Origin of the sequence: Azospirillum sp. HJ39 (assembly GCF_041507355.1) — a bacterium.
In the GTDB taxonomy this organism is placed as follows: Bacteria; Pseudomonadota; Alphaproteobacteria; order Azospirillales; family Azospirillaceae; genus Azospirillum; species Azospirillum thiophilum.
Genome location: NZ_CP167913.1, coordinates 730,809 through 786,237, shown reverse-complemented (window position 1 = coordinate 786,237; position 55,429 = coordinate 730,809). Strand labels below are relative to the sequence as shown.

Below are 55,429 nucleotides of genomic sequence, written 5' to 3'. Positions count from 1 at the left end.
CGAATAGACGCCCCAGGCGACGCCGGCGGCCACCATCAGCAACGCCCCCAACGGGTCGGGCGGCGACAGGCCGGGCGCCAGCAGCAGCCCCAGCCCGCCAAGCGCCAGCCCCAGCCCGCCCCATTGCATCGGCGACAGCCGCTCGCCGCGGTACAGCCCGGCCAGGATCATGGTGGCCTGCACCGCGCCGAACAGCAGCAACGCCCCGGTGCCCGCGGTCATGGTGAGGTAGGCGAAGGAGAAGGCGGCGGCATAGGCCAGCAGCGCCGCCGCCCCGATCCAGCTCCCGCCGCCCCGGCGTCCCCTGCCCCGCTTTCCCTCGCCGGTCGGTCCATGCCCGGTGGCGCGGGCGATCAGCCACAGGCTGGCCGCGCCGGAGGCGATGCGAACCAGCGTGAAGCTGGCCGGGTCGATGGCGGTCTGGGTCAGGGCCAGCCGGCACAGGATGGAGTTGGCGGCGAAGGCCAGCATCGCCAGCAGGGTCAGCAGGGCCGCCCGTCCCGTCCCGAACGCCGCCGGGGCCAAACTGTCGGGCGTCGCCATGAGATCGTTTCCTTGCCGAACAGTTCCGACAGCTAGCCGCAGGGGCGTGGGGCTGTCAAACACGCACCCGCGCCCGCACCGTGCGACTTTGGTCGAATAAGGCGCGGCCGGCAAATCAGGAGGACGGGCCGGGCAGTGCGAACATCAGCAGGTAGGTGCGCTGGAGCGGGCTGAAATTGTTGTCGGAGATCAGATAGACCAGCGTCTCGCCCGCGGGTCCCGGTCGGGTGGCGACGCCTTCGAAATTGTCGTTCAGCAGCGGTGCCTCCAGACGGCCCAGTTCCTCCCCTTCGACGATGCCGCCGGCCCGCAGCTGTTGCGGCGTCACCCGGACGAGACGGGACGACCAGCCGCCCAGCAGCGACACAGAGCGCTCCAGCACCAGAACCCCGCCGTCCGGCAGCGGCGCGGCCGAGGTCGGGCGGTATCGGGGCGCGGCACGGTAGGTGAAGGGCTGCCAGTCCGCGGCGCTGCGCGGCAGGCCCCCAGCGGAAACACCCACTTCGGGAAGCCCGGGCCGCGCGATCCAGGCGCGGCGGTCCGGCCGGCCGTCGTCGCCGCCCTCCTCGATGGTCAGCAGCCGTCCGTCCGAAAGGAGGGTCAGTGCCTCCAGCCCGCCATTGTCCGGCGACCCCTCCGCCACGCCGGGCGGCAGCGGGATCGGCGTCGGCGTGCCCTGCGGCCCATGGTCGCCGGCGGGATAGCGCAGGATGCGGTGGTCGCGCTCCAGCGACACCAGCCAGCCACCGTCCGGCAGTCGGGTCAGATCCTCCGCGTCGGTGCGGCGCTTGCGGCGGGAAACGCCCTCCTCCACCGCCAGGGGACGGACGCGAAGCTCCGCCATTCCGGCCAGCCGTCCGTCCGTGTCGCCGGCGATCCGGCCATCCGCCACCAGCCCGGTATCGCCCACCGCGACGAAACGCCCGCCGTCCGGGGACACCCACAGACCGGACAATCCGCCGACCCGGTCGCCCCCGGCGATGTCGAGCGCACCGAGGAAGCGCAGAGGGCCGAGAGCCACCCTTGCCGGCCGGTCGCGGTCGAGCGGCACCGCGGATGCCGTGACAAAATCGGGACCGGGGGCGCCGTCCGCAAGGGTGCCGCCGCTCCCGACCACAGCGGCGCAGCCGCCGGACAGGGCGACCAGCATCGAAATCCAGGCAAGCGTCTTTCGCATCGTCATCCGCCCACTCTTGCCAGTGCAACCGAGACGCACAACCTTCTCTTTCGGCGGACATCGACCGGAAGCGCGGAATGCGGAGCGCCGGTCGTCCGGGTGTAGGTTTGGCCGGGTGTAGATTTGGCCGGGCGTAGATTTGGCCGGGCGTAGGCTTGGCCGTTCCGGCTCCCCTCACATACCGGCTAGGCGCGGCGGGTTACTCCCACAGAACCGGTGGGGCCGCCCGGACAAGCGCTTAGATTGGCAAGTGTTTTCGACCATGCTTCTTCCGCGACGACCGAGCAGAGTCCGTTCCCATGCCGATGCTTCCGCGGTCCCAGCCCGCCTATTCTCCTCCGGACCAGTCGGGCGACGCAGTCGCGTCCGGCACCTCCCCGGCCGACCGGCTGACGGCACGCATCCAGGAGTTGGAAGCCGAGCTGCGGGAACTCCAGCACCGCGCCAAGAACAGTCTGCAACTGGTGATCAGCCTGCTGAAGCTGCAGGCTGGCCGCATCCGCGACCCCGATGCCCGCGCCGCCTACGAACAGACGATGGTCCGCATCGAGGCGCTGGCGATCCTCTATCGGCAACTGCACGAAAGCGGCGCCGGCACCCATGTCGACCTGGGCCGCTATGTCGGCGCCCTGTGCGAGGCGGTGCGCGAAGGCACGCCGGGGGCGCTTTCGCGCGTGCCGGTGACGGTCACCTCCGATGCGATCCAGATCGGCCTGTACGAGGCGATGCCGCTCGGCCTGATCATCGCGGAGCTGGTGACGAGCTGCCTACACCATGCCTTTCCCGACGACGGCTGGATCCGCATCACCGTGCGCCAGCAGGGCGACAGCGGCCGGGCCCGCCTGACGGTGGAGGACAACGGCCGCGCCCTGCCCGCCGGTTTCGACACCACGGCCGAGGACGGACTGATGCTGGCCGAGGCGCTGGCTGGCCAGCTCGGCGACACGCTGTCCACCGACAGCGATGCCGCCGGCACCACCGCCAGCGTCAGCTTTCCGGTCTGACCGCCTTCAGCCGCCCGCCAGATGGCGGCCCAGCAGCGCGAGCACCAGCGCGACCGACAGGCAGGCGGCCAGTGTGACCGCCGCCTCGCACAGGAGCGCGCCCGCGCCGGGCACCCTGCCGGGATCGGTGCCGGCGGATGTCTCCGCAAGGCCGGTTTCCGCCGCAGCCCGCTGCCGGGCCGGCGGCAGCGCCTGCCCCCCCGGCAGCGTTCGGGCCGATTTTCCCAGCATGGTCGCCTCGCAGCCAAATGCCGGCCGGTGGCCGGCGGTCCCATGAGGAAAAGGCCGTTCGGCGTATAAAATCGATGCTGCGCGGATGCCTGCGGAATATAGGTGCGCTATATGCCGCTCGGCCGCTCCCCGTCTCGACCGGGGGCGCCATGACGATGCCCGTCCTGACGATCGGCACCGTCATGGTGGTCGTGCGGGTGCTCCGGCTCGGGCGCCGGCACCAGCGTGCCGGCGAACCAGCCGCGGATCGCCCGGACCGGGTCGGTTTCCAGCGTCGTCACCGGTTCGATGCCGCGGCGCCTCATATGGGCGACGAACCCCGCCCCCGACGAGCCGGTGACGACCACCTGCACCGCGTCGATCGGGTGGGGGCGGCCGTCGCCGCAGAGATGCAGCACCTCCTCCTCCCCCAGTTCGATCCGGCCGGTCTCGACCGGGTCGAATCCTGCCTCCGCCTCATAGACCAGGAAGCGGCGGGTGCGGCCGCCATGGGTGGCGATGGTCTGGAAATCCTTGGTCCCGACGGCGATTCTCATGATGAGCGGATCCCTCGCGATGGTGCCCGGCGACCCGCCTCTCCTGCCACGCTCCCGCCGCCCGCGCACTGAGGGAGGTCAATCCTCCCCTCCCTGCCGCCCGCCTCCCTCCGCGGGCACCGGGCGATATCCGACCCTCAAGCTTGACTTTCAGCACCGAATTTGTACTATATGCCTGCCTGCTCCGCCGGAGAGGCCTGGGTTCGCCACCTGGGGACCCTGCAGCGTCATATCGCTTTGCAAGAGGATGTGACATGAGTTCCGCCATCGCCCTCCGTTCGCCCGATTCCGGCGAATCGCTGTCCCGCTACATCAACGACACCCACCGCTATCCGGTCCTTGCGCCCGAGGACGAGTATATGCTCGCCAAGGCCTGGAGCGAGCATGGCGACGTCGATGCGGCGCACAAGCTGGTCACCAGCCATCTCCGTCTCGTCGTCAAGATCGCCGGCGGCTACCGCGGCTACGGCCTGCCGCTGTCCGACCTGATCGCCGAGGGCAATCTCGGCCTGATGACCGCCGTCAAGAAATTCGAACCGGAACGCGGCTTCCGCCTGTCCACCTACGCGATGTGGTGGATCAAGGCGTCGATCCAGGATTACATCCTGCGCTCCTGGAGCCTGGTGAAGATCGGCACCACCGCCGCGCAGAAGAAGCTGTTCTTCAGCCTGGGCCGCCTGAAGCGGAAGCTGGGCGAGTATGGCAGCGGCGACCTGCAGCCCGACAGCGTCACCAGCATCGCCACCGACCTGTCGGTGCCGGAAGACGACGTGATCGCGATGAACCGCCGCCTGTCGGCGCCGATGGCGTCGCTGAACGCGCCGATGAGCGCGGACGGCGATTCGGCCGAATGGCAGGATCTGCTGACGGACGAACGGCCGTCGGTCGAGGAGGCCCTGGTCGAGCGCGGCGAGGCCCGCCAGCGCAGCGCCCTGCTGCACGAGGCGATGGGCGTGCTGAACGACCGCGAGCGCGACATCCTGACCTGCCGCCGCCTGTCGGACAGCCCGCTGACCCTGGAAGACCTGTCGGTCCGCTATGGCGTCAGCCGCGAGCGCATCCGCCAGATCGAGGAGCGCGCCTTCGAGAAGGTGGCCCGCCAGACCCGCGTCCTGGCCGCCGCGGCGGCCTGACCGTCCGGGCCTCCGGCACCTCCAGCGAACTCCCGTGCCGGTAACCGCGCCAGGATTCCCGACTCCCTCCGTGTAACCCCTCCATAACCGCCGGCGGACCCGTTCTCTCCGCCGGCATTCCTGGAGGCGGACATGTCGAAGGTGCGCGCGGGCACCGGTCTTCCGATGGTGAAGATCGAGGTCATCAAGGATGCCCTGACCCTCTATGAGGGCAACCGGATCAGCCGCTGGCAGGTCATCAACCGGCTCGTCCACATCGGCCTGTCGGCGGATGACGCCAACATCATCGCCGACCGCGGCACGATCCCGCCCCATATCCTGGGCGGACACCACGGCACCTTGCGGAAATGACGGCGCCCGGCACGGGAATGACCACAGGGACGGCCATGGAAACGGCGGCCACGCAGGCCGCCTTCGCCACCGCCCTCGGCCTCCATCGTGCGGGTCGCTGGGCGCAGGCGGTGGCTGTCTACGACGGTCTGCTGGACGGTCCGCTGGCCGCAAGCGCCTATGCCAACCGCGGGGCGGCGTTGCGCCGGCTCGGCCGGCCCGGCGAGGCGGTCGCCTCCTGCATCGAGGCGGTCGCCCGCCGGCCCGACCTGGCCGAGGCCCATGCCAACATCGGCGCGATCCTTCAGGAAAGCGGCCATCCGCTTGCCGCGCTCGACGCCTGCCGCAAGGCCGTCGCGCTGGCGCCCGGCCTCCATGCCCCCTATCTGGCGATGGCGCATGCCCGGCAGGATCGCGGCGACCATGGCGAGGCCCTGGCCCTGCTGCGGCGCGCGGCCGACGTCGCTCCGGCGCTGGCGAGCGTGCGCTACAACTTGGCCGAGGCGTTGCTGTCGCATGGCGATTTCGAGGCTGGCTGGCGGGCCTACGAAGCGCGCTGGCAGGCCGGTGAACTCGCGCTGAAGCGCCCTTCCGCCGGGCCGGACTGGACCGGCGAGGATCTCGCCGGCAAGACCCTGCTGGTCTTCGAGGAGCAGGGTTTCGGCGACAGCCTGCAGTTCATCCGCCTGATCCCGCTGGTGAAGGCGCACGGCGCGCGGGTGGTCGTCCAGTGCCGGCAGCCGCTGGTCCGGCTGCTGTCCGGCGTCGAGGGCGTCGACGCGGTGGTCACGGACCTCCCCGGCCGCGACGCCTATGATTTCTGCGTCCCGCTGATGTCGCTGATGCGGCTGCTGGGGGTGACGGTCGGGCGCATCCCGGCCGCCGTGCCCTATCTGGCGCCCCCGGCCGACGCGGACGGGCGCTGGGCCGCGCTACTCCGCGGCTGGGGAGGGGGCTGCCATGGTCTGCGCGTCGGGCTGGTGTGGGCCGGCGACCCGCGGCTCGGCCATGCCGCCGCCACCCGCACCGATGCGCGCCGCAGCCTGCGCCTCGCCCAGCTCGCCCCGCTGCTGACGGTGGAGGGGGTGTCGTGGATCAGCCTCCAGAAGGGGCCGGCCGCCGTCCAGGCGCAGGAGGCCTGGCTAGAGGAACTGCCGGCCGGCGGGGCGATCCTCGACCCGATGGGCGGGGTTGCGGATTTCGCCGACACCGCCGCCATCGTCCGCCAGCTCGACCTCGTGATCGGGGTGGACACCTCGGTCGTGCATCTCGCCGGGGCGCTGGGTGTGCCGGTGTGGGTGCTGTCGCGGTTCAGCGGCTGCTGGCGCTGGCTGCTCGACCGCGACGACAGCCCCTGGTATCCGACGCTGCGCCTGTTCCGCCAGCAGCGGCCGGGCGACTGGGCGCCGGTGGTGGAGAGGGTGCGCGAAGAGCTGTTGCGCATGGCCGCTGCCCATCGCCATGATCGGAGCCCGGCCTGAAGCCACCGGTCCACCGTCAGGAGCCCGCCATGCCCAGCTATCCCGCCGCCTACCAAGCCAGCAAGGGGTCGGCGCTCGCCGTCGACCGCGCCTTCTACGGGCGCATCGGCGCGCAGACGGACGGGCGTGACCTGGTGGAGCGGTTCGTGGTGCCGATCCGCTCCGGCCGCGCCTGGACGGTGCCGGCCGGCCATGTGTTCCGCATCGTCACCATCGAGGGGCCGCAGGTCGCCGACCTCAACATCTGGAACCGCCACAACCCGCGCGAACGCTTCTGGGCGTCGCGCACGCGCCAGCTCCAGCAGGCGCATGTCAGCAATTTCGACCGGCTGTGGTCGACCCTGCCCTACCTGCGGCCGCTGGCGACCATCACCCACGACACGCTGGCGGATTACGGCATCGACGAGCATGGCGGCAGGGTCCATGACCTGCTCGGCACCCGCTGCGACCCCTACGTCAACCGCATGCTGACGGGGGAGGATTTCCACCACCATTGCCATTCCAACCTGACCCGTGCCGTCGCCCCCTACGGGCTGAGCGAATTCGACGTCCATGACGTGCTGAACGTCTTCCAGGTCACCGGGCTGAACGCCGAGGACAAGTATTTCATGAAGGCGTGCCCGGCGCAGAAGGGCGATTTCCTGGAATTCTTCGCCGAGATCGACCTGCTCTGCGCCCTGTCCACCTGCCCTGGCGGCGATCTCAGCGTGCCGCTGTGGGGGCCGGACGCCCGCGACCCGCTGGAGGTCTGTCGTCCGCTGGGCGTCGAGGTCTACCGGCTCGACCCGGCGCTGCTGGACGGCTGGTCGCCGCCGGAGGTCGCGGCCTACCGCGGCAACCACGGCCTGCGGCTGGAGACGCCGGCCTGGGACGCAGGCGATCCGGCCTGACGGCGGGGGCCCGATGCCGACCATCCTCCTCACCGGTTTCGAGCCTTTCGGCGGCGAGACCGTCAACCCGTCCTGGGAGGCGGTGCGGCGGCTCGACGGCTGGGAGTGCCGCGGCCACCGCGTCGCCGCGCGGTTGATGCCCTGCGTCTTCGGCGCGGCGCTCGACGCGCTGGAGCGGGCGGTGGCGGAAACCGGCCCGGTCGCCCTGCTGGCGGTCGGACAGGCGCAGAGCCGGGCCGAGCTGTCCCTGGAGCGGGTTGCCGTCAACCTGGACGATGCCCGCATCCCCGACAATGCCGGCAACCGTCCGGCCGATGTCCCGGTGGTGGCGGGCGGGCCTGCGGCCTATTTCGCCAGCCTGCCGGTCAAGGCCATCGCCGCCGCCCTGCGCGGCGCCGGCATCCCCGCCGGGCTGTCGCACAGCGCCGGCAGCTTCGTCTGCAACCATCTGTTCTACGGGGCCTGCCATCTGCGGGCGGTGCGGCGGCCGGATCTCCGCGTCGGCTTCCTGCATATCCCGCTGGCTCCCGAACAGGCGGTCCGCCACCCGGGCGCCCCGTCGATGGCGGTCGGGCAGGTGACGGCCGGCCTGCGCGTCGCGGTCGAAACCATCCTGGCGACCGGCGAGGACAGTCACGAGGCGGCTGGAACCCTTGAATAGTGCTGGGGAATAGCGAGGGGAACAGCGTGCCCTACCCCGCCTCGGCCAGCAGCCACTCCTTGAAGCGGCGCACGCGGCGTGCCCGCTCGGCCCCCGGCGCATGGGCGATCAGGTAGCGGCCGCGCGGGCGCAGCGTCTCGGGGAAGGGCTGGACCAGCCGGCCCGATGCGATGTCCTCCCCCACCAGGAAGACCGGCAACAGGGCGACCCCCATGCCGGCCGACGCCGCCTCGATGATCATGAAGAAATGCTCGAAGGCCAACGAGAGCGCCGACTCGGGCAGGGGCAGGCCGAAGGCGGCGAGATAAGCGCGCCAGGACTCGGGCCGCGTGGTGTGCTGCAACAGCCGGTGCTGCGCCAGGTCGGCCGGCCGGCGCAGCGGCGGCCCCTGGTCCAGCAGCGACGGTGCGCAGAAGACGCCCATGGTTTCCGGCATCAGCGTCGCCATCTCGGCCCCCGGCCAGCCCTCGACGCCGAAGCGGATGGCGACGTCGATCCGCTCCTTGGCGAAATCGACGCGGTGCTCGCCGATCGCCACCTCGACCTGGATCTCGGGGTTCTCGGCCTGGAAGCGTTTCAGCCGCGGGATCAGCCAGCGCTGGGCCAGGGTGGGCAACGCGCTGACCCGCAGCACCCCGCCCTCCTGGGCGCGGGCCGCCCGCGCCGCCGCGGCGATGCGGTCGAGCGCCGCCGACGCCTCGCCATAGAAGGCGGCGCCGGTCGGCGTCAGCTCGATCCCGCGGCCGACGCGGCGGATCAGCTCGACCCCCAGATCGGCCTGCAAGGTCTGCATCATGCGGCTGACCGCCCCCTGCGTCACCGCCAGCTCGTCGGCCGCCTTGGTGAAGCTGAGATGGCGGGCCACCGCGACGAAGCTGCGGACGGCGTTGAGCGACGGCAGGACACGGTCTGGCATGGGACGCGCCGAATCATGAGTTGAACTCATAAATCTCTGCCGGAGAACTCGTTTGTCAAGTCCGGGCGGATCGGGTCTGCTGGGGGCACGGACGGTCCTGCCGCCAGCCACCCGCCACACGGTCCCGAAAGGCCAAGCCCCCGATGACGAGTCTGACGCCCTTCCACATCGCCTTCCCGGTCGACGATCTGGCCGCCGCCCGCCATTTCTACGGCACCGTCCTCGGCTGCCCGGAAGGGCGTAGCAGCGACGAGTGGATCGACTTCGACCTGTTCGGCCATCAGATCGTCGCCCATCTGAAGCCGCGCGATCCCACTGCCGCTCCGGCCCACCGCAACCCGGTGGACGGCCATGATGTGCCGGTCCCGCATTTCGGCGTGGTGCTTCAGCCGGCCGACTGGGACGCGCTGGCGGAGAAGCTGAAGGCCGCCGGCATCAGGTTCGTGATCGAGCCCTACACCCGCTTCAAGGGCCAGGTCGGCGAGCAGTCGACCATGTTCTTCCTCGACCCGGCCGGCAACGCGCTGGAGTTCAAGGCCTTCGCCGACATGTCGCAGCTGTTCGCGAAGTAGGCGGTCAGGCGAGGAAGACGCGCGGGGGTGCCGGCCGTTCTTGCGGACAGGCCCCCCGGCACACAGCCGCGATGGTCTCGCGCAGCCAGCGATGGGCCGGATCCGCCTGCAGGCGCGGATGCCAGATGGCGGATATGGCGAATTCCGGCGTCCGGACCGGCAGGTCGAAGCAGGCCAGCCCCGGCCCGGCCGCATGGTCGGCCACCACACCGTTGCCGAGGCACGACCGGGGCACCGCCGCGACCAGATCCGAGCCGCGCGCAATGCTCATCGCCTCGGCATATCCTGGAACGACCAGGGACACGGTGCGGCTCAGGCCCAGATCGGCCAGGGCGTCGTCGATCGGTCCATGGAAATCGCCCCGGCGCGACGCCACGACATGGGCGCAGGCGGCATAGCGGTCCGGCGTGACCGACCCGGCCTCGAACAGCGGGTGCCCGCTTCGGGCGACGCCGACCAGCCTGTCCCGGAACAGCAGCTGGGTCAGCAGTTCCGGCGCCGAGGTTCCGAGCACGCCGACCTCCAGATCGATCCGCCCGTCGCGGAGCGGCTCCGCCTCCTTGTCCGGCTTCGGCACGAACCGGAGGCGGACATGCGGAGCGGTCCCGGCGATGGCGGCCAGCAGGGGAACCGCGAGCAGCTCGACGAATCGCCCGCCGGCACGGATGGTGAAGGTGCGATGGAGCGATGCGAGGTCCAAGCGGTTTGCCGCCGGCCTCAGGATCTCCTGCGTGTCGCGGCTGAGCGCATGGACACGCCCGCTCATTTCCTCGGCATAGGGCGTGGGGACCAGGGCGCGGCCGGCCTGGACCAGCAACGGGTCGCCCGTCACCCGGCGCAGCCGCGCCAGCGTCCGGCTCATCGCGGAGGGGCTCACCCCGAGCCGGCGGGCAGCCCCCGTCACGCTGCGCTCGGTGAGCAGCGCGTCCAGAGACAGGAGAAGGTTCAGGTCGACGCCGTGCATCGCCTGAGAATAGCCCGGCGGCCCGCCGATGCCCAGCGCCGGACGCAATCGATCCTTTCATCCTGTGCGTCTGGTGCACAGGAGCCCGGCCGGTCATATCGGGAGCGGATGTCCTCAACGAAAGCTCCGATCCCATGCCCTTCCCTCCCCCGCCCCCTTCCCCCACCGATCACCCCCGCCGCACCGTCCTGCTCATCGGCGCGTCACGCGGCCTCGGCCATGCCATGGCCGCCGAGTTCCTGAAGAAGGACTGGAACGTCGTCGGCACGGTGCGCGGCACCGGCCGGACGCTGCTGCACGATCTGGCTGACCGGCATGCCGGCAGGGTCGAGATCGAGACCCTGGACATCTGCGCTCCCGATCAACTGGCCGCGCTGCGCGACCGCCTGTCCGGCAGACTCTTCGACATGCTGTTCGTCAATGCCGGAACGGCCAACCGCGATCCGGCCCAGACCATCGGCGAGGTCTCGACCGAGGATTTCGTCCAGCTGATGATCACCAATGCCCTGAGCCCGATGCGCGTCATCGAAAGCCTGGAGGGCGCTGTCTCCGCCGCCGGCCTGATCGGGGTGATGTCGTCCGGGCAGGGCAGCATCGCCAACAACCAGTCCGGCCAACGCGAGCTCTATCGCGGCAGCAAGGCGGCGCTGAACATGTTCATGCGCAGCTTCGCGGCCCGTCAGGCCGGAACCCAGCGGGCGATGGCGGTGATGGCGCCCGGCTGGGTCAGGACCGCGCTCGGCGGCGCCGATGCGCCGCTCGCCATCGAGGACAGCATCCCCAGCCTGGTGGCCGTCCTGCTCGCCAAGCGGGACAGGCCGGGGCTGGAGTATCTCGACTATCTGGGCCGCACCGTCCCCTGGTGAGGGCGGGCGCCGGTTCTCAGCCGCAACCCGCCATCATCAGCCCGAGCGTCTTCTCGTCGGCCCGGTCCGGCAGCACCTCGCCGACGATGTGCCCGTCGAACATCACGACGATGCGGTCGGACAGGGCGCGGATCTCGTCCAGCTCCACCGACACCAGCAGGATCGCCTTGCCCTGGTCGCGCAGAGCCACGAGGCGGCGGTGGATGAACTCGATGGCGCCGATGTCGACGCCGCGGGTGGGCTGGCCGACCAGCAGCAGGTCGGGATTGCGCTCGATCTCGCGCGCAAGCACGATCTTCTGCTGGTTGCCGCCGGAGAAGTTGGCTGCCGCCAGCGTTCCGTCCCTGGGCCGCGTGTCGTAATCCTCCATCTGCCGGGCGCAGGCGGCGGCGATGGCGTCCCGGTCGAGCAGCATGCGCCCGTTCCAGGCCGGATCGTCCTGGAATCCCAGGATCGCGCAGTCCTCCGCCGAGAAGCTGGTGACGAGGCCGACCTTCTGCCGGTCCTCCGGCACATGCCCCACCCCCAGCCGGCGCAGCGCCCGGGCGTTGAAGCGGTCGGGATGGCCGGCGAGATCCTCCCCCCGCAGCCGGACCGAGCCGGCGGCGATGGGGCGCATGCCGGCCAGCGCCTCCAGCAGCTCCGACTGGCCGTTGCCGGACACGCCGGCGATGCCGACGATCTCGCCGGCCCGCACCGACAGCTCCACCCCCTTCACCCGCTCCACGCCGGACGGGTCGCGGACCCGGAGCCCCTCGACCCGCAGCACCTCCGCCCCCGGCCGGGCCGGGGTCTTGTCGACGCGCAGCAGCACCTTGCGGCCGACCATCAGCTCGGCCAGCCGCTCCCGGCTGGTGTCGCGGGTGGCGACGTCGGCCACCACCTGCCCGCGCCGCATCACCGTGACATTGTCGGTCAGCTCCATGATCTCGCGGAGCTTGTGGGTGATGATGACGACGGTCTTGCCCTGCTGGCGCAGCGCCCGCAGGATGCGGAACAGATGGTCGGCCTCCTGCGGGGTCAGCACCCCGGTCGGTTCGTCCAGGATCAGGATGTCGGCGCCGCGGTAGAGCGCCTTCAGGATCTCCACCCGCTGCTGCGCCCCGACCGGCAGCTCGCCGACCGGCCGGTCGAGATCGACCTCCAGCCCATAGTCGCGGGCCAGCCGGGTCAGCTCGGCCCGCGCCCGGGCCATACCGCCCGACAGGGTGACGCCGCCCTCCGCCCCCAGCAGCACGTTCTCCAGCACGCTGAAGGGATCGACCAGCATGAAATGCTGGTGGACCATGCCGATGCCGGCGGCCAGCGCGTCGCGCGGCGTCCGGATGGCGGCAGGATTGCCGTTCACCCGGATCTCGCCGCCGTCGGCACGCAGATAGCCGTAGACGATGCTCATGATCGTCGATTTGCCGGCGCCGTTCTCGCCGATCACCCCATGGATCGTCCCGGCGGGCACCGACAGCGACACGTCGCGGTTCGCATGGTTGGCGCCGAACCATTTGTTGATCGCCACCGTCTCCAGGGCGATTCCGGAACGGGCGGCCGGCGCGTTTGCCTGCATCATGAAAGGATCCGCTTACGGCTGGTACGGCTTGACCGCCAGCGCGCCCGCGATGATCTGCTTCCTGGCCTCCTCCAGCTTCGCCTCCATCTCCGGCGTGATCAGCTTGCGGTTGTTGTCGTCGAGCGCGTAGCCGACGCCGTCCTCCTTCAGCCCGACGACGCGGTGGCCGGCCTGCCAGCTGCCGTCCTTCGCCGTCCTCATGCAGTCGTAGACGACGACGTCGACCCGCTTGACCATCGAGGTCAGCACCTTGCCGGGATGGACATGGTTCTGGTTGCTGTCGACGCCGATGGCGAGCTTGCCGGCATCGGCCGCGGCCTGGAGCACGCCGAGCCCGGTGGCGCCGGCCGCGGCGAAGACCACGTCGGCGCCGCGCGCGAACTGGCTCTTGGCCAGCTCGGCGCCGCGGCCGGGGTCGTTCCAGGCGGCGGGCGTGGTGCCGGTCATGTTGACGAACAGCTCGTCGCTCGCCGAAACATGCTTCACGCCCTGCTCGTAGCCGGTCAGGAAGTTGCGGATCAGCGGGATGTCCATGCCGCCGATGAAGCCGACCTTGCCGCTCTTGGCCGCCAGCGCCGCCGCCATGCCGACCAGGAAGGATCCCTCCTCCTCCTTGAAGGTCACGGACTGGACGTTGGGGGCGTCCAGCTTGTCGTCGATCAGGCAGAATTTGGTCTTGGGCGAGTCCTTCGCCACCTTCTCCACCGCGGCGGTCTGCGAGAAGCCGACGGCGACGATCACCGAGGCGCCGCGCCGCACCAGCGTGCGCATGGCCTGTTCGCGCTGGCCCTCGTTGGTGATCTCGAACTCGCGGTAGGCGACTCCGGTCTCCTTCTTGAACCGCTCGGCCCCGTTGTAGGCCGCTTCGTTGAAGGATTTGTCGAACTTGCCGCCCTGGTCGAACACCACGGCCGGCGAGAACTCCTGCGCCCGCGCCTGGGTGCAGAACGCCGTCATCGCCAGCATGGCGGCAAGAATACGCGTCTTCATGTCCCACCCACTCCGGAAAGCCGAAACTTGACCCAAAGGATAACCGCGCCATCATCCGGCACAACAGGGAAAGCGGGCGAAGCGGCGCAGCAAATCGGGGCTCCCCCGGTTGACGACGGGGGCGGGGGCGTTTATCACCCCGGCCGATAGTCTTCGCGTCCAACCGGTCGCGGCGGCCACGCCTGATCGGCCACAGGATCGGCCACACAAAAACGGGGGCGACGCTCGGTGGACGAAGTCTGGGTGCTCTTGCAGGGGATCGTTCTGGGATTCGCCATCGCCGCACCCGTTGGGCCGATCGGCCTGTTGTGCATCCGCCGCACCTTGCAGCACGGCCCGCTGATGGGCTTCTTCACCGGATTCGGCGCCGCCGTGGCCGATACCTTCTATGGCGCCATCGCCGCCTTCGGCGTGTCGGCGGCGCTCAGCTTCCTGCGCGGGCACGAGATCGCCTTCCAGCTGGTCGGCGGCATCTTCCTGCTGGTGGTGGCGGTCCGCACCTTCCGCCAGCAGCCCGACGCGGAGGAGCGCGAGGCAGCATCCGCCCCCGACAGCAAATCCTGGTTCACCGGCTTCATGACCGGGCTGTCGCTGACCCTGACCAACCCGGCGACCATCATGGCCTTCATCGCCATCTTCGCCGGGTTCGGACTGGGCGGCACGCTGGACCGGCTGGAGGCGTCGACCCTGGTGCTCGGCGTCTTCATCGGCTCGTCGCTGTGGTGGATGACGCTGTCGATGGGGGTGGCGGCGGTGCGCCACCGCATCTCCGACCGCGGGCTGAGCCTGCTGAACCACTGCACCGGGGTGGCGCTGGGCGCCTTCGGCCTGTGGGCGCTGGGCATGGCCGCCACCGGCATCGCCGCGATGGCCGGCTGACCGCCCGGCCCTAGCCCTCAGCAGCCTGCGGACGGCGTGGCGGTGGGCGCATCCGGCGTCGCGCTTCCCTTGCGCAGCAGGTGCAGGTGCCCGGCCAGCCGCCACAGATAGAGGCCCACCAGCACCACCAGCAGCCCGACGGTGACATAGCCGACCAGCCGGTGGGCGAAGGGCCAGGTCGACAGCATGTAGCCGGTCCAGGCCAGCAGCAGCGTCCACAGCACCGAACCGACGCCCGATGCCAGCATATAGCTGAGGATCGGCATCCTGCACGCCCCGGCCGGGATCGAGATCAGGGTGCGCACCCCCGGCACCGGCTGCGACAACAGCACGGCGATGCCGCCGCGTTTGCCGAACCAGTCCGTGCTCTGCCGAACCTTCTTCGGGTCGATGGTCAGCCAGGGGCCGTATGTCTTCAAGAAGGCTTCCAGCCGCTCGCGGCTCATCAGCCGGCTGGGCAGGAACCACACCATCTGCCCGGCGAGCGAGCCGAGACCGCCGGCGATGGCGACCCCGGCCAGGGTGAATTCACCCGTCGCCGCGCCGATCCCGGCCAGCGGGATCACCGACTCGGCCGGCAAAGGCGGAAAGACCCGCGCCAGCGCCACCAGCAGGAAGATTCCGACATAATGGAGGGTGTGCATCACCTCCACCAGCCAATCCGTCAATCCACCATCCATTCCGATCCGCTCCCCACCGGTCACACCGACCCGATCAGGGAAAACGGCCGGCGAGGGCGGGCGGTTCCCGCAAGGCCACCGCAGGCCCGGTCCCGGAGGGCGTGGGCACGGGGCGTTGGATTGAACGTGCCCGCGCATCCCCGGTGTCCCCGCCCTCCGGATGGGTCGGCCGGCCATCCCTGGCACCGGATGGGAAGCCGGCCGGGACAAGCCCGTCCGGAATGGAGGAGCTTGTCTGGAACGATTCGAAGAGTGTGGCTAGCGATTTGATCCGTCAAATAGATATTTTGGAGGTCGCCGATAGGACGTGTCGATCGCCGCGGCCATCCCTACCCGCTGAACAGTGCCGCGTCGATCCGCCGGACCATGGCGACCAGCCGCGGCGCATGCTCCTCCTCAAGCGTCTTCGGATCGACCAGGAAGCCCGGCCCGCCGCAGTTGAAGGCCAGGATCGGGGAGCCGTCGCGCGGCACGAAGGGAATGCCGATGGCATGCACCTCCGACTTCCAGGCGCCGATGGAGCGGCAGTAGCCCCGCGTCCGGTAGTCCTCGACCGCCCGCTCGATGCCGTCGCGGATCTCGGGCCAGCGCTCGCCCTCATGCTCCTCCAGCTTGGCCATCAGCGGTGCGCGCTCGGCCTCCGGCAATGCCGCCAGATAGGCGCGGCCCATGCTGGTGGTCGACAGCTTGATATGCGAGCCGACGTCGAGCGACAGGGTGATCGGGCTGTTCGCCTTGCAGCATTCCAGATAGATCATGCTCAGCCGGTCGCGCCCGCCGAGTGCCACGGCCAGTCCGGTCCGGTCGGCCAGCTCCTGCATCAGCGGCCGCGCCACCTGCCGGATGCCCATGCCCGACAGGCTGGCATAGCCCAGCGCCAGCACCGAGGTGCCGAGCCGGTATTTGCCGGTGGTCTGCTCGTAGACGAGGTAGCCCAGCTTGGCCAGCGTGTAGGTCAGCCGCGACACCGTCGGCTTGGGCAGGCCGGTGCGTTGCGCCAGCTCCAGGTTGCCGAGCAGCGATTCGTTGCGTCGGAAGGCGCGCAGCAGCTCCAGCCCGCGGGCGAGCGCCGTGACGAAGCGCGGGTCCTTCCCGTCGTCCGCCATCGGATCGTCGGCGACCAGGGAGTCTTCCCGTTTGCGCATGACCTGCCTCCCCCGCAAACCGCGTCGGGGCGATCCTGCCAGCGGTCCCGGCCACAGGTCAACCGGGCATATTCCGCAATGCGGAATTAGCGGCGGGTGCCGCTATTGGGCGGCTCCCAGCCCCAGCGTCAGCATCCGCTCGTACAGCGACGCCCGCGAAATGCCCAGCAGCTTGGCGGCGCGCGCCTTGACGCCGTTGGCCTCCTCCAGCGCAGCGGCGATGGCGTGGCGTTCGGCGGCATGCAGCACCTCCTGCAACGGCCTCGCCCCTACGGCCAGCGGCAGGGCCGAGGCGCCGGCCGGATGCTGGCCGGGCAGGACGCTGCGGATGTGCGGTGCGGTCAGGATCGGCGCATCGGTCAACGCCACCACCCGCTCCAGCGTGTTGTAGAGCTCGCGCACATTGCCTGGCCAGTCATAGTCGCGCAGCACCTGCACCGCCGATTCCAGCAGCTCGCGCGGCGGGGTGCCCTGCTGGATCGCCAGCTGCTCCAGGATGCGGTCGGCGATGCTCTCGACGTCCTCCGGCCGCTCGCGCAGCGGCGGCAGGGTGATCGGCACCACGTTCAACCGGTAATAGAGGTCGGCGCGGAACTGCTTTTCCCGCACCAGCGCGTGCAGGTCGCGGCTGGTGGCGGCGATGATGCGGACATCGACCCGCACCACCTTGTTGGACCCCAGCGGCTCGATCTCCCGCTCCTGCAGGACGCGCAGCAGCTTGGCCTGCAGCGGCAGCGGCATGTCGCCGATCTCGTCCAGGAACAGGGTGCCGCCGTTGGCCAGTTGGAACTTGCCCTCGCGATGGCGGCGGTCGGCCCCGGTGAAGGCGCCGGGGGCGACGCCGAAGAACTCGGCCTCCAGCAAGGTTTCCGGGATGGCGGCGACATTGACGCCGACGAAGGGCTTGGCAGCCCGCGGACTGGCGGAATGGATGGCCTGGGCCAGCAGTTCCTTGCCGGTGCCGGTCTCGCCCAGCAGCAGGACGGTGCTGTCCATCTGCGCGGCGCGGCGTCCCAGCCGCTTGATCTCACGGATCGATTCGCTGGCGCCCAGGAACTGGGAGAAGGAGTATTTCGCCCGGCGCTCGTGCGCCAGCTCCTGCTGGGTGCGGGCCAGCTCCTCCTGCATCTTCTCGTATTTGCGCACCAGCGGGCGCAGATATTCGGCGCGGTCGAACAGCACGAAGCCGATCGCGCCGATGATGGCTCCGTCCGGTCCGAACAGCGGCATCCGCGTCACGACGAAGGAGCGGTCGCCGAATTCCATGATGTCGAGCGGCTGGGGCTGGCCGCTGTCGATCACCCGGCGCAGCTGGCTGTTGGGGATGACGTCCTCGACCGGCTGGCCGCGCGGGTCGCCGGGGACGCCCAGCAGCGCCTTGTACTTGTCGTCCATCCAGGCGATGCGGGCATTGTGGTCGACGGTGACGGCACCGACGCACATGGATTCCAGATGCTCGAACAGGGAGTGTACCGCGCGCTGGCGCAACGCTTCGAAATCGACGGTGTCGCCCACGTCACCCTCCCAAACAGGACCGACTTTTGCCGTCCCGGCGTTGAGGCCTGCTGCATTGCAGCGCAATTTGCCAACAATATCAGAGGTCAACATAGTAGCCCATCCATCGGATTAAAGGGAAGGCGCGCAGGATCGGGCAGGCGCGCGGTATCGAACCCGCATGCCCGTCGCAGATCTGGTCTTGGGACCGGCGTGGAAAACCGCTTTTTTAAAAAGGGCAAGCCGGGCCGGTTCTGTACATCTTTCGGAGCAACCCGGCTCATTTCCACTTGCGCAACCCATGCGGGTATCGAAAGGGGAAAAAGAGGGGGACCTTCCGGTCCCCCCTGGGGAGTTGCGGTCTTTGGAATTCGCGGATGGAACCGCTTGGCTCAGTGCTCCCGCTTCGGCAGGCGGGCGAGCAGCTCGCCGACGATGCCCCTACGGAACAGCAGGACGCAGACGACGAAGATGCAGCCGATGACGACCGGCACCGGCAGGCTGGTGGCGGCGAGGTAGCTTTCCAGCGTGACCACCAGCGCCGCCCCCACCACCGGGCCGAGCAGCGTGCCCATGCCGCCGAGCAGCGTCATCAGCACCACCTCGCCCGACATCTGCCACGTCACGTCGGTCAGCGAGGCCAGCTGGAACACCAGCGCCTTGGTCCCGCCGGCCAGCCCCGCCAGGCTTGCCGACAACACGAAGGCCACCAGCTTGTAGCGGTCGGTGCGGTAGCCGAGCGACACCGCCCGCGGCTCGTTCTCGCGGATCGCCTTCAGAACCTGCCCGAACGGCGAATGGACCGTGCGCCACACCAGCGCGAAGCCGCCGAGGAAGATCGCCAGCACGACGTAATACATCGTCAGCGGCTGGGTCAGGTCGAACAGCCCGAACAGCGTGCCGCGCGGCACACCCTGGATGCCGTCCTCGCCATGGGTGAAGGGAAGCTGCAGCGCCAGGAAGAAGATCATCTGGCTCAGCGCCAGCGTGATCATGGCAAAGTAGATGCCCTGCCGCCGGATGGCGATCATCCCGAAGACCAGCCCCATCAGCCCGGCGACGGCGGTGGCGGCGAGCAGCCCCGCCTCCGGCGCCCAGCCCCATTCCTTCACCGTGTGGGCGGCGATGTAGGCCGCCCCGCCGAAGAAGGCGGCATGGCCGAAGCTCAACAGGCCAGCGAAGCCGATCAGCAGGTTGAAGGCGCAGGCGAACAGCGCGAAGCACAGCACCTTCATCAGGAAGACGGGATACAGCACGAAGGGTGCCGCGACGGCGACCAGCAGCAGGCCCGCGGTCAGCAGGGCCGTGCCCATGGTGGGGCCGCGCATGGCTGCCCCGGTGGAGTTGGCAGTGGTATTGCCGGCGATGCTCATGGGTCAGCGCTCCCGTCCGAAGAGGCCCGCGGGCTTGATGAGAAGAACGATCGCCATGATGACGAACACGACGATGTTGGAGGCCTCCGGATAGAAGACCTTGGTCAATCCCTCCAGCAGCCCCAAGCCCAGACCGGTGAGGATGGCGCCCAGGATCGAGCCCATGCCGCCGATCACCACCACCGCGAAGACGATGATGATCAGGTTCGAGCCCATCAGTGGGCTGACCTGATAGATCGGCGCCGCCAGCACCCCGGCCAGCCCGGCCAGCGCCACCCCGAAGCCGTAGGTCAGCGACACCATCACCGGCACGTTGATGCCGAAGGCCTGCACCAGCGTCGGGTTCTCGGTCGCCGCGCGCAGATAGGCGCCCAGCTTGGTCCGTTCGATGGCGAACCAGGTGCCGAAGCAGATGATCAGCGAGGCGACGACCACCCATGCGCGATAGTTGGGCAGGAACATGAAGCCGAGATTCTGGCCGCCCTTCAGCAGGTCGGGGATCGGATAGGGCTGGCCCGACACGCCATACTGGTGGCGGAAGGCGCCCTCGAAGATCAGCGCCAGCCCAAAGGTCAGCAGCAGCCCATAGAGATGGTCGACCTTGTAGAGCCGGCGCAGCATCGTGCGCTCCAGCACCAGCCCGATGGCGCCGACCACCAGGGGCGCCAGCACCAGCGCTCCCCAATAGCCGATGCCGGCATAGCTCAGCAGCAGCCACGCCACGAAGGCGCCGACCATGTACAGGGCGCCGTGCGCCATGTTGACGACGTTGAGCATGCCGAAGATCACCGCCAGCCCGAGGCTTAGCAGCGCATAAAAGGAACCGTTGATCAGGCCGAGCAGAAGCTGCCCGAACAGCACTTGGGGCGGAACTCCCAGCAGGCTGAACATGTCCGCGTCTCTCCCGGTTCGTTGTGACAGGTTGTTGTTTCTTGATTTCAATGCTTGACGTGATGCCCCTTTCCCCGTCGTCGGACGAACCTGCGGTCCGCCGAAGACGGGGAAAGGTCGGGAGGGGAGCGGAACGCGCCCCCTCCCCTTCACTTCACCAGCGAACAGCCGCTCTGCTTGGGATCGAGGAACGCCGTGTCGGCCGGGATGGTCTTCATGACCTTGTAATAGTCCCAGGCGCCCTTCGATTCGGCCGGGGTCTTCACCTGGACCAGATACATGTCGTGGAACATGCGGCCGTTCGCGGCGATCTTGCCCTTCTTGGCGAACATGTCCTCGACCGGCATCTCGCGCATCTTGGCGGAGACCTTGTCGGCGTCATCGGTCTTGGCCGCTTCGACCGCCTTCAGGTAATGCTTCACCGCCGAATAGACGCCGGCCTGCACCATGGTCGGCTTCTTGCCGGACTTGGCTTCGAACTTCTTCGACCAGTCACGGGTCTGGTCGTCGGTGTCCCAGTAGAAGCCGGTGGTCAGCATCAGGCCCTGTGCCGCCTGGAGCCCCAGCGCATTGATGTCGGAGATGAACATCAGCAGGCCGGCCAGGCTCTGGCCCGACTGGGTGACGCCGAACTCGGCAGCCTGCTTGACCGCGTTGGTGGTGTCGCCGCCGGCGTTCGCCAGCCCGATCACGTCCGCGCCCGACCCCTGGGCCTGCAGCAGGAAGGACGAGAAATCGGCGGTGCCCAGCGGGTGCTTGACGGTGCCGGCGATGGTGCCGCCCAGCGACTTGACCATCTTGGTGGTCTCTTCCTCCAGCGACTGGCCGAAGGCGTAGTCGGCAGTCACGAAGAACCACTTCTTCTTGCCCTGCTCGTAGAGCGCGCGGCCGGTGCCGGCGGCCATGGCATAGTTGTCGTAGGTCCAGTGGAAGCCGTAGGGGCTGCACTGGGCGCCGCTCAGCGCCGTGGCACCGGGACCCGACATCAGGAAGATGCGCTTCTTGTCCCGCGTGATGCCCTGCACCGCCAGGGCCGCGGCCGAGTTCGGCACGTCGGCGATGACGTCGACGCCGCCGGTGTCGACCCATTCGCGGGCCTTCGACGCGGCGATGTCGGCCTTGTTCTGATGGTCGGCCACGACGATCTCCACGGCCGCGCCGGCAACCTTGTTGCCGAACTCCTCCGCCGCCATCCGCGCGGCGATGGCGGAGCCCTCGCCCGCCAGATCGGCGTAGATGCCGGAACGGTCGTTCAGCACGCCGATGCGGATGACGTTGTCCGACACCTGCGCGGCAGCGGGGGCGGCAACGGACATCGCGGTCCCGGCGAGCGTCAGCAGGGCGGTGCCGGCGAGAAGAAGGGTGCGCATGAAAGGGGCTCTCCCTGTTGGTTTTATTGTCCGGCCCATCCCGGCGGCGGGGCGTCGGGCCATGATCGTGGGGAAGTCGTCGGGCACGGGCCAGCCGGCACATGTCTCGACGGACCGCCGCCCCGCCCCCGGATCGGGGCGGAGCGGCGATCGCGCCGGGACCGTCCGGTGGTCGGACCGCTTCACACGCCGAGATAGGTGTGGAGCTTGTCCATGTTGGCGTTGAGTTGGTCGTTGGGGATCATGTCCACCACATGCCCCTCCTCCATGACGTAATGGCGGTCGGCGATGGTGGCGGCGAAGCGGAAATTCTGCTCGACCAGCACGATGGTGAAGCCGCGCGCCTTGAGCGCCCGCACCGCCACGCCGATCTGCTCGATGATGACGGGCGCCAGCCCTTCGGTCGGCTCGTCCAGCAGAATCAGGTTGGCACCGGTGCGCAGGATGCGGGCGATCGCCAGCATCTGCTGCTCGCCGCCCGACAGCCGCGTGCCCTGGGTCGAACCGCGGCCCTTCAGGTTGGGGAACAGCTCGTAAATCTGGGCGACGGTCATGCCGCCCTCCTTCACCACCGGCGGCAGCGTCAGGTTCTCGTCGACGCTGAGGCTCGAGAAGATGCCGCGCTCCTCCGGCACATAGCCGATGCCGAGCCGCGGGATCCTGTGCTGGGCCATGCCGATCAGCTCCTGGCCCTGGAAGCGGATCGAGCCGGTGCGCTTGCCCATGATGCCCATCACGGCGCGCATGGTCGAGGTCTTGCCGGCGCCGTTGCGGCCAAGGAGCGTCACCACCTCGCCGTGGCGCACCTCCAGGCTGACGCCGTGCAGCACATGGCTCTCGCCGTAGAAGCCGTGCAGGTCGGAAATCTCAAGCATCGCCGTTCCCACTTGGGCGGTTTTCGTCTGCATCCCGTCAGGCATGTCCGGTCCCCCCAGTGCCCATGTACGCTTCCATCACCTGCGGGTTCTTCGACACCACCTCGTAGGGCCCCTCGGCGAGGATCTCGCCGCGGCGGAGCACGGTGATGGTGTCGGACAGGTGGGCGACGACCGAGAGGTTGTGCTCGACCATCAACACGGTGCGGTCGGCGGCGACGCGCTTGATCAGGGCGGCGGTGCCCTCGATGTCCTCATGGCCCATGCCGGCCAGCGGCTCGTCGAGCAGCATCACCTCCGGGTCGAGCGCCAGGGTGGTGGCGATCTCGAGCGCGCGCTTGCGGCCGTAGGGCAGCTCGGCGGCGGTGTGCCCGGCCCAGGGGGAGAGGTTGACCGCCTCGATCAGCTCCAGCGCGCGATCGTGCAGGTCGTAGAGCGACGACTCCGACTTCCAGAAATGGAAGCTGGTGCCGAGCGGGCGCTGGAGGGCGACGCGGACATTCTCCAGCACGCTGAGATGCGGGAAGACGGCCGAGATCTGGAAGGACCGCACCAAGCCCATCAGCGCGATGTCGGCCGGCTTGGTCCTGGTGATGTCGCGGCCCTTGTAGAGGATCTGGCCGCGGGTGGGCGTCAGGAACTTGGTGAGCAGGTTGAACACCGTGCTCTTGCCGGCGCCGTTCGGGCCGATCAGCGCATGGATGGTGCCCCGCTTCACCTGCAGGTTCACCTCCTTGACCGCGACGAAGCCCTTGAACTCCTTCGTCAGGTTGCGCGCTTCCAGGATGATGTCGTCGTTCGGTGCGGCGTTCATCGGTCGCGAATTCTCCTCCCTTCGTCCTTGCTTTGGGTTCCCGGGGGTCCGGGGGCCGGAAGTTCCCGGCTCGGCCGCCATGCGGTGGGACGTTTCACCGATTGTTGTACGCACTATTCGTGCCACAGCGGATATCCCTTCGGTCGGGCGCATGGACCTTTGTGTCTCCGGCGCTTTGCTCCTGTCCGCTGCCTCCTCCACTCCAACCGTAGCACTGAAAAGTGTCGGAATTCCGGACACTCTGTCCAGCAAACATGACAGCAGTCAAAAGGTTTGTGTACAAGATCGTCCGTGCGGCCGCGACGTGATTGCGAACTTGCCAAACTGTGTGCGCACTGCGATGGTGATCGTCCGACGGTGCCCCGATCGCCCCTATGGACGGCGGGGATAATAGGGAATGCGGTACGGGCCTTCCGGGAAGGCCCCAGGCCGCGGCTGCCCCCGCAACTGTGTGCGGCGAGCGTCCGGTCCATCATGCCACTGACCGCAGGGTCGGGAAGGCGGGCCGCGACGCTGTGACCCGTGAGCCAGGAAACCTGCCGGCGGACCGATGGATTTTCCCAACCCCGCCGGGTGTGGCGGGAGAGCAAGGATCAGCCTGATGACCACCCATCCGCTACACGCCACCGCCGGTTCCGCGACCCGCAGCGCCGCCCGGACCTCGGTCGCCGCCTTCGCCGCGATCCTGCTCGGCAGCTTCCTGCTGTATGGCGTCGGCTTCGCCCAGCCGCAGCAGATCCACGACGCGGCGCACGACGCCCGTCATTCCTTCGCGTTCCCCTGCCACTAAGCCAGGGTCATGGATCTGATCCGGCGGCTGTTCACAGCCGCTTTGGTCGCGGGCGTGCTCTCCGGCACGGCCGCTTCCGTCGTTCAGCAGGCGACGACCGTCCCGCTGATCCTCGAGGCCGAGAAATACGAGGTGGTGACCCCGCCCGTCGCCTCCGTCACTGCACCCGCCCCTGCCGGCGGCGCCGCCGACTCCCACCAGCACGGCCCCGTGCGTGAGGTGGGCGAGGGCGTGCCGACCACGCTGGAAGAGGCGATGCAGCGCACCGGCCTGACCATCGTCGCCAACCTGTTGACCGGCGTGGCCTATGCGCTGCTGCTCGGCGGCGCCATGCTGCTGGCCGGCCGGCCCGTCGATGCCCGCCGCGGGCTGGTCTGGGGTGTCGGCGGTTTCTTCGCCGTCTCGCTGGCGCCGTCCTTCGGCCTGGCTCCGGAATTGCCGGGCATGGCCGGGGCCGAGCTGGAAGCCCGTCAGCTCTGGTGGTTCGCCGCCTCGGTCGGGGCCGGCATCGGCATGGCGGCGCTCGCCTTCGCCCGCAACCGGTTCGTGATTGTCGGCGCCGTGCTGATCGCGGCACTGCCCCATCTGGTCGGCGCCCCCCATCCGGAAAGCGCCGAAGGCGCCGTCCCGCCGGAGCTGGCGGCCCGGTTCGTCGCCGCCTCGCTCGGCACCGCCGCCCTGTTCTGGGCGATCCTGGGTTCCGTCTGCGGCTGGCTGATGAGCGGGCTGGCCGGGGCCGCCGAACCCAGCCCCGCCGCCCGGTTGCAGACCGGCACGCGTTAAGGAGCCGAACCCATGTCCGCAGTTGCAAAAACGGTTGCCGGGAAAGTGCCGGCGACCGTCATCACCGGCTTCCTCGGCGCCGGCAAGACCACGCTGATCCGCGGCCTGCTGGAAAAGGCCGAAGGCCGTCGGCTGGCCCTGATCATCAACGAGTTCGGCGACGTCGGCATCGACGGCGACATCCTGCGTGCCTGCGGCAGCCCGACCTGCACCGAAGACGACGTGATCGAGCTGGCGAACGGCTGCCTGTGCTGCACCGTCGCCGACGATTTCGTCCCGGCCATCGAGAAGCTGCTGGCCCGACCGCAGCCGCCCGAGCATATCGTGATCGAAACGAGCGGCCTGGCCTTGCCCAAGCCGCTGGTCCAGGCCTTCCACTGGCCGGCGATCAAGTCGCGGGTCACCGTGGACGGCGTGATCGCCGTGGTCGACGCCGCCGCAGCGGCCGAGGGTCGTTTCGCTCCCGATCCGGCGGCCCTGGCCGCCCAGCGCGACGCCGCCGGCACGGTCGACCACGAGACGCCGGTCGAGGAGGTGTTCGAGGACCAGCTGCTCTGTGCCGACCTGATCGTCGTCAACAAGACCGATCTGGTCGACGCCGCCGACCTCGCCCGCGTCGAGGACCTGATCCGCGAAGCCCTCGGCCACGCCGCCGGACGCACCGTCGGCAGCGGCGCCAAGCTGGTCCGCGCCGCGCAGGGCGCCGTCGATCCGCTGGTGCTGCTGGGAGTCGGCGCCGCGGTGGAGGACGACCTCGCCAACCGCCCCAGCCATCATGACGATGAGGAAGGCCACGACCACGACGACTTCACCAGCTTCGTCGTGGAACTGCCGTCCCAACCCGACCCCGCCGCCCTGGTGAAGACCTTGGAGGATGTGGCCGCCCTGCATGGCGTGCTGCGGCTGAAGGGCTTCATCGACGTGCCCGGCAAGCCGATGCGCCTGCTGGTCCAGGGAGTCGGCACCCGCGTGCAGACCCATTACGACCGCCTGTGGAAAGCCGGCGAGGAGCGCCGCAGCCGGCTGGTGGTCATCGGCGAAACCGGGCTTGACCGCGAGGCGGTGACGGCGGCGGTGGCTGGGTAAGAATTAAGCTGTTGCGGCATTTGCCCCCTCCCTAACCCTCCCCCGCTTTGCGGAAGAGGGGACTTCCGCCGCATCGCAAATCCTCCCTCTCCCTCGAAGAGGGGGAGGGAGGGGGCACCGTCGCTCCTGGACATCGAACCATGCATCTGCTCGCCGCCCGCCAGGACGAACTCGACGCCGGCCCCCAGGCCGAAGATCTGGGGCAGACGCCGGCCGACCTCGTCATGCTGTCCTTTTCCGACAGCGACCTGACCGCGCTCGCCGCCGCATGGCGGGCCGGCCGCGGGCACCTGCCCAGCCTTCGCCTCGCCAACCTCAACCGGCTGGGACATCCGCTGTCGGTCGATCTCTACGCCGACAGCATCGTTGCCAGGGCGAAACTGGTGGTGCTGCGCCTGCTGGGCGGCAACGGCTATTGGCGCTACGGCCTCGACCGGCTGTCCAGCCTCTGCCGGGAGCGCAACATCCCGCTGGCCGTTCTGCCGGGGGAGGCGCAGCCCGACCCCAACCTCACCGCCTACGGCACCGTCGCACCTGAGGCCGCCATCCGGCTGTGGCGCTATTTCACCGAGGGCGGGCCGGACAACATGGCCAATCTGCTGGCCGCCGCCGCCACGCTGGCCGGCACCCCCCTGCCCCATGAGGACCCGGCCCCGGTCCCCCGATTCGGCGTCTATGAGGGCTGGAGCGGGACCGTTGCAGCCGACGCCCCGGTCGCCGCGGTGGTGTTCTACCGCTCCCACCTGCTGGCCGGCGATCTGGCGCCGGTCCATGCGCTGTGCGATGCGCTGGCCGAACGCGGCCTCGGCCCGCGCCCGCTGTTCGTCGCCAGCCTGAAGGAGCCGGATTGCGCCGCCTGGATGCGCGCCAGCCTGATCGCGCAGGATGCCGCCATCGTCGTCAACACCACCGCATTCTCGGCGTCGCGCGAGGACGGTTCGCCGTTGGAGGCCAACGGCAGGCCGGTCCTGCAGGCCATCCTGTCGACGACGCCGGAAGCCGGCTGGCGTGCCTCGCCGCGCGGGCTGGGGCCGTCCGACCTGGCGATGAACGTGGTGCTGCCGGAGATGGACGGCCGCATCGTCGCCCGTGCCGTCGCCTTCAAGGCGGCGGGGGAGCCCGATCCCGACCTGCAATTCGCCGCCCCGGCCCTGCGCCCGATCCCCGACCGGATCGCCTACACCGCCGACCTCGCCACCGGCTGGGTCCGGCTGGCCCGCACCCCGCGGGCGGAGCGGCGCCTGGCCCTGGTGCTGTCCGACTATCCCGGTCCCGGCGGCGGCATCGGCCATGCGGTCGGGTTGGACAGCCCGGCGAGCACCGTCGCGATGCTGCGCCGCCTGTCCGCCGAGGGCTACGCGCTGTCCGGAAGTCCGGACACCGGCGCCGACCTGATGGCGGCGCTGACCGGTCCGCCCATCCCGACCCTGACCCTGGCCGAGTATGAGCGCCTCGCTTCCCAGGACATCCGTGCGCGTATCGCGGCCACCTGGGGCGAGCCGTCCGCGGATCCGGCCTTGCGGAACGGCGCCTTCGCCTTCCGCGTCCTGTCCTGCGGCAATGCTGTGGTGGCGGTGCAGCCCAGCCGCGGCCACGGTCCTCTCACCACCGCCCAGCATCACGACCCCGACACGCCGCCCAGCCACGGCTATCTCGCCTTCCACCTCTGGCTCCGCCATGTGGCGGGGATCCACGCCCTGGTACAGATCGGCGCGCACGGCACCCTGGAATGGCTGCCGGGCAAGGCGGTGGCGCTGTCGGCCGATTGCTGGCCGGAGATCGTCGGCGGCACCCTGCCGGTGCTCTACCCCTTCATCGTCAACAACCCCGGCGAGGGGGTGCAGGCCCGCCGCCGCCTGGGCGCGGTGCTGATCGGCCACCTGACCCCGCCGCCGGTCGAAGCCGGCCTGTATGGCGACCTCGCCGGGCTGGAATCCGCCATCGACGAATATTCGCAGGCGACCGGGCTCGACCCCCGGCGGCTCGGCATGCTGCGGGAAACCATCCTCGACCTCGCCTGGAAGTCCGGCGTCGCCGCCGACTGCAACCTCCGGCCGGACGACGATCCCGACGCCATCCTGTCGCGGCTGGACGCCCATCTCTGCGACATCAAGGAGATGCAGATCCGCGACGGCCTGCATGTCTTCGGCCTCAGTCCCGACGGCGACCGCCGCGACCGCCTGACGGCTGCCGTCGCCCGAACCGCCGATCCGGCAGCCGTCGCCACCGCCGTCGATGCCTGCGGCGAGGCGGAGATGCGGGCGCTGCTCGACGGGCTGGACGGCCGTTTCGTCCGCCCCGGCCCCGGCGGTTCCCCGGCGCGCGGCCGGGCCGACACGCTGCCGACCGGCCGCAACCTCTATGCGCTCGACCCGCGCGGGGTGCCGACGCCGACCGCCTGGACGCTCGGCTGGCAGACGGCCGACGCGCTGATCACCCGTTACCTCCAGGACCATGGCGACTGGCCGCGGCGGTTGGTGGTGGATTGCTGGGGCACGCCCGCCATGCGCACCGGTGGCGACGAGCTGGCGCAGGCGCTGGCCCTGCTGGGGGTCCGCCCGATCTGGGAGAACGGGTCCGGCCGGGTCACCGGCTACGAGATCATGCCGGCTGGCGTGCTCGGCCGGCCGCGGGTCGACGTGACGCTGCGCATCTCCGGCCTGTTCCGCGACGTCTTCCCGCAGCAGATCGCCCTGTTCGACCAGGCGGTGCGCGCCGTCGCCGGGCTGGACGAGCCGGACGACGTCAACCCGCTCGCCGCGACCGCCCGCACCGAGGAAGCGCGGCTCGCCGAAGCCGGCACCGTTGCGGAGGACGCCCGCCGCTGGGCCACCGCCCGCATCTTCGGCGCTGCCCCCGGCATCTACGGCACCGCGCTGCCGGGCATGATCGCGCGGGGCGACTGGAGCGCGCGGGCCGATTTCGGTGCCGCCTATCTGGAGGGCGGCTGCCACGCCTATGGCGCCGGGCTGGAGGGCTTGGCCCTGCCGGCCCTGTTCCGCCGCCGGGTGGGTGGGGCCGATGCGCTGGTCCACCACCAGGACCAGCGCGAGCACGACCTGCTGTCCACCGACGGCTTCATGCAGTACGAGGGCGGGTTCGCCGCCGCCGCCGCGCTGGAGCAGGCCGAGCCGGCACTCTACCACCTCGACAGCGCCGATCCGGAGCAACCGGTGGTGCGCACGCTGGCGGAGGAGATCGCCCGCACCCTGCGCGGCCGTGCGGCCAACCCGCGCTGGATCCGGGGCATGATGCGCCACGGCTATCGCGGTGCCGCAGAGCTGGCGGCCGGCGTCGACACGCTGTTTGCCTTCGCCGCCACCACCGACGCCGTGCGTCGGGACCATTTCGACCTGCTGTTCGACGCCTATGTCGAGGACGGGGAGGTATGGGACTTCCTGTCGCATGCCAATCCGGCGGCGGCCCGGCACATTGTGGCCCGCATGGGCGAGGCGCTCGACCGTGGCCTGTGGCATCCCCGCCGCAACTCCACCGCGGAGGATCTGCGCCGCCTCCGGGAGATCGCCGCATGACGCCGCCACCCGCCACTTGGCCGAGACGCCGCGGCACCTGCCCCGGCGTGCTCGCCCCCATGGAGGTCGGCGACGGGCTGTTGCTGCGCGTCCGCGTCCCGGCCGGCATCCTGCCCGCCGGCCATGCCCGCTATATTGCCGAGCTGGGCGACCGTTACGGAAACGGACTGATCGATCTCAGCCACCGCGGCAACCTGCAGCTTCGCGGCATCGCCGCCGAGGGTCTGGAGGCGGTGACCGATGCGTTGCGCGCCATGGGTTACGTGTCGGCCGATGCCGCGAGCGAGGCGGTCCGCAACGTCCTGTGCTCCCCGACCGCCGGGCTCGACTCCACTGCGCCGATGGACGTACGGGGGGTGGCACGTACGCTCGATGCTCGGCTGGCGGAGGACGGTGCGCTGCACCGCCTGCCGCCGAAGTTCGGCTGGCTGGTCTGCGGCGGCGGGATCGGCCATCTGGCGGACAGCAGCACGGACGTACGCTTCGACGCCGTGGATGACGTACGCTTCCGGCTGTCGCTGGGAGGGACGCTGGCGACGGCCGTGCCGCTCGGGCTGTGCCGGGCCGCGGATGTGGCGGACATCGCCTCCGCGCTCGGCCGCGCCTTCCTGGAGCTTCGCTCGACCATGCCGGAGCCGCCGCGCCGCATGGCCGGGCTGGTTGCGGCGATTGGGATTGAAGGAATAGAGCGCCTCTCCGCGCAGATATTCCCTCCCCCGCCCAGCTCTCGCACAAAGCTCCGCTTTGTGCTGACGCGGCAGGCGGACCTTAGGCCCGCCGAGAGCGGGGGAGGGTCAGGGTGGAGGCAAGCGCCGCATCTCATGGATCTCTTCGGCGCTGCCGAACCCCCTCATCCCTCCCTTCTCCCCGGGGGGGAGAAGGGGTTGGCCCCGGCGCTGCCGGTCGCCTTCCCCTTCGGCCGCCTGAGCGCCGCCACCCTCGCCGCCCTCGCCACGGCCTGCGTCGAAATCCGCATCACGCCCTGGCGCGCCCTGATCCTCGTCGCCCCGTCCGCCGACGCCGAGGCCGTCGCCCGCACCCATGGCGCCATCCTGTCCCACACCGACCGCCGGCTGAAGCTGACCGCCTGCAGCGGCATCGGCGGCTGCGATGTCGGCACCACCGACACCCATGCGACGGCGCTCGCCATCGCCGACCGCGCAGGCCCCTTGCTGGACGCGGTGCGAATGGTGCATGTGTCGGGCTGCGCCAAGGGCTGCGCCCATCCCGCCATCGCCGACGTCACCCTGACCGCCCGCGACGGACGGTATGACGTCGCCCTGAATGCCGAACCCGGTGACGATTCCTCGCACACCGGCCTGTCTCCCGCCGACGCGGTGGCCTGCGTCGCGGATCTGTTGACCGAGGAGTCTTCCGGTGCCTGAGCCGCTCTACGACTATATCCGCGACGGAGCGGCCATCTACCGCCAGTCCTTCGCCACCATCCGGGCGGAGGCGGATCTGTCCGCCATCCCCGACGACCTCAAGCCGGTGGCGGTTCGCGTGATCCACGCCTGCGGCATGGTCGATGCGGCGCAGGATCTGCTGTTCTCCCCCGGCGTCGGCACCGCGGCCCGTGCCGCCCTGCGGGCCGGCGCCGCGATCCTGTGCGACAGCGAGATGGTGGCGCATGGCGTGACCCGCGCCCGGCTGCCCGCCGGCAATCCGGTGGTCTGCACGCTGCGCGACGCCGCGGTGCCGGAACTGGCGACCAGCATCGGCAACACCCGCTCGGCCGCCGCGCTCGACCTGTGGGGCGACCGGCTGGGCGGTTCGGTCGTCGCCATCGGCAATGCGCCGACGGCGCTGTTCCACCTGCTGGAGATGCTGGCGGCGGGCGCCCCGAAACCGGCGGCGATCCTGGGCTTTCCCGTCGGCTTCGTCGGCGCGATGGAAAGCAAGGAGGCGCTGGCCGGGAACCCCTTCGGCGTCCCCTATCTGGCGATCCGCGGCCGGCGCGGCGGCAGTGCCATGGCCGCCGCCGCCGTCAACGCGCTGGCGAGCGACGTCGAATGAGCGGCGAGATCCTGTCCCCCGGCATCCTCCCTCCCGGCCGCCTGTTCGGCGTCGGCGTCGGTCCCGGCGACCCGGACCTGATGACCTTGAAGGCGGTGCGCACCATCGGCGCCTGCCCGGTCGTCGCCTATTTCTGCAAGCGCGGCACCAGGGGCCATGCGCGGCGCATCGCCGATGGCGCCATCACGCCCGACCATGTCGAGCTGCCGATGGTCTATCCGGTGACGGTCGAGTTGCCGCCCGACCATCCCGACTATGGCCGGCAGATCGAGGACTTCTTCGACGAGTCCGCCGAACGGATCGCCGCCCATCTCGCCGCCGGCCGCTCGGTCGCCGCGCTGAACGAGGGGGATCCGTTCTTCTACGGCTCCTTCATGCATCTGTTCCTGCGGCTGTCGACCCGTTTCCCGACCGAGGTCGTCCCCGGCGTCACCAGCATGGTCTGCAGCGCCTCGCTGCTGCCGCGCCCGCTGATGCTGCGCGACGACGTGCTGTCGGTGATCCCCGGCACGCTGGACGAGGCGGCGCTGGTCCGCGCCCTGACCGCGGCGGATGCCAGCGTGGTGATGAAGCTGGGCCAGAATCTGCCGAAGGTCCGAAGGGCCATCACCGCCGCCGGGCTGGCCGAACGCGCCTGGTATGTCGAGCGGGCCAGCATGGACGAGCAGCGCTTCATGCCGTTCCTGGAGGCGCCGGACAGCGCGCCCTACTTCTCCCAGATCGTCATCCCCGGCGAGGGCAAGCGCGGATGAGCGACGCGCAGACGACCGGCTGGCTGAAGGTGGTCGGGCTCGGCCCCGGCCCGGAGGAGTGGCTGACGCCGCAGGCACGGCACGATCTGGCCGAGGCGACCGACCTCGTCGGCTATTTCCCCTATGTCGAGCGGGTGCCGCCGGGGCCCCAGGTCCGCCACGCCTCCGACAACCGGGTCGAGCTGGACCGCGCCCGCTTCGCCCTCGATCTGGCGGCGCAGGGCCGGCGGGTCGCGGTGGTGTCGGGCGGCGATCCCGGCATCTTCGCCATGGCCGCCGCGATCTTCGAGGCGCTGGACGATCCGGACGCGCCGGACGCCTGGCGTGCCGTGCCCCTGTCGGTCGACCCCGGCGTGTCGGCGATGCAGGCCGCCGCCGCGCGGGCCGGGGCGCCGCTGGGCCATGATTTCTGCGCCATCTCGCTGTCCGACAATCTCAAGCCGTGGGAGGTGGTGCTGAAGCGCCTGCGTCTGGCGGCCGAGGCGGATTTCGTCATCGCGCTCTACAACCCGATCTCCCGTGCCCGGCCCTGGCAGCTCGGCGCGGCGTTCGACGCCCTGCGCGACATCCGGAGCGCCGGAACCCCCGTCGTGCTGGGCCGCGCCATCGGCCGGCCCGACGAGGCGCTGACCGTCACCACGCTGGGCGAGGTGCGGGCGGAGCAGGCCGACATGCGCACGCTCGTCATCATCGGCGCGTCCCACACCCGACTCGTTCCGCGCGCGGACGGCGGACGCTGGGTCTACACGCCCCGGCATTATCGGGGGTGAGGATGGTTGCGATGGCGGTGCGGACTGACATGCCCCCTCCCCATCCCTCCCCCGCTTCGCGGGAGAGGGGGCAGAACGCTTGTCGAGTTGCACGAAATCGCGAAGCGGCGGCAGTTCCCTCTCCCGCGAAGCGGGGGAGGGTTAGGGTGGGGGCAAATGTTGAGGACGCAAAAGCCTCACATCCCCTCCAACCACTCCATCGCGTCCTCCACCCCGTACAGCTCCGCCACGCCGTTGCCGGCCGGCCGCTGCACCATCACCACCGGCAACCCCAGCTCCCGCGCGGCTTCCAGCTTCGCGTCGGTGGCGCGGCCGCCGCTGTTCTTGCTGACCACCACCTCCACCCCATGCCCGCGCATCAGCGCCCGTTCGCCCTCCAGGGTGAAGGGACCGCGGTCGAGGATCAGGCTCATGCGCGGCAAGGCCGGCATCGGCTCCGGCGGGTCGACGGCACGGATCAGGTAGCGTTTGCCCGGCATCGCCTCGAAGGCGGCGACCTCCTGCCGGCCGATGGTCAGGAACACGGTGTCGCCCAGATCACGCAGGGCTTGCGCGGCAGCGTCCATGTCGGGCACGCCGATCCAGCGGTCACGCGGCCCGGCCACCCAGGCCGGGCGGGTCAGCAGCCGCAACGGCACGCCGGCCTGCGCGCAGGCTGCGGCGGCGTTGGCGGAAATCCGTGCCGCGAAGGGATGGGTCGCGTCGATCGCCGCGCCGATGCCCTCGTCGCGCAGATAGGCGGCAAGCCCCTCCACCCCGCCAAAGCCGCCGATGCGGGTCGGCAGCGGCGGCAGGACCGGGTTCCTGGTGCGTCCGGCCAGCGACACCCGCGCGTCGATGCGCGGATGGCTGGCCAGCCGCTTGGCAAGCGCCGTCGCTTCCGTCGTGCCCCCCAGAATCAGCAGCCTCGGCACCGGCTTCCCCTCCCCGCTCGTCAGGATCGACGCCATGGATAGCATGGGAACGGCCCGCTGGCTCACCATCGTCGGCATCGGCGAAGACGGCTGGGACGGTTTGTCGTCCGCCGCCCGCGCCGCGGTGGAAGGCGCGTCCTTCCTGCTTGGCGGTGTCCGCCATCTCGGGCTGGTGCCGGTCGTTGCCGGACAGGAACGGTCGGCATGGCCGTCGCCGCTGACCGACGCAATCCCAGGCCTGCTCGCCCGGCGCGGGCAGCGGGTCTGCGTGCTGGCGAGCGGCGATCCCTCCTGGTACGGGGTGGGTGCGACCCTGGCCCGGTTCGTTCCGGCTGCGGAAACGACGGTGATTCCGGCTGCGTCCGCCTTCAGCCTCGCCGCCGCGCGGCTGGGCTGGCCGGTGCAGGACTGCCGCTGCCTGACCATCCACGGCCGCCCGCTGGAGCTTGTCGTTCCGCATCTGCAACCGAATGCGAAACTACTGCTTCTTTCCTGGGACGGAACGAGTCCGGCCAAGCTGGCGGCCTTGGCTCGCGCCCGCGGCTTCGGAGCATCGCGCCTCACCGTGCTGGAGGCGATGGGTGGCCCGCGCGAGGGGCGAATCGACGCCACTGCCGATTCCTGGAGCGACGAGCGCGTCGCCGACCTCAACACCATCGCGCTGGAGTGCGTCGCCGCGCCCGGTGCCCGCATCCTGCCGCTGGCGCCCGGCCTGCCCGACGACTGGTTCGAGCATGACGGCCAGATCACCAAGCGCGAGATCCGCGCCGTCACCCTGTCCTTCCTGGCGCCACGCCGCGGCGACCTGCTGTGGGACGTCGGCGCCGGGTCGGGCTCGATCGGCATCGAATGGATGTTGCGCGACCCGGCCAACCGCGCCATCGCCGTCGAGCACCATGACGAGCGCATCGCCCGCATCCTCGCCAATGCCGCGGCGCTGGGGGTCCCCGGCCTGTCGCTGGCCCGCGGCAAGGCTCCGGCGGCGCTGGACGGGCTGGAGCCACCCGACGCCATCTTCATCGGCGGCGGCCTGACCGCCGACGGCGTGCTGGATGCCTGCTGGACCGCCCTGCCCCCCGGCGGACGGCTCGCCGCCAATGCGGTGACGCTGGAAAGCGAGGCGGTGCTGATCGCGGCGCACAAGCGGCTCGGCGGCGATCTGGCGCAGGTCGCGGTGTCGCGCGCCTCGAATGTCGGCGGTTTCCGCGGCTGGCGCCCGTCGATGCCGGTCACGCTGTGGCGGGTGGAAAAACCATGGACGGCATGAGCTCCGACCGGATCCTGTTCGGCCCGGTCTTCGTCGGGCTGGGCTGCCGCCGCGGCTGCGGGTGGGAGGAGATCGCCGCCCTGGTCGCCGGCGCCTTCGACGAAGCCGCCCTGCCCGATGCGGCGCGCCGGCTGGCCGCGCTCGCCGCCCCGGCGATGAAGTCCGACGAGCCCGGCCTGGCCGAGGCCGCCCGCGCGCTCGGCCTGCCGCTGCGCTTCATCGAGGAGGACGCGATGCTGGCCGCCCAGGACCGCGTCCATACCCGGTCGGCCACCGTGCTGGCCGCCGTCGGTCTGGCCTCGGTCGCCGAGGCCGCGGCGCTGGCCGCCGCCGGGCCGGGATCGCGCCTGCTGCTGCCCCGCCGCTCCACCCCCCGCGCCACCGTTGCACTCGCCCTGCCCGCCGTCGCCCTGCCCGGCGTCACTTTGCCGGAGACCCGTACATGACCGTCCATTTCATCGGCGCCGGGCCGGGAGCCCCCGACCTGCTGACCCTGCGCGGCCGCGACCTGATCGCGCGCTGTCCGGTCTGCCTCTATGCCGGCTCGCTGGTGCCGCGGGAGATCATCGCCCATGCCCCGCCCGGCGCCCGCATCGTCGACACCGCGCCGCTGACGCTGGAGCAGATCGTCGCCGAGTTCCGGGCCGCCCATGCCGCCGGCCAGGAGGTGGCGCGGCTGCATTCCGGCGACCTGTCGGTCTACAGCGCGCTGGGGGAGCAGACCCGCGCCCTGCGCGAACTCGGCATCCCCTACACCATCACCCCCGGCGTGCCGGCCTTCGCCGCGGCGTCGGCCGCGCTCGGGCGCGAGCTGACCCTGCCGGAGGTCAGCCAGACGCTGATCCTGACCCGTACCGAAGGCCGCGCCTCGGCGATGCCGGCGAACGAGACGCTGGAGGTGCTGGGAGCGTCCGGCGCGACGCTGGCGATCCACCTGTCGATCCATGTCCTCGACCGGGTGGTCGAACGGCTGACCCCGCTCTACGGCGCCGGCTGCCCGGCGGCGGTGGTCTACCGCGCCAGCTGGCCGGATGAGCGGGTGGTGCGCGGCACGCTGACCGACATCGCCGCGCAGGTGGCGGCGTCGCCGATGGAGCGCACCGCGCTGATCCTGGTCGGCCCGGCGCTGGGGCATGAGGATTTCCGCTGCAGCGCCCTCTATGACGGCAGCCATGTCCGCCGCTACCGGGGGCTGGGGGAGTGAGCGTCTTCCGTCCGGATGGAAAAGGGTGCAGTCCCCACGATCCGCCCCTGGCGGTCGGTGACGAGCACCTCGACATCGACCGGTGCGCCCTCCAGCATCTCCAGCGCCGCCCGTTGCGCCAGCGCCGCCACATGGTCGGCGAGCGGCAGGCCGGCGGCCTCGGCCATGCCCAGCACCTGCGCCGCGGTGTTGGCGCCGCGCGCCTGCCCGGCCAGCTCCGGCCCGGCGCCCAGATCCGCCAGCCGGTCGGCCAGCCAGTCGAGATCGACGCTGTTGCGCTTGGAATGCAGATCCATCAGCCCGCGCGCCAGCTTGCCGAACTTGGCGAAGCCGCCGCACAGGGTCAGGCGCGGGATCGGGTGGCGGCGCAGGTATTTCAGCGTGCCGCCGGCGAAATCGCCCATGTCGATCAGCGCCTGTTCGGCAAAGCCGTAGCGCGCCGTCACCGCCTTTTCCGACAGATCGCCGGTGCAGGCCGCGACATGGGTCAGGCCGGCGGCCCGCGCCACGTCGATGCCGCGCTGGATCGACGCGATCCAGGCCGCGCAGGAATAGGGCACGACGATGCCGGTCGTCCCCAGGATCGACAGGCCGCCGAGGATGCCGAGCCGGCCGTTCATGGTGCGCCGGGCCAGCAGCTCGCCATTCTCCACCCCGACCTCGACCACCAGGTCGGCCGGCCGGCCGGCATCCTTCGCCGCCTCCCCCACCGCCTGGGCGATCATGGTGCGCGGCACCGGGTTGATGGCGGGCTCGCCCACCGGCAGCGGCAGGCCGGGCAGGGTCACGGTGCCGACGCCGGGACCGGCGCGGAAGGTGACGCCGCTGCCGGGCGGGCCGTGCCAGACCCGCGCCCGCACCAGCGCGCCATGGGTCACGTCGGGGTCGTCGCCGGCATCCTTGACCACGCCGGCCGCAGCCCAGGGGCCGTCCGCCCCCTCCCCCCGCTCCGTCACCGCCAGCGCGAAGGCCGGGGTCTGGCCGCCGGGCAGGGTGACGGCGACCGGATCGGGAAACTCCCCGCCGAACAGGGCTTCCGCCGCCGCGCGTGCCGCGGCGGTCGCACAGGTTCCGGTCGTCCAGCCGCGGCGCAAGGGTGTAGCATGCTCCGGCATGCCGTCGCCGCCGTCCGCCTTCCCGCTTTCCAGCCCCGAGTCCGCGTTCATGTCGTTTGAGTCGTCCATTCCCGAAAGCGTCCAGGTCCCCTTCGCCCCCGGCAGCGTCTGGCTGGCCGGCGCCGGTCCCGGCGATCCCGGCCTGCTGACCCTGCTGGCGCTGCAAGGTCTAAGGCAAGCCGACGTCATCGTCCATGACGCGCTGGTCGGCCCACGGATCATGGCGCTCGCCAACCCGGCGGCAAGGCTGGAGTTCGCCGGCAAGCGCGGCGGCCGCCCCTCCGCCCACCAGGACGACATCACCAGCCGCCTGATCGAGCTGGCGCAGGAGGGCCACCGGGTGCTGCGGCTGAAGGGCGGCGACCCCTTCGTCTTCGGCCGCGGCGGCGAGGAGGCCCAGGCGCTGGCCGCCCACGGCATTCCCTTCCGCATCGTGCCCGGCATCACCTCGGGCCTTGCCGGCCCGGCCTATGCCGGCATTCCGGCAACCCATCGCGACACCAACCAGGCGGTGATCCTGGCGACCGGCCACTCGCTGGGCGGCGGGCCGGACTGGCGGACTCTGGCGGCCACCGGGGTGCCGCTGATCCTCTATATGGGGTGGAAGGCGCTGCCGACCATCGCCGCGGAGCTGATGGCCGGCGGGCTTGCCGCCGACACCCCCGTCGGGGTGGTGACCGAGGCGACGACTCCCAGCCAGAAGAGCCTCGTCACCAGCCTCGGCACCTGCGTCGCCGATCTGGCGGCGAGCGGGCTGGAGCCGCCCGCCATCATCGTGATCGGCGAGATGGTGCGGCTGCGCCCGGCGCTGGACTGGCTGCCGGCACAGGCGGCGCTCGTTCATGGTTGATGGACGCATGGCTGAGAGGGCAACGGCCAGGGGCCTGATCGTCGCCGCCCCGGCGTCGGGCACCGGCAAGACGACGCTGACGCTCGGGCTGCTGGCAGCGCTGCGCGCCCGCGGCGTCGCCGTCGGCGCGGTGAAGTCGGGCCCGGACTACATCGACCCGGCCTTCCACCGCGCCGCCACCGGCCGGCCGAGCGTCAATCTCGACACATGGGCGATGGGGCCGGACCTGCTGGACGGGCTGGCCGCCCGTGCCGCCGAGGGGGCCGAGCTGCTGGTGTGCGAGGCGCTGATGGGGCTGTTCGACGGGGTCGCCGGCATCGGCGCCACCGGCACCGGCTCGACGGCGGAGATCGCGGCGCGCACCGGCTGGCCGGTCCTGCTGGTGGTGAACGCCAAGGGCCAGTCGCAGTCGGCAGCGGCATTGGTGAAGGGCTTCGCCACCTACCGTGACGACGTGACCATCGGCGGGGTCGTGCTGAACAATGTCGGCAGCCTGCGCCACACCGCGCTGGCCGGCTCCGCCATCGAGGCGCTCGGCATCCCGCTGCTGGGCGCCCTGCCCCGTGCGCCGGACCTGACCCTGCCCGAACGCCATCTCGGCCTCGTCCAGGCCGACGAGACCGAGGGGCTGGCCGACCGGCTGGCGGCGCTGGGCCGTTTCGTCGCCGAGCATGTCGACCTCGACCGCGTCGCCGCGCTCGCCCGCCCGTCGCAGGCCGGCCCCGGCAGCGCCGCCCCGGCACTGGCGCCGCTCGGCCAGCGGGTCGCCATCGCCCGCGACGCCGCCTTCACCTTCGTCTATCCGCACCTGATGGAGGGCTGGCGCGCCGCCGGGGCGGAGCTGCGCTTCTTCTCGCCGCTGGCGGACGAGCCGCCGCCGGAGGATTCGGACGCCGTCTATCTGCCCGGCGGCTATCCGGAACTGCATGCCGGCCGCCTCGCCGCCAACGGGCGCTTCCGCGAAGCCTTGCGCGCCGCGGCGGAGCGGATGCCGGTCTATGGCGAATGCGGCGGCTACATGGTGATGGGCGAGACGCTGGAGGATGCCGACGGCGTCACCCACCCGATGACCGGCCTGCTGGGCGTGCGCACCTCCTTCGCCAGGCGGCGGCTGCATCTGGGCTATCGCCGGGCCGAGCTGACCGCCGACGGGCCGCTGGGGCCGGCCGGCACGCCGCTGATGGGGCACGAGTTCCATTACGCCTCGACGCTCGCGCGCGGCGACGACGCGCCGCTGCTGACCGCGAGGACCGCCGACGGCAGCGACCTGGGCGGGCTCGGCGGCCGGCGCGGGCTGGCGCTGGGATCCTTCGTCCACCTGATCGCGAAGGGGTGAGGTCATGAGTGAAGGTATGGACGACGCCTTCGATGCCGCCGAGCGCGAGGCGCTCTACAAGGCGATCTTCTCCCGCCGCGACGTGCGCGGGCAATTCCGGCCCGACCCGGTGGCGCCCGAGGTGCTGGACCGCATCCTGCTGGCCGCCCACCATGCGCCGTCGGTCGGCTTCATGCAGCCCTGGAACTTCATCGTCGTCACCGATCCCGCCGTGAAGGCCCGCATCCATGCCGATTTCTCCCAGGCCAGCGAAGAGGCCGCGGCGATGTTCGAGGGCGAGCGGCGCAGCCTCTACAGCCGCCTGAAGCTGGAAGGCATCCGCGAGGCGCCGGTCAATCTCTGCATCACCTGCGACCGCGAGCGCAGCGGCCCGGTGGTGCTGGGCCGCACCCATATGCCGGCGATGGACCTCTACAGCTGCGTCTGCGCCGTGCAGAACCTGTGGCTGGCAGCGCGGGCGGAGGGGCTGGGGGTCGGCTGGGTCAGCATCCTGCACGAGGACGCGCTGAAACAGGCGCTGGGCATTCCCGAGCGCATCGTGCCGATCGCCTATCTCTGCATCGGCCACGTCACCCATTTCGAGACGGCGCCGGAGCTGGAAAGCAAAGGCTGGCGCCGGCGCCTGCCGCTGGAGGAGCTGGTGTTCCGCGACCGGTGGGGCGCGTGACAGGTGACTGCCGGCTACGCCCGCATCCACATCCTCACTCTTCGGCTTCAGCGGAGAACGAAAGCATGACCGCGGATATTCCTTCTGGCCCCGACCTGTTCGACCGGCTCGTCGCCGGGGCGCGGCCGGACTGGGCGGCCTATGTCGACCACGCCTTCGTGCGCGGAATGGGCGACGGCACCCTGCCGCAGGCGTGCTTCCGCCATTATCTGGTTCAGGATTACCTGTTCCTGATCCATTTCGCCCGCGCCTACGCGCTCGCCATCTACAAGGGCCGCGACCTGCGCGAGATGCGTTCGGCGCTCGGCGGGCTGAAGGCGATCCTGGACGTCGAGATGGACCTGCATGTCGGGCTGTGCGCCGGCTGGGGCCTGCCGGCCGCCGAGCTGGAGCAGGCGGCGGAGGCCAAGGCGACGATGGCCTACACCCGCTATGTGCTGGAAACCGGGCTGCGCGGCGACCTGCTGGATCTGCATGTGGCGCTCAGCCCCTGCGTCATCGGCTATGCCGAGATCGGCCGCAGGCTGGCCGCACTGCCGGGCGCCCTGGACGAGGGCAACCCGTACCGCGTGTGGATCGCCGAATATTCCGGCGACGCCTATCAGGAGGTGGCGCGGTCGGCGCGCGAGAACCTCGACCGGCTGGCGGCCGACGGGATGACGGCGGCGCGCTTCCCCAGGCTGTTGACGGTCTTCCGGCAGGCCTGCCGGCTGGAGGCGGATTTCTGGGAGATGGGGACGACGCTGGCGGGCTGAGGCGGGGCTGGCCGGGGCGGGTGTCCCCCGCCGCGGCCATTCCCGCGGTTCAGCCCATCGTGTGTTCCAGCAGGATCTTCGCCCCCAGCCCGATCAGCACGACGCCGCCGGCCATTTCCGCCCAGCGGCCGAGATGGCTGCCGGCGGCACGGCCGATGAGGACGCCGCCGAAGGCGACGGCGAAGGTCACCGCGCCGATCAGGGCCGAGGTCGTCACCATGTCGACATCGACCAGCGCAAGGCCGGCGCCGACCGCGGCGGCGTCGATGCTGGTGGCGACGGCGGTGGTCAGCAGCGCCAGCCATTCGGACCGCGCGCTTTTCACCGGCCCGCAATCATCCTCCGCCCCGTCGTCGCTGTTCATGACGGCGTTGCGCAGCATGGCGCCGCCCACCGCCAGCAGCAGGCCGAAGGCGATCCAATGGTCCACCGATTCGACCAGGCTGGCGAAGGCGATGCCGACGCCCCAGCCGACCAGCGGCATAGCGAACTGGCAGATGCCGAAGGCGGCGCCGACGCGCATCGCCTCGGGCAGGCCGGACCGGCGCGAGCAGGCCCCGCGGCCGAGCGCCGCGGCGAAGGAATCCATCGACAGACTGAAAGCGAGAGCGAGGGATGTGGCGATCATGGCTATTCCCGGGCCAGACAACGCAGTGGAATCGGACGGACCCCGGCTGGCCGCGGAGATGCCCGATCCACTGGTCTCGCCGGGTCGGCCCGATGGCCGCCGTGCGCGCCATGGCGGAAACGGCCGAAGGCCGGAACCGTCCAAGTCTGTTGACGCGAACCCCACCGGATCTGCTCGCCGGCGGGTGGCTACTCCCCAATGACGGGGGAAGTCCTACAGGCGCTGGGGGCTTCGGTCAAGCACACGTTTGCCGCAGGTGCGAGTTGCGGCCGCGCAGGTAGGTGGCGGCGACGGAACGGTCATCGCCCAGCGTCACCTGGATGAACAGTTCCTCCTCCAGGTCGCCCTCCACCGTCTTCATGCGATGTCGCATAGCCGGCGTCGCCGCCGGGTCGAGCACGACGAGGTCGGCCCAGCAGCCGGGCTCCAGGCTGCCGATCTCGTCGGCCATTCCCAGCGCCTCGGCATTGCCGCGGGTCATCCAGTGCAGCGCCGCCAGCGCCGGCAGGTTGCGGCCTTGCAGCTGCAGGACCTTGTAGCCCTCCGCCGCGGTGCGCAGCATGGAATAGCTGGTGCCGCCGCCGACATCGGTGGCGATGGCGGTGCGCACCGGCCGCTCCGCCTTCGACAGGGCATCGAGGTCGAACAGCCCGCTGCCGATGAACAGGTTGCTGGTCGGGCAGAAGACGGCGACCGACCCGCTTTCGTGCAGCCGGGTCATTTCCGCGTCCGACAGGTGGATGCAATGCCCGAACAGCGAGGTCGGCCCCAGCAGCCCGAAGCGGTCGTAGACGTCGGTATAGTCGCGGGCGCCGGGGAACAGGCGCCGCACCGTCGCGATCTCCTCGGTGTTCTCCGACAGGTGGGTCTGCATGTGGACGCCGGGATGCTCGCGCAGCAGCGCGCCGGCCGCCTCCAGCTGCGCCTCGGTCGAGGTGATGGCGAAGCGCGGGGTGACGGCGTAGCGCTGCCGGCCGCGCCCGTGCCAGCGGGCGATGAGGTCCTTGCTGTTGCGATAGCCGCTTTCCGCCGTATCGGTCAAGGCGGCCGGGGCGTGGCGGTCCATCATCACCTTGCCGGCGATCAGCCCGGCGCCGCGCGCCTCGGCCTCCGCGAACAGGGCGTCCACCGATTGCGGGTGGACCGAGCCGTAGACCACCGCGGTCGTCGTGCCGTTGCGCAACAGCTCGTCCATGAAGAAGGCGGCATTGGCGGCGGCATGGGCCGGGTCGGCGAATTTCTGCTCTTCGATGAAGGTGTATTTTTCCAGCCAGTCCAGCAGCTGCGCCCCGTAGGAGGCGATGACCTGGGTCTGCGGGAAATGGATGTGGGTGTCGATGAAGCCCGGCAGCACCAGCCGGCCGCGATGGTCGTCGACCGTGACGCCGCCGGGCACCTGGCCGCGCAGCTCGGCCCAGTCCCCCACCGCGGCGATGCGGCCGTCGGCCCCGACCAGCAGCAGCCCGTCTTCGCGATGGCGCAGGGCATCGAGGTCGCCCGGCCCCACGGGCGCACGGTGGAAGCTGAGCAGGCGTCCGCGGATGGCGGCGGTAACGGGGGCGGCAGATGGAGAGGCGGCGGACTGGTCGGTCATGGGGATCCGGTTCGATGACGTCGATAAGAGGGAGGGTTACTTGATGTCGCCCGACCATGCCGCCAACACCGCGCGTTCCTGCGGCGTGATGCCGGTGATGTTGGCGGGCGGCATGGCGTTGCTGAATCCGGCCTGCAGGCGGATCTCCCCGGCATGGCGGCGGATGCCGTCGCCCTCCAGCACGACGCCGCGCGGCGGGGTGGCGATGCCCTCCCACACCGGCTGGGCGGCATGGCACATGCTGCAGCGGGTGGAGACGATCTCCTCCACCTGATTGAAACCGACCTTGACCGGCACCGCGGCGCTGTCCCCGCCGGTCCCCGCCGGGCCCATGGTGCTGAGCCAGACGCAGGTTGCCATGCCGGCGGCGGCGACTCCCCAGGTCCACCAGGGAGTCGGCTTGCCGGCGTGGCGGCTGTTGAAGAAATGGCGGATCGCCGTGCCCACCACCAGCACCAGCGCCACCATCATCCAGTTGTAGCGGGTGGAGCTGACCAGCGGGTAATGGTTCGACAGCATCAGGAAGACGACCGGCAGGGTCAGGTAGTTGTTGTGCAGCGAGCGCTGCTTCGCCTTCTTGCCCAGGGACGGGTCCGGCGTCTCGCCGCGCAGCATGGCGGCCACCGTCTTGCGCTGGTTGGGGATGATCAGCATGAAGACGTTGCAGGCCATCATGGTCGCCATCAGCGCGCCGACCTGCAGCATGGCGCCGCGCCCGCTGAAGATCCTGGTCATCGCCCAGGCCGTCGCCACCAGCATGACGAAGCCGGCCAGCGCCAGCGCCCCGTCGTTGCGGCCGAGCGGCGACTTGCACATCAGGTCGTAGGCGACCCAGCCGGCCACGAGCGCGCCGACGCTGATCGCCACCGCCTGCCAGTGGGCGAGCGCCAGCACGTCCTGGTCGATCAGGAACAGGTCGGCGCCGCGGTAGTACAGCACGCACATCAGGAAGAAGCCGCTGAGCCAGGTGGCGTAGGATTCCCATTTGAACCAGGTGAGGTCCTCGGGCAGCTGCGGCGGCGCGACCATGTATTTGGTCATGTGGTAGAAGCCGCCGCCATGGATCTGCCAGGCGTCGCCCGCCGTCCCGGCCGGCGCCCCCGCCCGTTTGCGCAGCGAGGCGTCGAGATGGATGAAGTAGAAGGACGATCCGATCCAGGCGATGGCGGTGATGACGTGCAGCCACCGCGCCAGGGCGTTGATCCATTCCCACAGGATGGGCTCCATCGCGCGCACGCTCCTTCCGGTCAGGTCTATCCCTCGACTGTAAGGCGATTGTGCGGGTGCGGAAAACCGCTCGTCCATCCCAACAGCTTCAAAAAATGTCGAAAGATCGGGGGGCGGCCGGGGGATACCCTGTCAGGAGCCGGGCAGGAGACCTTGCCGTCCCCGCAGCGAAGCCGATGGACAGAGTGACGCAGCCAAGCTATATCTGCGCCAAGTTGGGTGAGTAAGCACTCACTTATCACCAGCGAGTGTTCCACCCTCCGATGGCTCCACGCCTCGACAGCAATGCCCGCAAGCGGGCGATCCTCGACGCCGCCTTGCCGCTGTTCGCGCGCAAGGGCTTCGCCGCGACCACCACCAGGGAGATCGCGCAGGCCGCCGGCGTGTCGGAGGCGCTGATCTTCAAGCATTTCCCGACCAAGGCCTCGCTGTACGAGGCGATCTTCCTCACCTGCATCGACGAGGATCCGGAATATGAACGGCTGGTGGCGCTGCCTCCGGGCACCGCGACGCTGGCGCAGATGATCCAGGGGATGGTCGCCCATTTCGTGATCGAGGTCCCCGCCGATCCGGAAGAGCGGGCCCGCCATCGCCTGTCGATCATCAGCCTGCTGGACGACGGCGAGTTCATGCGGCAGGTCTATGAAGGCATCCGCAGCCGCTTCCTCCCCTGTTTCGCCGCCTCCATCGCCGCGGCCACCGCCGCAGGCGACCTTGTTCCCGGTCCGGTCGACGCGGAGAACGGGCTCTGGCTTGCCGAGCATCTTTGCGGGATGATGGCCACCGTCTGCCTGTCCGGCGGCGCGGTCGTCCCCTACCCCTGCGGCCGTCCCGACCTTGCGCGGCAGACAATCTGGTTCATCCTGCGCGGCATCGGCCTGCGAGACGAGTCGATTGCCGCCCAGGAACGCGGCGGACGCTTTCCCTTCGTGCCATTCGCGCCGCCGCAAGACGGCGGGATCCACAATGACGACCCCACACCCGAGACACCGGAGTAGCCGAACGTGACCCTGGACCATTCGCCAAAGACCGAGACGTCATTCGGGCACCCGGCGGCCGAGCCGGGCCACGGGGCATCGCCGCCCCCGCCGCCGAAGCATCCGCGCAAGCCCGTCACCCGCGGGCGGCTGACGGTGCGCATCGTCATCATGCTGGTGGTGCTGGGGCTGCTGGGCGCGGCGCTCTACGGCTTCAACACCTTCCGCGCCAAGGCGATCGCCGACTTCTTCGCCAACAACAAGCCGCCGCCCACCCCGGTGGCGCTGGCGGAGGCGACGGTGCAGACCATCCCGAAATACCTGTCCGCCATCGGCACGCTGCAGGCGGCCCGGCAGGTGACGGTGGCCCCCGAGGTCGCCGGCCGCGTCGACCGCATCCCCTTCGAGTCGGGCGCCCGCGTCAAGGCCGGCGATCCGCTGGTGCAGCTGAACGACGCCACCGAGCAGGCCGACCTGCTGGCCCAGCGCGCCCAGGCGCGTCTGGCCGAGCTGAACCTGGAGCGCTACCGCGACCTGCGCCGCAGCCAGGCCACGCCGCAGAGCAACGTCGACCAGTATCAGGCACAGCTCGACGAGATCAACGCGAACATGAAGCGGACCCAGGCCCTGATCGGCCAGAAGCTGATCAAGGCTCCCTTCGACGGCGAGCTGGGCATCCGGCAGGTCAATGTCGGCGATTACGTCAATCCCGGCGCCACCATCGTCACGCTGACCGACCTGTCGCAGCTCTACATCAACTTCACCCTGCCGGAGCAGTCCTTCACCAGACTGTCGGTCGGCCAGAAGGTGCTGATCAACGTCGACGCCCTGCCCGGCCGCGATTTCGAGGCGAAGATCACCACCATCGAACCGCAGGTCAGCGCCGACACCCGCGCCGTCAAGGTGCAGGCGACCATGGACAACCGCGAACGCCAGCTGCGGCCGGGCATGTTCGCCAATGTCCGCGTCGTCCTGCCGCCGCAGCCCGACACGCTGACCGTGCCGGAAACCGCGATCGACTACACCGTCTACGGCGATTCGGTCTTCGTCGCCACTTCGCAGAAGACCCCCGACGGCAAGGAGCAGCTGGTGGTGGAGCGCAAGCCGGTGAAGGTCGGCGACCGCCTCGCCAACCAAGTGGAGATCCGCAGCGGCATCAAGCCCGGCGACCGCGTCGTGGTGTCGGGCCAGCTGAAGCTGGCGAACGGCGCCGCCGTCGTCCCGGCGGAGAGCAACCCGCTCACCCCGCCGCAGACCCTGCCGCAGAACTGAGGCCGACCCCATGGGCAGTTTCACCGACATCTTCATCCGCCGGCCCATCCTGTCGGTCGTGGTCAGCCTGCTGATCCTGCTGATCGGGGCCCGCTCGATGCTGGAGCTGCCGATCCGGCAGTATCCGCAGCTGCAGAACACGGTCATCACCGTGACCACCAGCTATCCCGGCGCCTCGCCGGAACTGATGCAGGGCTTCATCGCCACGCCGATCGAACAGGCGGTGTCCTCGGCCGAGGGGCTCGACTACCTGACCTCCTCCTCGACCCAGGGGCAGAGCGTCGTCACCGCCTATGTCCGGCTGAACTTCGACCCCAACGTCGCGATGACCGACGTGATGGCGAAGGTGCAGCAGGTGAAGTACCAGCTGCCGCGCGAGGCCAACGACCCGGTCATCCTGAAATCGACCGGCGAGACGACCTCGATCCTCTATATGGGCTTCTCCAGCCCCGAGCTGTCCGGGGCGGCGATCTCCGACTATCTGACGCGCGTGGTGCAGCCGGTGCTGTCCACGGTGGAGGGCGTCGCCCGCGCCCAGATCCTGGGCGGCCAGACCTTCGCCATGCGGCTGTGGCTCGACCCGGTCAAGATGGCGGCGCGCAACATCTCCCCCGCCGACGTCTCGGCGGCGATCACCGCCAACAACTACCAGTCGGCCCCCGGCCAGACCAAGGGCGTCTTCGTCGTCTCCAACGTCACCGCCAACACCGGCCTGACCGACGTCGAGCAGTTCCGCGAGATGGTGGTGAAGGCCAAGGACGGGGCGCTGGTGCGCATGCGCGACATCGCCACGGTCGAGCTCAGCTCCAAGAGCTTCGACGCCAGCGTGGCGATGAACGGGCAGCAGGCGATCTTCATCGGCGTCGACAGCACCCCCACCGGCAACCCGCTGAACATCGTCGCCGACATCCGCAAGATGGAGCAGGACCTGCGGCGCAACCTGCCGCCCAACATGGAGATGGAGATCGTCTACGACAGCACCCGCTTCATCCAAGCGTCCATCGACGAGGTGGTGAAGACGCTGCTGGAGGCGGTCGCCATCGTCATCGTCGTCATCTTCCTGTTCCTGGGCAGCTTGCGCTCGGTGCTGATCCCGGTGGTGACCATCCCGCTGTCGATCGTCGGCGCCGCCACCTTCATGCTGGCGCTGGGCTTCTCGCTGAACCTGCTGACGCTGCTGGCGATGGTGCTTGCCATCGGCCTGGTGGTGGACGACGCCATCGTCGTGGTCGAGAACATCCACCGCCACATCGAGCAGGGAAAATCGGCGGTCGCCGCGTCGCTGCTGGGGGCGCGGGAGATCGTCGGGCCGGTCATCTCGATGACCATCACGCTGGCGGCGGTCTATGCGCCCATCGGCCTGCTGGGCGGGCTGACCGGCGCCCTGTTCCGCGAATTCGCCTTCACGCTCGCAGCAGCGGTGATCGTGTCGGGCGTCGTGGCGCTGACGCTGTCGCCGATGATGTGCTCGGTCATCCTCAAGGAGGGCGGTTCCCAGGGCCATTTCGCCGCCTTCCTCGACCGCCAGTTCGAGAAGCTGGCCGACTGGTACGAGCGGCGCCTGCACGGCACGCTCGACTACCGGGCGGCGACGCTGCTGTTCGCCGTCGGCATCCTGGCCAGCGTCGGCTACCTGTTCGCCAACACCATGTCGGAACTGGCGCCGGAGGAGGACCAGGGCATCCTGTTCGGCATCTCCAAGGGGCCGCAATACGCCAACCTCGACTACATCGACAGCTTCGGCAAGCAGATCGACGACACCTTCGCCTCCTTCCCGGAAACCGACACCCGCTTCGTGCTGACCGGCATGCCCACCCTGAACCAGGGCTTCGCCGGCATGATCCTGAAGCCGTGGGGCGAGCGCGAACGCGCGGCCAAGGACCTCCAGCCGCTGGCCCAGGCGGAGCTGGGCAAGGTGACGGGCATCAACGTGTTCCTGGTGTCGCCGCCGGCCCTGCCGGGATCCACCGGCGGCCTGCCGGTGCAGATGGTGATCTCCAGCCCCGGCGACTACCGCACCATCTTCGACGCCATCGAGCGGATCAAGGACGCAGCCACCAAGAGCGGCATGTTCATCATCACCGACAGCGACCTGCAATATGACAGCCCGGTCGTCCGGCTGAAGATCGACCGCGCCAAGGCGGCCGATCTCGGGCTGACCATGCAGTCGGTGTCGAGCACGCTGTCGGTGCTGGTCGGCGGCAACTACGTCAACCGCTTCAACCTGAACGGCCGTTCCTACGAGGTCATCCCGCAGGTGCCGCGGGCCGACCGGCTGACGCCGGACTCGCTGACCGGCTATTATGTCACCTCCGGGTCCGGCGCCCAGATCCCGCTGTCGACCGTGGTGTCGGTGGAGACGGCGACCGAGCCCAACGCCCTGAACAAGTACAACCAGCTGCCGTCGGCCACCTTCTCGGCGGTGCCGATGCCGGGCGTCTCGATGGGCCAGGTCGTCGATTTCCTGGAGGAGCAGGCGCGGGCCCAGCTGCCGGCCGGCTTCAACCACGCCTACCTGTCGGAATCGCGGCAGTTCGTGACCGAGGGCAGCCAGCTGATGGTGACCTTCGCCTTCGCGCTTGTGGTGATCTACCTGGTGCTGGCGGCCCAGTTCGAATCGCTGCGCGATCCGCTGGTGATCCTGGTGTCGGTGCCGATGTCGATCTGCGGCGCGCTGCTGCCGCTGTTCTTCGGCCTGTCCACCATGAACATCTACACCCAGGTCGGCCTGGTGACGCTGATCGGCCTGATCTCCAAGCACGGCATCCTGCTGGTGGAATTCGCCCGCGAGATGCAGATCAACGAGGGCGTCGACCGCCGCACCGCGATCGAGCATGCCGCCCGCGTCCGCCTGCGCCCGATCCTGATGACCACCGCGGCGATGGTGGTCGGCCTGCTGCCGCTGCTGACCGCGGCGGGTGCCGGCGCGGCCAGCCGTTTCTCCATCGGCCTCGTCATCGTGGCCGGCATGCTGATCGGCACGCTGTTCACGCTGTTCGTCCTGCCGGCGGTCTACACGCTGCTCGCCAAGGACCATTTCGCCGCCTCGCGCTCCACCCGCGCCGAGGAACTGCGCAGCATGACCTGACGCGCCGCAGGCCGCGTCCTCCTCGAAGCAGGCTCCTCCCGGCACGGAGGGGCCTGTTTTTTTTGCCAATGTCCGCCGGATGGCTCACCGGTTGGCAGGGATCGGCAGGGTTTCCCCTTCCTCGCGGCGGAGCATCCAGACCGTCCAGCGCTCGATTTCCCCAGCTGCCGCTGACGCCGCCCGACGCCGCCCGACGCAGAAGCTTGCGGACACCCCTTGCGTCCCGCGGTGCTTCTGGCCGAAATGTCACACGTACCGTACGATACGGAGACCTCACCCCTCGCCCCCGCCGTTTCCTTCCGACAGCGCCGAACCGGAGCCCGCCATGAGCGAACCGCAAGCCGACCTTCTGGACGAGGAGCAGGTGTCCCTGCTGCTGGAGGTGCTGACCGCCGAGGATTGGGACGCATCGGTCGCCGGCTTCACCGACAACGGGCACAAGACCGTCGACAGGCTGATCGCCCAGGCCAGCGCCGGGGAGCCGCACGACCGCACCGCGCACATGCTGAAGGGCACCGCGCTGAACCTGGGCGCCGCGGCACTCGGCCGGCTGGCCAAGGAGCTGGAACACGCCCCGTCCGCCGACGTTGTCGCGCAGGCGGACCGTCTCCGCGACCTGCTGGACCGCTCGCTGGCCGCACTCCGCAGCTGCAAGCCGATCGACGTCTGATCGGATAGCCGGCACGCCCGGCCGCCCCGAACAGGCATCCCCTCCCCCACGTTCGGACAGGTGGCGACGGCACAAACCCCGCCCTGCGGCGTTGTCCATCCAGGACCACGAACAGTGAGGCGACATGAGCGAGCTCGCGGACGATCTCGACCGGAAGACCGGCCTCGGCACCGACAGGGTGCGCGCGACGGTGCGGGAGCCCCTGGGTGCGGCCGGGTTCAAGCCCATGGATCTCGGCGACGGCTGCCATGCCTGGTACCGGCGCTCCGACGACGGCAGCCACGCGCTGATCTCGCACAACAACGCACTGGACGGCGACCCGGCGGTCAAGGACTGGATCGTCGGCCAATATGGCGAACGCGGCGGCTTCGTCGAGGTCGGCGGCCTGCCGCTGTCGCGCGCCCTGGAAGGGGCGGACACGCTGCCCTCGCCGATGCGGCCGGACGGCTCGCTGGTGGAGGCGCTCTATCCGTCGCTGCAACAGGCGCTCGACGATCTGGGCTGATATTCCGACGGGGTGATATCCGGATACGCTTTGTGGATGGCCCTATGGGCGATGACCAAGGTCGGAGTGGACAAGCCGAGGGCTGAACGGAAAAGCTCACCCCGGTTGCCGCTTGGGGACATCGCCCCCATCTGCAGTCCGACCGCCGCCCAAGACCTTCCCGCCCAGACCCTCAGCGAGCCGTTCGCCCATGGAAGCCGACCACTCCAAGCCCTTGCGCATCCTGCTCGTCGAGGACGAGCCGCTGGTGGCGATGGCCATCGAGGATTCGCTCGAAGTGCAGAATGTCGGCGTGATCGGCCCTGCCGCCACGGTGGCCGAGGCGCTGGACCTGATCGCAAAGGGCGGCATCGACGCGGCGCTGCTCGACGTCACCCTGCGCGGCGAGCGGGTCGACAGCGTCGCCGACGCCCTGAGTGCCCGCGGAATTCCCTTCGTCTTCACCACCGGCCATGGCGTCGCCGGCCTGCCGAAGGCTCATCAGGACCGCCCTGTCCTGACCAAGCCCTTCCGCGAGGTCGAGATGAACGACGCCATCGACCGCCACTTCCGCGGCATGACCTGAACCCTGCGCCTGGACTGGACTCGACCGGACCGGAGCGGGCCGGTCAGCCCGGCCGGCCGTCGGCACGCGGGGACAGCAGGACCGGGGCATAGGCGGCCAGGAACAGGGCAAAGGCCGCGACCCAGGCATAGCCCGATCCTTGCAGCGCCGGCCACACCCACTCCACCGGCAGCAGCGGCGACAGGGTGCGGAGCGCCGCCGCGGCCGTCAGCAGCACATAGGCTGCGACCGTCGCCCGCGACACCACCAGCGGCCGGCCGGTGTGGCCGAGCGAGGCGCGGCTCATCACCGCCAGGATCAGCGTCGCGAAGGCGCCGACCGTCATCGCATGCGTTCCCGCCGCCGCCGGCAGCCCGGCCAGCGCATGCAGCCCGCGCAGCAGCAGCGCCACCGGCACCCACAGATAGCCGACATGCAGGATCCACAGGATCGGCGAGCGCCAGGCCCTCCAGCCCTGCCAGCCGGCCAGCCGCACCGCATGGGCGGCGGCAGCGGCAAGCGCGATCAGCCCGGTGACGGCGGACCCGGCATCCACCATCGCCGCCGGGATGAGGGCCAGCGTCGCCAGCAGGGTCGCCCGCTCCACCAGCGGCCAGGACCGCACCGCCATGCCGGCCTTGCCCAGCCCATTGCGGGTGAAGGCCGGCAGGATGCGCCCGCCGATCACCGTCACCATCATCAGCACGATGCCGAGACCCAGCGCAAAGCCGGCCTCCACCCCGCCGGGCAACAGGTCGAGCCATTCCAGATGGATCAGCAGGTTGCCGGCGGTCAACAGCCCCAGCAGGATCAGGAAGGCGCTGTTGCGCCATTTGCCGGCGGCCACCAGCGGCCGGGCGAGCGCCACCCCGAGCGCCGGCAGGAAGGCGAGGTCGAGGACCGCGGCCAGCGCTCCGGGCATCGCCACCCATGGCCCCACCCAGGGGAAGACCGCGATGCGGCCGGCCAGCCACAGGGCGGCCAGCACCATCAGCGGCACGCCCGACACCGCCCTGGTCCCGGTCCAGCTCGGCACCGCCGTCAGCAGGAAGCCGGCGACCGCCGCCGCGATCATGCCGAACAGCATCTCGTGGGCGTGCCAGGCGCCGGCGCCGACCGCGCCGTCCGGCCATTCGCCGGTGACCAGCACGCCCAGCCACGCGGCCAGCAGGCCCATGGCGGCCAGGCCGCTGAACAGGAAGAAGCAGCGGAAGCCGTACTGGAACAGGATCGGGATCGCGGGGCCGGCGTCGCGGCCGGCAAGGCTGGGTGAGGACATGGAAGGGGACTCCCCCGGAACGGGTGCGGAAATGCAGGATCGCCGGCAAGCCTGGGTCCGGACGCCGCCGGCCGCCTTGACGAAAGTCAAACGCATTCGCAAGCTGGCGCCCCACCCCGTCCCCGCCCCGTCCGTTCCGGTCCGATGCCCCGTCCCGACAGCCTGTCCCTGCGCGAGGCGCGCCGCGTCGCCATCGCCGCCCAGGGCTTTTCCAACGCCGTCCCCGGCCCGGCCCCCGACAGCGCTCCCGAAACCGCTCCCGGAGGGCTTGCCCAGGTGGAGCCACGCCACGCCCGGCGCCTGATCGGCCGGCTCGGGCTGGTGCAGATCGATTCGGTCAATGTGCTGGTCCGCTCGCATTACCTGCCGTTGTTCTCGCGGCTGGGGCCGTACGAGGCGGCGCTGCTCGACCGGCTGGCCTATGGCGGCAAGCGGCGGTCGCTGTTCGAATATTGGGGACACGAGGCCTCGCTGATCCCGGTGGAGCAGCAGCCGCTGTTCCGCTGGCGCATGGCGCGGGCCGAGCGCGGCGAGGGCATCTATGGCGAGCTGGCGCGCTTCGCCGCCGAGCGCCGCCCCTACCTCGACTCGGTGCTGGCCGAGGTGGCGGCGCGCGGCCCGCTCGGCGCCTCGGAACTCAGCGAGGCCGGGCGCGGGGCCGGCGGCTGGTGGGGCTGGAGCGACGGCAAGCGGGCGCTTGAGTTCCTGTTCTGGGCCGGCCGCGTCACCACCGCCGGCCGCCGCGGCTTCGAGCGGCTGTACGACCTGCCGGAGCGGGTGCTGCCGGCATCCGTGCTCGACATCCCCACGCCGGAGGAGGCCGAGGCCCAGCGGTCCCTGCTGCGGATCGCCGCCCGCGCCCATGGCGTGGCGACCGAGCGCGACCTGCGCGACTACCACCGGCTCGACGTCGCCGACGCCCGCCTGCGCATCGCCGAACTGGTGGAGGCCGGCGAGCTGCTGCCGGTGACGGTGGAGGGGTGGGACCGCACCGCCTATGTCACCCCCGACCTGCGCGTGCCGCGCAAGGCCCCGGCCTGCGCCCTGCTGTCGCCCTTCGATTCGCTGATCTGGGAACGGCAGCGCACCGAACGCCTGTTCGGCGCCCGCATCCGGCTGGAGATCTACACCCCCGCCCACAAGCGGGAGCATGGCTATTACGTCCTGCCCTTCCTGATGGACGAGCGCATCGCCGCCCGCGTCGACCTGAAATCCGACCGCAAGGCCGGCGCCCTGCTGGTCCAGGCCGCCCACGCCGAATCCCACGCCCGGCCGGATGCCGTCGCCCAGCCGCTGGCGGCTGAGCTGCGCCGGCTGGCCGGCTGGCTCGGGCTGGAGCGGGTCATCGTGGCCGCCGCGGGCGACTTGGCGCCGGCCCTGGGGCAGGAACTGGGCCGACCCCGGAAAGCCCTCACTCCAGATGATCCAGCGGCAGCCGGGTCTCGAACTTGACCTCCTTCAGGGTGACGCTGGATTTGACGTGCGACACCGCGGGGATGGAGAAGATGCGTTCGCTGAGGAAGCGGCCGTAATCCTCGGTGGTCGGCACGACGATGCGCAGCAGGTAATCGGCCTCGCCGGTGACGGCGAAGCATTCCAGCACCTCCGGCATGCCGGCGATGGCGGTCTCGAACTGGTCGACCGCATTCTCCTTGTGGCGTTCCAGCGTGACATGGGCGAAGACGCACTCGCCCAGCCCCAGCTTGCGCGGGTCGAGCTGCACCGTGTAGCGGCGGATGACGCCGATGTCCTCCATCGAGCGCACCCGGCGCCAGCAGGGCGAGGCCGACAGGCCGACGGTGTCGCCCAGCTCCTGCATGGTCAGGCGGGCGTTCTCCTGCAGGGCCGCGAGGATCCCCTTCTCATGCCGGTCGAGCTTGATCGCCGCCATTCCGCCGTCCTCTTCTCCGCCGACCCGATGGTTTCCCCTCCAAACATAAGCCGGGCTTGCGGCCGGTTCGAGCCCTCCCGTGCAACCATTCCGCCCGGCCGGCGTTGTTTGCCCCGGAACCGGATGGCAAAGGCGGGAGACGCGGGCGTGTTCGACTGGATCGTCAGGATGGTGGAGCAGACCGGCTATGCCGGGGTGGCGCTGTTGATGTTCGCGGAGAATCTGTTCCCGCCGGTCCCCTCGGAGCTGATCCTGCCGCTGGCCGGCTTCACCGCGGCACGCGGGGATCTGCAATTCGTCCCGGTGGTGATCGCCGGCACGGCCGGCGCGGTGGCGGGCGGGCTGTTCTGGTACCTGATCGGCCGCTGGATCGGCTGCGACCGGCTGATGCGCCTGGCCGGACGCCATGGCCGCTGGCTGACCATCGGTCCGGACGAGCTGGACCGGTCCATGGCGCATTTCCGCCGCCATGGCGGCCGGGCGGTGCTGATCGGCCGGATGATCCCGGCGGTGCGCACGCTGATCTCGATCCCGGCC

General features: G+C 70.3%; 55 protein-coding genes and 2 riboswitches (2 of these 57 only partly in view). Of the genes, 32 read left to right on the top strand and 23 right to left on the bottom strand.

The genetic code is table 11. The features are described from left to right. Both ABMY26_RS35060 and ABMY26_RS35055 read right to left on the bottom strand, forming a co-directional pair. Window positions 1-543 carry the 5' portion of a DMT family transporter gene (locus ABMY26_RS35060; RefSeq protein ID WP_372400057.1) on the bottom strand. The gene continues 387 nt to the left of window position 1, outside the view, so only the first 543 of its 930 coding nucleotides appear in the window; the start codon lies at window positions 541-543; its stop codon lies off the left edge, out of view. Window positions 544-658: 115 nt separating this feature from the next. Then, entirely contained in the window at window positions 659-1,726 is a 1,068-nt protein-coding gene (locus ABMY26_RS35055) for an esterase-like activity of phytase family protein (RefSeq protein WP_372400056.1), read from the bottom strand. 293 nt (window positions 1,727-2,019) lie between these two features. Here ABMY26_RS35055 and ABMY26_RS35050 point away from each other — a divergent pair, with 293 nt between their 5' ends. Further along, a complete protein-coding gene (locus ABMY26_RS35050) occupies window positions 2,020-2,724 on the top strand; it encodes a sensor histidine kinase (protein WP_045583895.1) in 705 nt (234 codons plus the stop codon). Between the two features lie 6 nt (window positions 2,725-2,730). Here the strand turns inward: ABMY26_RS35050 and ABMY26_RS35045 are convergent, their stop codons facing one another. Both ABMY26_RS35045 and ABMY26_RS35040 read right to left on the bottom strand, forming a co-directional pair. Further along, a complete protein-coding gene (locus ABMY26_RS35045; RefSeq protein WP_372400055.1) occupies window positions 2,731-2,955 on the bottom strand; it encodes a hypothetical protein in 225 nt (74 codons plus the stop codon). A 107-nt stretch (window positions 2,956-3,062) separates the two neighbouring features. Next, window positions 3,063-3,491, bottom strand: coding sequence for a NifB/NifX family molybdenum-iron cluster-binding protein (locus tag ABMY26_RS35040; protein ID WP_372400054.1), 429 nt, complete (start codon window positions 3,489-3,491; stop codon window positions 3,063-3,065). Window positions 3,492-3,745: 254 nt separating this feature from the next. Here ABMY26_RS35040 and rpoH point away from each other — a divergent pair, with 254 nt between their 5' ends. The 5 genes from rpoH to pcp all read left to right on the top strand — a co-directional run bounded on the left by rpoH (window position 3,746) and on the right by pcp (window position 7,986). Beyond that, a complete protein-coding gene (gene rpoH, locus ABMY26_RS35035) occupies window positions 3,746-4,624 on the top strand; it encodes an RNA polymerase sigma factor RpoH (protein WP_372400053.1) in 879 nt (292 codons plus the stop codon). A 132-nt stretch (window positions 4,625-4,756) separates the two neighbouring features. Continuing rightward, window positions 4,757-4,975: a hypothetical protein gene (locus ABMY26_RS35030; protein ID WP_372400052.1), complete on the top strand. Its 219-nt coding sequence runs from the start codon at window positions 4,757-4,759 to the stop codon at window positions 4,973-4,975. Window positions 4,976-5,010: 35 nt separating this feature from the next. Then, window positions 5,011-6,435, top strand: a complete 1,425-nt coding sequence (locus tag ABMY26_RS35025) for a glycosyltransferase (protein WP_372400051.1) — start codon at window positions 5,011-5,013, stop codon at window positions 6,433-6,435. A 29-nt stretch (window positions 6,436-6,464) separates the two neighbouring features. Continuing rightward, a complete protein-coding gene (locus ABMY26_RS35020; RefSeq protein WP_372400050.1) occupies window positions 6,465-7,325 on the top strand; it encodes an urea carboxylase-associated family protein in 861 nt (286 codons plus the stop codon). A gap of 13 nt (window positions 7,326-7,338) precedes the next feature. Next, window positions 7,339-7,986, top strand: a complete 648-nt coding sequence (pcp, locus tag ABMY26_RS35015; protein ID WP_372400049.1) for a pyroglutamyl-peptidase I — start codon at window positions 7,339-7,341, stop codon at window positions 7,984-7,986. Between the two features lie 31 nt (window positions 7,987-8,017). Here pcp and gcvA read toward each other — a convergent pair whose 3' ends face one another. Further along, window positions 8,018-8,902, bottom strand: coding sequence for a transcriptional regulator GcvA (gene gcvA / locus ABMY26_RS35010; protein WP_372400048.1), 885 nt, complete (start codon window positions 8,900-8,902; stop codon window positions 8,018-8,020). A 143-nt stretch (window positions 8,903-9,045) separates the two neighbouring features. On the opposite strand from gcvA, the gene ABMY26_RS35005 reads away from it, so the two are divergent. Further along, window positions 9,046-9,474: a VOC family protein gene (locus tag ABMY26_RS35005; RefSeq protein ID WP_372400047.1), complete on the top strand. Its 429-nt coding sequence runs from the start codon at window positions 9,046-9,048 to the stop codon at window positions 9,472-9,474. Between the two features lie 4 nt (window positions 9,475-9,478). On the opposite strand, the gene ABMY26_RS35000 is transcribed toward ABMY26_RS35005, so the two are convergent. Then, complete coding sequence (locus ABMY26_RS35000) at window positions 9,479-10,486, bottom strand: LysR family transcriptional regulator (protein WP_372400046.1); 1,008 nt, start codon at window positions 10,484-10,486, stop codon at window positions 9,479-9,481. 86 nt (window positions 10,487-10,572) lie between these two features. Here ABMY26_RS35000 and ABMY26_RS34995 point away from each other — a divergent pair, with 86 nt between their 5' ends. Next, window positions 10,573-11,304: an SDR family NAD(P)-dependent oxidoreductase gene (locus ABMY26_RS34995; RefSeq protein ID WP_372400045.1), complete on the top strand. Its 732-nt coding sequence runs from the start codon at window positions 10,573-10,575 to the stop codon at window positions 11,302-11,304. 16 nt (window positions 11,305-11,320) lie between these two features. Here ABMY26_RS34995 and ABMY26_RS34990 read toward each other — a convergent pair whose 3' ends face one another. Together ABMY26_RS34990 and ABMY26_RS34985 are read right to left on the bottom strand one after the other, a co-directional pair. Next, the gene (locus ABMY26_RS34990) at window positions 11,321-12,868 is read right to left on the bottom strand and encodes an ABC transporter ATP-binding protein (protein WP_372400044.1); all 1,548 of its coding nucleotides are present in this window, start codon (window positions 12,866-12,868) and stop codon (window positions 11,321-11,323) included. Between the two features lie 12 nt (window positions 12,869-12,880). Next, window positions 12,881-13,858 (bottom strand): BMP family protein, encoded by a 978-nt coding sequence (locus ABMY26_RS34985; protein WP_372400043.1) that lies wholly within the window; start codon window positions 13,856-13,858, stop codon window positions 12,881-12,883. Window positions 13,859-14,086: 228 nt separating this feature from the next. On the opposite strand from ABMY26_RS34985, the gene ABMY26_RS34980 reads away from it, so the two are divergent. Then, window positions 14,087-14,737: a LysE family translocator gene (locus tag ABMY26_RS34980; protein ID WP_372400042.1), complete on the top strand. Its 651-nt coding sequence runs from the start codon at window positions 14,087-14,089 to the stop codon at window positions 14,735-14,737. Between the two features lie 17 nt (window positions 14,738-14,754). Here ABMY26_RS34980 and ABMY26_RS34975 read toward each other — a convergent pair whose 3' ends face one another. From ABMY26_RS34975 to ABMY26_RS34940, 8 genes are all read right to left on the bottom strand, one after another. Then, complete coding sequence (locus ABMY26_RS34975; RefSeq protein WP_372400041.1) at window positions 14,755-15,417, bottom strand: DedA family protein; 663 nt, start codon at window positions 15,415-15,417, stop codon at window positions 14,755-14,757. A 329-nt stretch (window positions 15,418-15,746) separates the two neighbouring features. Beyond that, window positions 15,747-16,562: an IclR family transcriptional regulator gene (locus ABMY26_RS34970; RefSeq protein ID WP_372400040.1), complete on the bottom strand. Its 816-nt coding sequence runs from the start codon at window positions 16,560-16,562 to the stop codon at window positions 15,747-15,749. Window positions 16,563-16,664: 102 nt separating this feature from the next. Then, complete coding sequence (locus tag ABMY26_RS34965; RefSeq protein ID WP_372400039.1) at window positions 16,665-18,077, bottom strand: sigma-54 interaction domain-containing protein; 1,413 nt, start codon at window positions 18,075-18,077, stop codon at window positions 16,665-16,667. Between the two features lie 371 nt (window positions 18,078-18,448). Further along, window positions 18,449-19,429, bottom strand: a complete 981-nt coding sequence (locus ABMY26_RS34960) for a branched-chain amino acid ABC transporter permease (protein ID WP_372400038.1) — start codon at window positions 19,427-19,429, stop codon at window positions 18,449-18,451. Between the two features lie 3 nt (window positions 19,430-19,432). After that, a complete protein-coding gene (locus tag ABMY26_RS34955) occupies window positions 19,433-20,320 on the bottom strand; it encodes a branched-chain amino acid ABC transporter permease (protein WP_372400037.1) in 888 nt (295 codons plus the stop codon). Window positions 20,321-20,469: 149 nt separating this feature from the next. Further along, a complete protein-coding gene (locus ABMY26_RS34950; protein ID WP_372400036.1) occupies window positions 20,470-21,690 on the bottom strand; it encodes an ABC transporter substrate-binding protein in 1,221 nt (406 codons plus the stop codon). A gap of 182 nt (window positions 21,691-21,872) precedes the next feature. Beyond that, window positions 21,873-22,565 carry an ABC transporter ATP-binding protein gene (locus tag ABMY26_RS34945; protein ID WP_372400035.1) on the bottom strand — a complete coding sequence of 231 codons (693 nt, stop codon included), beginning with the start codon at window positions 22,563-22,565 and terminating at the stop codon, window positions 21,873-21,875. Between the two features lie 37 nt (window positions 22,566-22,602). Continuing rightward, window positions 22,603-23,379, bottom strand: coding sequence for an ABC transporter ATP-binding protein (locus tag ABMY26_RS34940; protein ID WP_372400034.1), 777 nt, complete (start codon window positions 23,377-23,379; stop codon window positions 22,603-22,605). A gap of 338 nt (window positions 23,380-23,717) precedes the next feature. After that, window positions 23,718-23,938: riboswitch (cobalamin riboswitch) on the top strand. Window positions 23,939-23,980: 42 nt separating this feature from the next. On the opposite strand from ABMY26_RS34940, the gene ABMY26_RS34935 reads away from it, so the two are divergent. From ABMY26_RS34935 to cobJ, 8 genes are all read left to right on the top strand, one after another. After that, window positions 23,981-24,169: a CbtB domain-containing protein gene (locus ABMY26_RS34935; RefSeq protein WP_372400033.1), complete on the top strand. Its 189-nt coding sequence runs from the start codon at window positions 23,981-23,983 to the stop codon at window positions 24,167-24,169. A 9-nt stretch (window positions 24,170-24,178) separates the two neighbouring features. Further along, complete coding sequence (locus ABMY26_RS34930) at window positions 24,179-24,952, top strand: CbtA family protein (protein ID WP_372400032.1); 774 nt, start codon at window positions 24,179-24,181, stop codon at window positions 24,950-24,952. A 12-nt stretch (window positions 24,953-24,964) separates the two neighbouring features. Further along, window positions 24,965-26,038: a cobalamin biosynthesis protein CobW gene (cobW, locus tag ABMY26_RS34925; protein WP_372400031.1), complete on the top strand. Its 1,074-nt coding sequence runs from the start codon at window positions 24,965-24,967 to the stop codon at window positions 26,036-26,038. 140 nt (window positions 26,039-26,178) lie between these two features. Then, a complete protein-coding gene (cobN, locus tag ABMY26_RS34920; RefSeq protein ID WP_372400030.1) occupies window positions 26,179-29,571 on the top strand; it encodes a cobaltochelatase subunit CobN in 3,393 nt (1,130 codons plus the stop codon). Beyond that, a complete protein-coding gene (cobG, locus tag ABMY26_RS34915; RefSeq protein ID WP_372400029.1) occupies window positions 29,568-30,956 on the top strand; it encodes a precorrin-3B synthase in 1,389 nt (462 codons plus the stop codon). Before cobN ends, cobG begins: the two co-directional genes overlap by 4 nt. Then, entirely contained in the window at window positions 30,949-31,587 is a 639-nt protein-coding gene (locus tag ABMY26_RS34910; RefSeq protein WP_372400028.1) for a precorrin-8X methylmutase, read from the top strand. Before cobG ends, ABMY26_RS34910 begins: the two co-directional genes overlap by 8 nt. After that, window positions 31,584-32,339, top strand: coding sequence for a precorrin-2 C(20)-methyltransferase (locus ABMY26_RS34905; protein WP_372400026.1), 756 nt, complete (start codon window positions 31,584-31,586; stop codon window positions 32,337-32,339). Before ABMY26_RS34910 ends, ABMY26_RS34905 begins: the two co-directional genes overlap by 4 nt. Then, a complete protein-coding gene (cobJ, locus tag ABMY26_RS34900; protein WP_372400025.1) occupies window positions 32,336-33,109 on the top strand; it encodes a precorrin-3B C(17)-methyltransferase in 774 nt (257 codons plus the stop codon). The genes ABMY26_RS34905 and cobJ overlap by 4 nt, the downstream gene beginning before the upstream one ends. Window positions 33,110-33,285: 176 nt before the next feature. Here cobJ and ABMY26_RS34895 read toward each other — a convergent pair whose 3' ends face one another. After that, the gene (locus tag ABMY26_RS34895) at window positions 33,286-34,023 is read right to left on the bottom strand and encodes a cobalt-precorrin-6A reductase (protein WP_372400024.1); all 738 of its coding nucleotides are present in this window, start codon (window positions 34,021-34,023) and stop codon (window positions 33,286-33,288) included. 43 nt (window positions 34,024-34,066) lie between these two features. Here ABMY26_RS34895 and cbiE point away from each other — a divergent pair, with 43 nt between their 5' ends. The 3 genes from cbiE to cobM are packed head-to-tail and all read left to right on the top strand — an operon-like array spanning window position 34,067 to window position 36,494. After that, window positions 34,067-35,290 carry a precorrin-6y C5,15-methyltransferase (decarboxylating) subunit CbiE gene (cbiE, locus tag ABMY26_RS34890; RefSeq protein WP_372400506.1) on the top strand — a complete coding sequence of 408 codons (1,224 nt, stop codon included), beginning with the start codon at window positions 34,067-34,069 and terminating at the stop codon, window positions 35,288-35,290. Then, window positions 35,278-35,736, top strand: coding sequence for a cobalamin biosynthesis protein (locus ABMY26_RS34885; protein WP_372400023.1), 459 nt, complete (start codon window positions 35,278-35,280; stop codon window positions 35,734-35,736). The genes cbiE and ABMY26_RS34885 overlap by 13 nt, the downstream gene beginning before the upstream one ends. Continuing rightward, a complete protein-coding gene (gene cobM / locus ABMY26_RS34880; protein WP_372400022.1) occupies window positions 35,733-36,494 on the top strand; it encodes a precorrin-4 C(11)-methyltransferase in 762 nt (253 codons plus the stop codon). Before ABMY26_RS34885 ends, cobM begins: the two co-directional genes overlap by 4 nt. Here the strand turns inward: cobM and ABMY26_RS34875 are convergent. Next, on the bottom strand, window positions 36,473-37,609 hold the full coding sequence (locus ABMY26_RS34875) for a cobalt-precorrin-5B (C(1))-methyltransferase (RefSeq protein WP_372400505.1): 1,137 nt from the start codon (window positions 37,607-37,609) through the stop codon (window positions 36,473-36,475). The two genes, cobM and ABMY26_RS34875, sit on opposite strands and share 22 nt — an antisense overlap. A 49-nt stretch (window positions 37,610-37,658) precedes the next feature. On the opposite strand from ABMY26_RS34875, the gene cobA reads away from it, so the two are divergent. From cobA to tenA, 4 genes are all read left to right on the top strand, one after another. Beyond that, window positions 37,659-38,459 (top strand): uroporphyrinogen-III C-methyltransferase, encoded by an 801-nt coding sequence (gene cobA / locus ABMY26_RS34870; protein WP_372400021.1) that lies wholly within the window; start codon window positions 37,659-37,661, stop codon window positions 38,457-38,459. 7 nt (window positions 38,460-38,466) lie between these two features. Beyond that, on the top strand, window positions 38,467-39,795 hold the full coding sequence (locus tag ABMY26_RS34865; protein ID WP_372400020.1) for a cobyrinate a,c-diamide synthase: 1,329 nt from the start codon (window positions 38,467-38,469) through the stop codon (window positions 39,793-39,795). A gap of 4 nt (window positions 39,796-39,799) precedes the next feature. Then, window positions 39,800-40,462, top strand: coding sequence for a 5,6-dimethylbenzimidazole synthase (bluB, locus tag ABMY26_RS34860; protein WP_372400019.1), 663 nt, complete (start codon window positions 39,800-39,802; stop codon window positions 40,460-40,462). A gap of 65 nt (window positions 40,463-40,527) precedes the next feature. After that, entirely contained in the window at window positions 40,528-41,217 is a 690-nt protein-coding gene (gene tenA, locus ABMY26_RS34855) for a thiaminase II (RefSeq protein WP_372400018.1), read from the top strand. Between the two features lie 49 nt (window positions 41,218-41,266). Here the strand turns inward: tenA and ABMY26_RS34850 are convergent, their stop codons facing one another. The 3 genes from ABMY26_RS34850 to ABMY26_RS34840 form a co-directional block, all read right to left on the bottom strand. Continuing rightward, entirely contained in the window at window positions 41,267-41,845 is a 579-nt protein-coding gene (locus ABMY26_RS34850; RefSeq protein WP_372400017.1) for a manganese efflux pump MntP family protein, read from the bottom strand. Between the two features lie 83 nt (window positions 41,846-41,928). Beyond that, window positions 41,929-42,054: riboswitch (yybP-ykoY riboswitch) on the bottom strand. Window positions 42,055-42,080: 26 nt separating this feature from the next. Continuing rightward, entirely contained in the window at window positions 42,081-43,439 is a 1,359-nt protein-coding gene (gene guaD, locus ABMY26_RS34845; RefSeq protein ID WP_372400016.1) for a guanine deaminase, read from the bottom strand. Window positions 43,440-43,475: 36 nt separating this feature from the next. After that, window positions 43,476-44,666 carry a urate hydroxylase PuuD gene (locus ABMY26_RS34840; protein ID WP_372400015.1) on the bottom strand — a complete coding sequence of 397 codons (1,191 nt, stop codon included), beginning with the start codon at window positions 44,664-44,666 and terminating at the stop codon, window positions 43,476-43,478. Between the two features lie 263 nt (window positions 44,667-44,929). On the opposite strand from ABMY26_RS34840, the gene ABMY26_RS34835 reads away from it, so the two are divergent. From ABMY26_RS34835 to ABMY26_RS34810, 6 genes are all read left to right on the top strand, one after another. Next, on the top strand, window positions 44,930-45,664 hold the full coding sequence (locus tag ABMY26_RS34835) for a TetR/AcrR family transcriptional regulator (RefSeq protein WP_372400014.1): 735 nt from the start codon (window positions 44,930-44,932) through the stop codon (window positions 45,662-45,664). A 6-nt stretch (window positions 45,665-45,670) separates the two neighbouring features. Continuing rightward, window positions 45,671-46,915 carry an efflux RND transporter periplasmic adaptor subunit gene (locus tag ABMY26_RS34830; protein WP_372400013.1) on the top strand — a complete coding sequence of 415 codons (1,245 nt, stop codon included), beginning with the start codon at window positions 45,671-45,673 and terminating at the stop codon, window positions 46,913-46,915. Between the two features lie 10 nt (window positions 46,916-46,925). Continuing rightward, on the top strand, window positions 46,926-50,003 hold the full coding sequence (locus ABMY26_RS34825) for a multidrug efflux RND transporter permease subunit (RefSeq protein WP_372400012.1): 3,078 nt from the start codon (window positions 46,926-46,928) through the stop codon (window positions 50,001-50,003). 325 nt (window positions 50,004-50,328) lie between these two features. After that, on the top strand, window positions 50,329-50,673 hold the full coding sequence (locus ABMY26_RS34820; RefSeq protein ID WP_372400011.1) for an Hpt domain-containing protein: 345 nt from the start codon (window positions 50,329-50,331) through the stop codon (window positions 50,671-50,673). Window positions 50,674-50,797: 124 nt separating this feature from the next. Beyond that, window positions 50,798-51,178, top strand: a complete 381-nt coding sequence (locus ABMY26_RS34815; protein ID WP_372400010.1) for a hypothetical protein — start codon at window positions 50,798-50,800, stop codon at window positions 51,176-51,178. A gap of 190 nt (window positions 51,179-51,368) precedes the next feature. Then, the gene (locus ABMY26_RS34810) at window positions 51,369-51,743 is read left to right on the top strand and encodes a response regulator (RefSeq protein ID WP_372400009.1); all 375 of its coding nucleotides are present in this window, start codon (window positions 51,369-51,371) and stop codon (window positions 51,741-51,743) included. A gap of 43 nt (window positions 51,744-51,786) precedes the next feature. Here ABMY26_RS34810 and ABMY26_RS34805 read toward each other — a convergent pair whose 3' ends face one another. Then, window positions 51,787-53,001 (bottom strand): NnrS family protein, encoded by a 1,215-nt coding sequence (locus ABMY26_RS34805; protein WP_372400008.1) that lies wholly within the window; start codon window positions 52,999-53,001, stop codon window positions 51,787-51,789. 144 nt (window positions 53,002-53,145) lie between these two features. Here ABMY26_RS34805 and ABMY26_RS34800 point away from each other — a divergent pair, with 144 nt between their 5' ends. Next, on the top strand, window positions 53,146-54,453 hold the full coding sequence (locus ABMY26_RS34800) for a winged helix-turn-helix domain-containing protein (RefSeq protein ID WP_372400007.1): 1,308 nt from the start codon (window positions 53,146-53,148) through the stop codon (window positions 54,451-54,453). Here ABMY26_RS34800 and ABMY26_RS34795 read toward each other — a convergent pair. Continuing rightward, entirely contained in the window at window positions 54,413-54,892 is a 480-nt protein-coding gene (locus ABMY26_RS34795; RefSeq protein WP_372400006.1) for an Lrp/AsnC family transcriptional regulator, read from the bottom strand. The genes ABMY26_RS34800 and ABMY26_RS34795 overlap by 41 nt on opposite strands. Before the next feature lie 147 nt (window positions 54,893-55,039). Here ABMY26_RS34795 and ABMY26_RS34790 point away from each other — a divergent pair, with 147 nt between their 5' ends. After that, window positions 55,040-55,429 carry the 5' portion of a DedA family protein gene (locus tag ABMY26_RS34790; protein ID WP_372400005.1) on the top strand. 228 nt of this gene lie beyond the right edge of the window, so 390 of the gene's 618 nt are visible here — the first part of the coding sequence; the start codon lies at window positions 55,040-55,042; the stop codon falls past the right edge of the window.

Bases quoted from the DNA above. Each gene is read 5' to 3' on its own strand.
- ABMY26_RS35055 (WP_372400056.1), bottom strand. From the start codon at position 1,726: ATGACGATGCGAAAGACGCTTGCCTGGATTTCGATGCTGGTCGCCCTG.
- ABMY26_RS35050 (WP_045583895.1), top strand. From the start codon at position 2,020: ATGCCGATGCTTCCGCGGTCCCAGCCCGCCTATTCTCCTCCGGACCAG.
- ABMY26_RS35045 (WP_372400055.1), bottom strand. From the start codon at position 2,955: ATGCTGGGAAAATCGGCCCGAACGCTGCCGGGGGGGCAGGCGCTGCCG.
- ABMY26_RS35040 (WP_372400054.1), bottom strand. From the start codon at position 3,491: ATGAGAATCGCCGTCGGGACCAAGGATTTCCAGACCATCGCCACCCAT.
- rpoH (WP_372400053.1), top strand. From the start codon at position 3,746: ATGAGTTCCGCCATCGCCCTCCGTTCGCCCGATTCCGGCGAATCGCTG.
- ABMY26_RS35030 (WP_372400052.1), top strand. From the start codon at position 4,757: ATGTCGAAGGTGCGCGCGGGCACCGGTCTTCCGATGGTGAAGATCGAG.
- ABMY26_RS35025 (WP_372400051.1), top strand. From the start codon at position 5,011: ATGGAAACGGCGGCCACGCAGGCCGCCTTCGCCACCGCCCTCGGCCTC.
- ABMY26_RS35020 (WP_372400050.1), top strand. From the start codon at position 6,465: ATGCCCAGCTATCCCGCCGCCTACCAAGCCAGCAAGGGGTCGGCGCTC.
- pcp (WP_372400049.1), top strand. From the start codon at position 7,339: ATGCCGACCATCCTCCTCACCGGTTTCGAGCCTTTCGGCGGCGAGACC.
- gcvA (WP_372400048.1), bottom strand. From the start codon at position 8,902: ATGCCAGACCGTGTCCTGCCGTCGCTCAACGCCGTCCGCAGCTTCGTC.
- ABMY26_RS35005 (WP_372400047.1), top strand. From the start codon at position 9,046: ATGACGAGTCTGACGCCCTTCCACATCGCCTTCCCGGTCGACGATCTG.
- ABMY26_RS34995 (WP_372400045.1), top strand. From the start codon at position 10,573: ATGCCCTTCCCTCCCCCGCCCCCTTCCCCCACCGATCACCCCCGCCGC.
- ABMY26_RS34990 (WP_372400044.1), bottom strand. From the start codon at position 12,868: ATGATGCAGGCAAACGCGCCGGCCGCCCGTTCCGGAATCGCCCTGGAG.
- ABMY26_RS34985 (WP_372400043.1), bottom strand. From the start codon at position 13,858: ATGAAGACGCGTATTCTTGCCGCCATGCTGGCGATGACGGCGTTCTGC.
- ABMY26_RS34975 (WP_372400041.1), bottom strand. From the start codon at position 15,417: ATGGATGGTGGATTGACGGATTGGCTGGTGGAGGTGATGCACACCCTC.
- ABMY26_RS34970 (WP_372400040.1), bottom strand. From the start codon at position 16,562: ATGCGCAAACGGGAAGACTCCCTGGTCGCCGACGATCCGATGGCGGAC.
- ABMY26_RS34960 (WP_372400038.1), bottom strand. From the start codon at position 19,429: ATGAGCATCGCCGGCAATACCACTGCCAACTCCACCGGGGCAGCCATG.
- ABMY26_RS34955 (WP_372400037.1), bottom strand. From the start codon at position 20,320: ATGTTCAGCCTGCTGGGAGTTCCGCCCCAAGTGCTGTTCGGGCAGCTT.
- ABMY26_RS34950 (WP_372400036.1), bottom strand. From the start codon at position 21,690: ATGCGCACCCTTCTTCTCGCCGGCACCGCCCTGCTGACGCTCGCCGGG.
- ABMY26_RS34945 (WP_372400035.1), bottom strand. From the start codon at position 22,565: ATGCTTGAGATTTCCGACCTGCACGGCTTCTACGGCGAGAGCCATGTG.
- ABMY26_RS34940 (WP_372400034.1), bottom strand. From the start codon at position 23,379: ATGAACGCCGCACCGAACGACGACATCATCCTGGAAGCGCGCAACCTG.
- ABMY26_RS34935 (WP_372400033.1), top strand. From the start codon at position 23,981: ATGACCACCCATCCGCTACACGCCACCGCCGGTTCCGCGACCCGCAGC.
- ABMY26_RS34930 (WP_372400032.1), top strand. From the start codon at position 24,179: ATGGATCTGATCCGGCGGCTGTTCACAGCCGCTTTGGTCGCGGGCGTG.
- cobW (WP_372400031.1), top strand. From the start codon at position 24,965: ATGTCCGCAGTTGCAAAAACGGTTGCCGGGAAAGTGCCGGCGACCGTC.
- cobN (WP_372400030.1), top strand. From the start codon at position 26,179: ATGCATCTGCTCGCCGCCCGCCAGGACGAACTCGACGCCGGCCCCCAG.
- cobG (WP_372400029.1), top strand. From the start codon at position 29,568: ATGACGCCGCCACCCGCCACTTGGCCGAGACGCCGCGGCACCTGCCCC.
- ABMY26_RS34905 (WP_372400026.1), top strand. From the start codon at position 31,584: ATGAGCGGCGAGATCCTGTCCCCCGGCATCCTCCCTCCCGGCCGCCTG.
- cobJ (WP_372400025.1), top strand. From the start codon at position 32,336: ATGAGCGACGCGCAGACGACCGGCTGGCTGAAGGTGGTCGGGCTCGGC.
- cbiE (WP_372400506.1), top strand. From the start codon at position 34,067: ATGGGAACGGCCCGCTGGCTCACCATCGTCGGCATCGGCGAAGACGGC.
- ABMY26_RS34885 (WP_372400023.1), top strand. From the start codon at position 35,278: ATGGACGGCATGAGCTCCGACCGGATCCTGTTCGGCCCGGTCTTCGTC.
- cobM (WP_372400022.1), top strand. From the start codon at position 35,733: ATGACCGTCCATTTCATCGGCGCCGGGCCGGGAGCCCCCGACCTGCTG.
- ABMY26_RS34875 (WP_372400505.1), bottom strand. From the start codon at position 37,609: ATGCCGGAGCATGCTACACCCTTGCGCCGCGGCTGGACGACCGGAACC.
- cobA (WP_372400021.1), top strand. From the start codon at position 37,659: ATGTCGTTTGAGTCGTCCATTCCCGAAAGCGTCCAGGTCCCCTTCGCC.
- ABMY26_RS34865 (WP_372400020.1), top strand. From the start codon at position 38,467: ATGGCTGAGAGGGCAACGGCCAGGGGCCTGATCGTCGCCGCCCCGGCG.
- bluB (WP_372400019.1), top strand. From the start codon at position 39,800: ATGAGTGAAGGTATGGACGACGCCTTCGATGCCGCCGAGCGCGAGGCG.
- tenA (WP_372400018.1), top strand. From the start codon at position 40,528: ATGACCGCGGATATTCCTTCTGGCCCCGACCTGTTCGACCGGCTCGTC.
- ABMY26_RS34850 (WP_372400017.1), bottom strand. From the start codon at position 41,845: ATGATCGCCACATCCCTCGCTCTCGCTTTCAGTCTGTCGATGGATTCC.
- guaD (WP_372400016.1), bottom strand. From the start codon at position 43,439: ATGACCGACCAGTCCGCCGCCTCTCCATCTGCCGCCCCCGTTACCGCC.
- ABMY26_RS34840 (WP_372400015.1), bottom strand. From the start codon at position 44,666: ATGGAGCCCATCCTGTGGGAATGGATCAACGCCCTGGCGCGGTGGCTG.
- ABMY26_RS34835 (WP_372400014.1), top strand. From the start codon at position 44,930: ATGGCTCCACGCCTCGACAGCAATGCCCGCAAGCGGGCGATCCTCGAC.
- ABMY26_RS34825 (WP_372400012.1), top strand. From the start codon at position 46,926: ATGGGCAGTTTCACCGACATCTTCATCCGCCGGCCCATCCTGTCGGTC.
- ABMY26_RS34820 (WP_372400011.1), top strand. From the start codon at position 50,329: ATGAGCGAACCGCAAGCCGACCTTCTGGACGAGGAGCAGGTGTCCCTG.
- ABMY26_RS34815 (WP_372400010.1), top strand. From the start codon at position 50,798: ATGAGCGAGCTCGCGGACGATCTCGACCGGAAGACCGGCCTCGGCACC.
- ABMY26_RS34810 (WP_372400009.1), top strand. From the start codon at position 51,369: ATGGAAGCCGACCACTCCAAGCCCTTGCGCATCCTGCTCGTCGAGGAC.
- ABMY26_RS34805 (WP_372400008.1), bottom strand. From the start codon at position 53,001: ATGTCCTCACCCAGCCTTGCCGGCCGCGACGCCGGCCCCGCGATCCCG.
- ABMY26_RS34800 (WP_372400007.1), top strand. From the start codon at position 53,146: ATGCCCCGTCCCGACAGCCTGTCCCTGCGCGAGGCGCGCCGCGTCGCC.
- ABMY26_RS34795 (WP_372400006.1), bottom strand. From the start codon at position 54,892: ATGGCGGCGATCAAGCTCGACCGGCATGAGAAGGGGATCCTCGCGGCC.